The organism is Clostridium lacusfryxellense (assembly GCF_018861735.1).
Classification (GTDB): domain Bacteria; phylum Bacillota; class Clostridia; order Clostridiales; family Clostridiaceae; genus Clostridium_AD; species Clostridium_AD lacusfryxellense.
Genome location: NZ_JAHLEB010000010.1, coordinates 1 through 57671 on the forward strand (window position 1 = coordinate 1; position 57671 = coordinate 57671).

49 protein-coding genes are annotated in these 57671 nt (G+C 29.8%); 4 read left to right on the top strand and 45 right to left on the bottom strand.

Going from position 1 to position 57671, the window contains the following annotated elements; translation table 11 throughout:
- Window positions 1–543 precede the first annotated feature (543 nt).
- Complete coding sequence (locus KPL55_RS07765) at window positions 544–1671, top strand: acyltransferase family protein (RefSeq protein ID WP_216306146.1); 1128 nt, start codon at window positions 544–546, stop codon at window positions 1669–1671.
- 120 nt (window positions 1672–1791) lie between these two features.
- Entirely contained in the window at window positions 1792–3129 is a 1338-nt protein-coding gene (locus KPL55_RS07770; RefSeq protein ID WP_216306147.1) for a right-handed parallel beta-helix repeat-containing protein, read from the top strand.
- Between the two features lie 83 nt (window positions 3130–3212).
- On the opposite strand, the gene KPL55_RS07775 is transcribed toward KPL55_RS07770, so the two are convergent.
- The 42 genes from KPL55_RS07775 to KPL55_RS07980 form a co-directional block, all read right to left on the bottom strand.
- Window positions 3213–4424 carry a hypothetical protein gene (locus KPL55_RS07775; RefSeq protein WP_216306148.1) on the bottom strand — a complete coding sequence of 404 codons (1212 nt, stop codon included), beginning with the start codon at window positions 4422–4424 and terminating at the stop codon, window positions 3213–3215.
- Between the two features lie 4 nt (window positions 4425–4428).
- Window positions 4429–5766: a glycosyltransferase gene (locus KPL55_RS07780; protein ID WP_216306149.1), complete on the bottom strand. Its 1338-nt coding sequence runs from the start codon at window positions 5764–5766 to the stop codon at window positions 4429–4431.
- Window positions 5767–5860: 94 nt separating this feature from the next.
- Window positions 5861–7012, bottom strand: coding sequence for a beta 1-4 rhamnosyltransferase Cps2T (gene cps2T / locus KPL55_RS07785; RefSeq protein ID WP_216306150.1), 1152 nt, complete (start codon window positions 7010–7012; stop codon window positions 5861–5863).
- A gap of 51 nt (window positions 7013–7063) precedes the next feature.
- Entirely contained in the window at window positions 7064–7693 is a 630-nt protein-coding gene (locus KPL55_RS07790; RefSeq protein WP_216306151.1) for a CpsD/CapB family tyrosine-protein kinase, read from the bottom strand.
- 27 nt (window positions 7694–7720) lie between these two features.
- Window positions 7721–8389: a YveK family protein gene (locus KPL55_RS07795; protein WP_216306152.1), complete on the bottom strand. Its 669-nt coding sequence runs from the start codon at window positions 8387–8389 to the stop codon at window positions 7721–7723.
- Window positions 8390–8429: 40 nt separating this feature from the next.
- On the bottom strand, window positions 8430–9470 hold the full coding sequence (locus tag KPL55_RS07800; protein ID WP_216306153.1) for a glycosyltransferase family 2 protein: 1041 nt from the start codon (window positions 9468–9470) through the stop codon (window positions 8430–8432).
- Window positions 9471–9481: 11 nt separating this feature from the next.
- Window positions 9482–10555 (bottom strand): glycosyltransferase family 2 protein, encoded by a 1074-nt coding sequence (locus KPL55_RS07805; protein ID WP_216306154.1) that lies wholly within the window; start codon window positions 10553–10555, stop codon window positions 9482–9484.
- Entirely contained in the window at window positions 10552–11508 is a 957-nt protein-coding gene (locus tag KPL55_RS07810; RefSeq protein WP_216306155.1) for a glycosyltransferase, read from the bottom strand. The genes KPL55_RS07805 and KPL55_RS07810 overlap by 4 nt, the downstream gene beginning before the upstream one ends.
- Window positions 11509–11544: 36 nt before the next feature.
- Window positions 11545–13056 carry an oligosaccharide flippase family protein gene (locus KPL55_RS07815; RefSeq protein ID WP_216306156.1) on the bottom strand — a complete coding sequence of 504 codons (1512 nt, stop codon included), beginning with the start codon at window positions 13054–13056 and terminating at the stop codon, window positions 11545–11547.
- Window positions 13057–13110: 54 nt separating this feature from the next.
- Window positions 13111–15195, bottom strand: coding sequence for a glycosyltransferase (locus KPL55_RS07820; protein ID WP_216306157.1), 2085 nt, complete (start codon window positions 15193–15195; stop codon window positions 13111–13113).
- A 26-nt stretch (window positions 15196–15221) separates the two neighbouring features.
- Entirely contained in the window at window positions 15222–16136 is a 915-nt protein-coding gene (gene rfbA / locus KPL55_RS07825; RefSeq protein ID WP_216306158.1) for a glucose-1-phosphate thymidylyltransferase RfbA, read from the bottom strand.
- A gap of 45 nt (window positions 16137–16181) precedes the next feature.
- A complete protein-coding gene (locus KPL55_RS07830) occupies window positions 16182–16862 on the bottom strand; it encodes a sugar transferase (RefSeq protein ID WP_216306159.1) in 681 nt (226 codons plus the stop codon).
- Window positions 16831–17976: an acyltransferase family protein gene (locus KPL55_RS07835; protein ID WP_312887253.1), complete on the bottom strand. Its 1146-nt coding sequence runs from the start codon at window positions 17974–17976 to the stop codon at window positions 16831–16833. Before KPL55_RS07835 ends, KPL55_RS07830 begins: the two co-directional genes overlap by 32 nt.
- Window positions 17969–18901 carry a UTP--glucose-1-phosphate uridylyltransferase GalU gene (galU, locus tag KPL55_RS07840; RefSeq protein WP_216306161.1) on the bottom strand — a complete coding sequence of 311 codons (933 nt, stop codon included), beginning with the start codon at window positions 18899–18901 and terminating at the stop codon, window positions 17969–17971. Before galU ends, KPL55_RS07835 begins: the two co-directional genes overlap by 8 nt.
- Before the next feature lie 654 nt (window positions 18902–19555).
- Window positions 19556–20758, bottom strand: a complete 1203-nt coding sequence (locus tag KPL55_RS07845; protein WP_216306162.1) for an acyltransferase family protein — start codon at window positions 20756–20758, stop codon at window positions 19556–19558.
- Window positions 20759–21013: 255 nt separating this feature from the next.
- Window positions 21014–21523, bottom strand: coding sequence for a VanZ family protein (locus KPL55_RS07850; RefSeq protein WP_216306163.1), 510 nt, complete (start codon window positions 21521–21523; stop codon window positions 21014–21016).
- A gap of 106 nt (window positions 21524–21629) precedes the next feature.
- Window positions 21630–22010, bottom strand: coding sequence for a DUF1523 domain-containing protein (locus tag KPL55_RS07855; protein ID WP_312887250.1), 381 nt, complete (start codon window positions 22008–22010; stop codon window positions 21630–21632).
- 127 nt (window positions 22011–22137) lie between these two features.
- Window positions 22138–24012 carry a hypothetical protein gene (locus KPL55_RS07860; protein ID WP_216306164.1) on the bottom strand — a complete coding sequence of 625 codons (1875 nt, stop codon included), beginning with the start codon at window positions 24010–24012 and terminating at the stop codon, window positions 22138–22140.
- Between the two features lies 1 nt (window position 24013).
- Window positions 24014–25105, bottom strand: coding sequence for a glycosyltransferase (locus tag KPL55_RS07865; protein WP_216306165.1), 1092 nt, complete (start codon window positions 25103–25105; stop codon window positions 24014–24016).
- A 78-nt stretch (window positions 25106–25183) separates the two neighbouring features.
- Complete coding sequence (locus KPL55_RS07870) at window positions 25184–26263, bottom strand: acyltransferase family protein (RefSeq protein ID WP_216306166.1); 1080 nt, start codon at window positions 26261–26263, stop codon at window positions 25184–25186.
- A gap of 160 nt (window positions 26264–26423) precedes the next feature.
- Window positions 26424–27758 carry an O-antigen ligase family protein gene (locus tag KPL55_RS07875; RefSeq protein ID WP_216306167.1) on the bottom strand — a complete coding sequence of 445 codons (1335 nt, stop codon included), beginning with the start codon at window positions 27756–27758 and terminating at the stop codon, window positions 26424–26426.
- 14 nt (window positions 27759–27772) lie between these two features.
- Window positions 27773–28912: a glycosyltransferase family 4 protein gene (locus tag KPL55_RS07880; RefSeq protein ID WP_216306168.1), complete on the bottom strand. Its 1140-nt coding sequence runs from the start codon at window positions 28910–28912 to the stop codon at window positions 27773–27775.
- A gap of 19 nt (window positions 28913–28931) precedes the next feature.
- Window positions 28932–30056, bottom strand: a complete 1125-nt coding sequence (wecB, locus tag KPL55_RS07885; RefSeq protein ID WP_216306169.1) for a non-hydrolyzing UDP-N-acetylglucosamine 2-epimerase — start codon at window positions 30054–30056, stop codon at window positions 28932–28934.
- A gap of 5 nt (window positions 30057–30061) precedes the next feature.
- Window positions 30062–31171 (bottom strand): polysaccharide biosynthesis C-terminal domain-containing protein, encoded by a 1110-nt coding sequence (locus KPL55_RS07890; protein ID WP_216306170.1) that lies wholly within the window; start codon window positions 31169–31171, stop codon window positions 30062–30064.
- 82 nt (window positions 31172–31253) lie between these two features.
- Window positions 31254–32300: a polysaccharide biosynthesis protein gene (locus KPL55_RS07895; protein ID WP_216306171.1), complete on the bottom strand. Its 1047-nt coding sequence runs from the start codon at window positions 32298–32300 to the stop codon at window positions 31254–31256.
- A 25-nt stretch (window positions 32301–32325) separates the two neighbouring features.
- Complete coding sequence (locus KPL55_RS07900) at window positions 32326–33567, bottom strand: glycosyltransferase family 4 protein (protein WP_216306172.1); 1242 nt, start codon at window positions 33565–33567, stop codon at window positions 32326–32328.
- Window positions 33568–33605: 38 nt separating this feature from the next.
- Window positions 33606–34565 (bottom strand): NAD-dependent epimerase/dehydratase family protein, encoded by a 960-nt coding sequence (locus KPL55_RS07905; protein WP_312887254.1) that lies wholly within the window; start codon window positions 34563–34565, stop codon window positions 33606–33608.
- A 258-nt stretch (window positions 34566–34823) separates the two neighbouring features.
- Window positions 34824–36200, bottom strand: a complete 1377-nt coding sequence (locus tag KPL55_RS07910; RefSeq protein ID WP_216306174.1) for an MATE family efflux transporter — start codon at window positions 36198–36200, stop codon at window positions 34824–34826.
- Between the two features lie 34 nt (window positions 36201–36234).
- Window positions 36235–37284, bottom strand: coding sequence for an alcohol dehydrogenase catalytic domain-containing protein (locus KPL55_RS07915; RefSeq protein WP_216306175.1), 1050 nt, complete (start codon window positions 37282–37284; stop codon window positions 36235–36237).
- A complete protein-coding gene (gene ispD / locus KPL55_RS07920) occupies window positions 37284–37997 on the bottom strand; it encodes a 2-C-methyl-D-erythritol 4-phosphate cytidylyltransferase (protein WP_216306176.1) in 714 nt (237 codons plus the stop codon). Before ispD ends, KPL55_RS07915 begins: the two co-directional genes overlap by 1 nt.
- 13 nt (window positions 37998–38010) lie before the next feature.
- Complete coding sequence (locus KPL55_RS07925; RefSeq protein WP_216306177.1) at window positions 38011–39087, bottom strand: CDP-glycerol glycerophosphotransferase family protein; 1077 nt, start codon at window positions 39085–39087, stop codon at window positions 38011–38013.
- Between the two features lie 13 nt (window positions 39088–39100).
- Window positions 39101–40441 carry an O-antigen ligase family protein gene (locus tag KPL55_RS07930; RefSeq protein WP_216306178.1) on the bottom strand — a complete coding sequence of 447 codons (1341 nt, stop codon included), beginning with the start codon at window positions 40439–40441 and terminating at the stop codon, window positions 39101–39103.
- Window positions 40442–40529: 88 nt separating this feature from the next.
- Window positions 40530–41582: a dTDP-glucose 4,6-dehydratase gene (gene rfbB / locus KPL55_RS07935; RefSeq protein ID WP_216306179.1), complete on the bottom strand. Its 1053-nt coding sequence runs from the start codon at window positions 41580–41582 to the stop codon at window positions 40530–40532.
- 2 nt (window positions 41583–41584) lie between these two features.
- Window positions 41585–42193 (bottom strand): DapH/DapD/GlmU-related protein, encoded by a 609-nt coding sequence (locus KPL55_RS07940; RefSeq protein WP_216306180.1) that lies wholly within the window; start codon window positions 42191–42193, stop codon window positions 41585–41587.
- A 201-nt stretch (window positions 42194–42394) separates the two neighbouring features.
- A complete protein-coding gene (locus tag KPL55_RS07945; RefSeq protein WP_216306181.1) occupies window positions 42395–43462 on the bottom strand; it encodes a mannose-1-phosphate guanylyltransferase in 1068 nt (355 codons plus the stop codon).
- Between the two features lie 32 nt (window positions 43463–43494).
- Window positions 43495–44649 carry a glycosyltransferase family 4 protein gene (locus tag KPL55_RS07950; RefSeq protein ID WP_216306182.1) on the bottom strand — a complete coding sequence of 385 codons (1155 nt, stop codon included), beginning with the start codon at window positions 44647–44649 and terminating at the stop codon, window positions 43495–43497.
- A 20-nt stretch (window positions 44650–44669) separates the two neighbouring features.
- Window positions 44670–45710: a WaaS/CpsH family glycosyltransferase gene (locus KPL55_RS07955; protein WP_216306183.1), complete on the bottom strand. Its 1041-nt coding sequence runs from the start codon at window positions 45708–45710 to the stop codon at window positions 44670–44672.
- A gap of 14 nt (window positions 45711–45724) precedes the next feature.
- Entirely contained in the window at window positions 45725–46885 is a 1161-nt protein-coding gene (locus KPL55_RS07960) for an NAD-dependent epimerase/dehydratase family protein (protein ID WP_216306184.1), read from the bottom strand.
- Between the two features lie 37 nt (window positions 46886–46922).
- A complete protein-coding gene (locus tag KPL55_RS07965; protein WP_216306185.1) occupies window positions 46923–47765 on the bottom strand; it encodes an NAD-dependent epimerase/dehydratase family protein in 843 nt (280 codons plus the stop codon).
- Between the two features lie 51 nt (window positions 47766–47816).
- Complete coding sequence (locus tag KPL55_RS07970) at window positions 47817–48416, bottom strand: sugar transferase (RefSeq protein ID WP_216306186.1); 600 nt, start codon at window positions 48414–48416, stop codon at window positions 47817–47819.
- Between the two features lie 23 nt (window positions 48417–48439).
- Window positions 48440–50329, bottom strand: a complete 1890-nt coding sequence (locus KPL55_RS07975) for a polysaccharide biosynthesis protein (protein WP_216306187.1) — start codon at window positions 50327–50329, stop codon at window positions 48440–48442.
- A gap of 655 nt (window positions 50330–50984) precedes the next feature.
- Window positions 50985–51821, bottom strand: a complete 837-nt coding sequence (locus tag KPL55_RS07980; RefSeq protein ID WP_216306188.1) for a YihY/virulence factor BrkB family protein — start codon at window positions 51819–51821, stop codon at window positions 50985–50987.
- A 319-nt stretch (window positions 51822–52140) separates the two neighbouring features.
- Between KPL55_RS07980 and KPL55_RS07985 the strand changes: the two genes are divergently transcribed.
- Complete coding sequence (locus KPL55_RS07985; RefSeq protein ID WP_216306189.1) at window positions 52141–52941, top strand: nitrilase-related carbon-nitrogen hydrolase; 801 nt, start codon at window positions 52141–52143, stop codon at window positions 52939–52941.
- A 524-nt stretch (window positions 52942–53465) separates the two neighbouring features.
- Here KPL55_RS07985 and KPL55_RS07990 read toward each other — a convergent pair.
- The 3 genes from KPL55_RS07990 to KPL55_RS08000 all read right to left on the bottom strand — a co-directional run bounded on the left by KPL55_RS07990 (window position 53466) and on the right by KPL55_RS08000 (window position 56442).
- On the bottom strand, window positions 53466–55331 hold the full coding sequence (locus KPL55_RS07990) for a polysaccharide biosynthesis protein (protein ID WP_216306190.1): 1866 nt from the start codon (window positions 55329–55331) through the stop codon (window positions 53466–53468).
- 376 nt (window positions 55332–55707) lie between these two features.
- Entirely contained in the window at window positions 55708–56085 is a 378-nt protein-coding gene (locus KPL55_RS07995) for a hypothetical protein (protein ID WP_216306191.1), read from the bottom strand.
- Window positions 56086–56172: 87 nt separating this feature from the next.
- Window positions 56173–56442 carry a DUF1294 domain-containing protein gene (locus KPL55_RS08000; RefSeq protein ID WP_216306192.1) on the bottom strand — a complete coding sequence of 90 codons (270 nt, stop codon included), beginning with the start codon at window positions 56440–56442 and terminating at the stop codon, window positions 56173–56175.
- Window positions 56443–56678: 236 nt separating this feature from the next.
- On the opposite strand from KPL55_RS08000, the gene KPL55_RS08005 reads away from it, so the two are divergent.
- Complete coding sequence (locus tag KPL55_RS08005) at window positions 56679–57611, top strand: DUF4405 domain-containing protein (RefSeq protein WP_216306193.1); 933 nt, start codon at window positions 56679–56681, stop codon at window positions 57609–57611.
- Window positions 57612–57671 lie beyond the last annotated feature (60 nt).

Here is a 57671-nt window from a genome sequence, read left to right on the forward strand (position 1 = left end):
TTAAATATAAAAGTAAAAAGCATGAGATACCCAAAAATATGGGTATCTCATGCTTTTTCTGTTCAAACCTAAAAACTTTACTGAAAAAAGAGTGCTTTTTTCAGTGGCCTCTATAAATTAGGGTGCTTTTTTTTATAGATGTAAATTTTATAATGTAATATAATTCGAATTTCGAAAATATACTAAAAAACTGGATTTAGATAAAGGATAAAGTCTACAAATTTTGTAGACTTTATCCTTTATTTTTTAATTTATGTAAATTACTATTTTATTAAAGTAATTAAGTGAATAGTTGTTGTAATTCTTTTTCGTATATACTATATCATTTGACAATATAACTTATGTATTTTATACTTACAATGTCAAATTAGGATAAATTATAAGGAAATTAAAATATTTATGTCAAATAGTCGAATTTTATATTATGATTTCATACCAATACTAGCGTGTTTTCGGGTTATAGTTAATCATACAATTGATTTATTAATTAATTTTTAAAATGGCTGTACCATTATCAATGTAAATCGACAAAAGGAGAATACAATGGAGAAAATTGATTATCTTGATTCATGCAAAGGAATAGCGATACTAGGGGTGTTTCTTGTCCATAGTACAATGCTTTTTTCTTTATTTAATATTAGAACACTGCCCTTTTCTATTGAACAATTACTATATACTGGTCGTTTGGGAGTTGCTATTTTCTTTATAATCAGTGGTTACACAATCTTTAGAAGTCTTATGAATAAGACTGTTAGAAAAAATTTCTTCGTAAAATATGCAACAAGAAAATTTTTCAGATTAGCACCACCTTTTTATTGTGTATTATTAGTTGCATATATTTTAAATCTTACAGTAATGCAAAAGGAACTAAACATAACTTATAGTAATATGCTTATGCACTTTACTTTCCTATATGGATTAGACAAAATTAATGTCAATAATATTTTAAAAGTAGAATGGTTTCCTTTTAACACTTTAGTTTTTTCATTTTTAGTTCTAATCCCATATAAGTTAAAAAAATATTTAACAGCTAAAAATTCATTTATATTGTTTGTTATTACTTTACTCATTTCCATAGTATTTAGTTTAAGGATACATTTTCTATATGTTAGCGAAGCTATTGATGCGACGACATATTCATGGCTATATTTTTCACCAATTAATTGGCTATTCACTTTTTCATCTGGAATATTTATGTTTTATTTTTTTCAAGATATAAATATTTCTAAAATAAAATTAATAAGAAAGCATTCTAAACTATCAGTGATTTGTATTATAATTTCTATTATAATAATCTCATACTTAAATTTACCTTATGAAAATATTTTAATTAGTTTACTATTCATACTTTTAATTTTTTCACTTCATTCCGTTTGGTTTGTTGATAAAAAATTTAGTTCTTTCTTTAAATTATTTGATAATAAGCTCTTTAATTATCTTGGTAAAATTAGTTATTCCTTTTATTTAGTCCACTATCTTGTATTAATATATGTAAAAAAGTATATTAATACTGATATATTTACTACTTCACTGTCTCTTAATTATTTATTATTAGTTCTAATATCATTTAACTTAAGTTTGGTAGTATCATATATTTTATATTCCTTCGTAGAACGTAAACCAACAATATTATTAGAGAATTATGTTTATATGAAATTGAATGTACGCTAAGTACATTCAATTTTTATTTCAGAATATTTTCAGTAATGAATTACCATTGAAGCCTAGTGCATACTATAGTATAATTTAGGTTATAGCAAATTTAATAATAAGGATATAAAGGGTGAATATATGAGTTTTCTAAAAAATAAAATAACAATAATTATGATGATATCAATATTAATTATAATATCGATTTTTACGTTTTCAATTATTAACAAACCAAAAAAACCAGCGGTTCAAGACATTAAGAAAAGTGATGTTCAAAAATACTCATTAGACATAACTGGAAAAACAGACACTTCGGCGGGATTTCAAAAAATGGTAGATTCCTATCCTAGTGGAAGTACAATAGAATTACCAGAGGGTATTTATACTTTTAACAATACTATTAAATTAAAAGATGGAATAAAATTAATTGGCGAAGCCGATGTTGTAATTAAAGGAACTGGCAAAAACACTTTATTTAATCTAGGTAATAATAACAGCTTTCAAGGAATAGAATTTCAAAGTTGTGGTACAGCTTTAAGTATTACACATAAAAAAGGACTTAAGGTATCAAACTGCAGATTCACAAATAAAATTGATTTTGCAGCAATTAATTATTCTGGGGCAACCGATAGCTTAATTACAAATTCATTTTTCTACGATATTCGCAAATATGGAGTACTAATAGATAATGATAGTTCTAACATTACAATTGATAACAATAAGTTTGATAACGCTAAAGTTTTTGGTGGTTATGAAAAAGAACAAATAAGCGGTCATGTTTACAGTTTAAATGGTTCAAAAATTAAAGTAACAAATAATATTTTAAAAAACAGCGGTGGGCAAGGTGTAATATTTGCTTATAATTCAACCACTGGAAAAGGTACCACTGATTCCCTTGCAAGCAATAATCAATGCGAAGGAAATGGTCAAGAAGGTGCTACAATCTATGGAGGAAGCAAGAAGGTCACAAGTTCTAATTCTCTTATAGGCAACACTTGTAAAAACAACAGATTTAATCAAATAGAGATATGGGAATCTAATAATAATATTGTTAAAGACAACGTGGTAGAAGAATCAGTGGCTGGCGTTGGTAATTTAGGAGCAATATGTCTGTTTCATACAACAGGAACGACTGTTACAGGAAACAAAGTATTATCAGCGCAGAATAATGGCATTGAAATAACTGCCGGAAGCTACAAATGTATAATAACAGATAACACTATACAAAATACAAATGGCAAAAATGATACTAATTCTGTTCAAAAAGGTAATGGAATATTACTTGACTCAAATGGTAAATCACAACCTCAATATATAACAATTAAAAATAATAAGATTAGCTCAAGTGGTGAATCTATAGCTAAGAGTGGTATTTATTCGACATCTAATACCAATCAAAACAACAAGATAGATAGTAATTCAATAACAGGTTTCAAGATTGGACTTCATGAATATGCTAGAATGACAATCGCAAAATAAAAAAATCTTTTAGCCGACAGGCTTGCAATACGTGCATCATCTTTAATTTAATATTCACAAACACAAAAAAAAGAGATAATTTATTAAATTATCTCTTTTCTTATGTCTAAATTATCTTCTAACTCAATTTGTTCAGGTGTCCATTGACTTAGTATTAATCCATACACAATCCAATTTACTGGATTGGTAAAGTAACCTCCATAAATCTGATATAAAAAACTAAATAACAGAAGATTTGCCAATAACATATTTTTTTTAAAGATAACATTAATTGTTAAAAATACAATTAATATAAGCAAATATACTATTCCAAACACTCCACCTTCTGCAATTAAGTATGGAAATGAGGCTGCTACTACAGCTGTCATTCCAGTTGATTTGAAGATCTTCCTTGTTCTATCTGTATTCAGGTTACCAAGCCCTACTCCGACCCCGTTAGTCTTAGTTATAGCAGTACTCGTAAATTTTTGAGTAACATTTACCCTATAACTATTGGAAGAATCTTTTCCATTTAACGTATCAACTGTTCTCATATACATCGATGACTTAGTAACAATAAAAAATATTATTGTCAAAGTGAATATTATTGTTAATCCATATCCAACTAAAATGTTTTTAAAATTCACATTCATTATTAGAATTACAAATGATACGAATCCTATAGTTCCAAACAACATTACTGAAGATCCGTAAGCTCCAGATAATGCCAATAAAAATATGGTATCTATCATATATATTATATACTTAACTCTTACTTTCCTAACTTTTTCTTTAATAATTAAATACATTAATATAATTATTATAAAAGATAAGTGAAATCCTAATTCACTAGGCTCTATATAAAATAAATTTAGTCTTACAAGGCTATATTTATTTATAGTATCATGCAGCCTCCATAAATACTCATTGCTCTTAAATAAAAAGGCAATAGGTGTAAGAATTAAGTATATTCTACATACATAATCAACAAACTTCTTAATTTTAAAATCATGTATTTTGCCACATGCAAGAACCATTAATGAAATGCATATAGTAATTTTAGAAATATTAACCAACAGTTTTTGCATCTCCAGATTTTCTATAATGATTCCTTGAAGGATTCCATAACATACTATAGGCAACGCGCATAGTATTAAGAGCGAAATATCTCTTTTTCTTTTAAAGATAATAAAAATTATCCCTAGCATTCCTAGAGCATAAAAAAGATCCAAATTGCCAGTTAAAGTTTTACTGACAAATGGTAAATTGGCAAACATCTGATGAAAGCAATATAGCAATGCCATTAATATTTCCATTAAATCACCTCCTGTACAACTCCATTACATCCTGAGTGTGCTTTTCCATTGTATAAATACTTGGCAGCTCAATTATATTTTGATTAATATATGATAATCTTTCTCTGTCCTTTATTATAGACTGCAAATTATTATATAATTCATCTTCACTTGCTTTGATTATGATACCAGTTACGCCAGGATTTATCATATCCTTAAACCCTACTAGATCTGTTATAATTACGGGTACTCCATAAGAAAATGCCTCTAGAGCTATATATCCAAATGTCTCATACCAAATGCTCGGCACTATCAATACATCCGTATTCTTAAATATGTTCTCTAATTGGGTATAATCATAAGTTCCCTTAATCTCTACTTTCTTCATAAAATGATTTGTATCTATGTTTACGTTTTTTCCATAAACATCTAAATTCCAATTATTAATATCATTTTTTAATAATTTTTTAAGTACATCTAATAGAAAGTATAAACCTTTATATTTTTCTATGGATCCGATATATGTTATTTTTAAAGGCTTTTCAGCATTATAATTCTTTTTTATTCTACTATCCTTTATATTTGAATGAGTAATATTAAGTACTCTGCTATTTTCTTTTTTTATGTATTTCTCATATGCATACTTAGAAACCGAGCTGTTATAATGAATAAAATCTATATTATTTAAGATGTCTATGTAGTATTTTCTTAAGGTCACATAACCCAGCGCAGATTGATTAGAGTTTTTGTTTATACTAGCATTAATTTTATTATCGTCTTTTTCTTCTATTTGCTTCTGATCTGGTTTAGTTAGGTCTTTATTTTTCTTTATAATTAAACTCTGTTTATATGCTCTTAATTTTTTTAGAATGGGACTGTTTTTTAAAATCCTATAAGTCTTTGATTGCATTAAAGTAACTAGTGAATTACTGTAACCATTTGCGTTACATGTTATGCAGTTTTTCCCATTGTTATAATCGGTACATATTTCCCCTTGCAAATCAATAAGATTAACTTTGGGGCATATTCCGAAATAATCATGAGATGTAAATATGGTTTTTATATTTAACTTCTGCGCAGCTGTAATCAGCTCTTTATTTAGTCCCATCAATGTATGAACATGTATAACCTCTACATCTAATCCCTTTAAAAAATCAATGTAGATATTTATATCTACATTTTTTAAGTAGTCTCGAGGACTTGGTATTCCACTTAATAGTGGAATAGAGATTGGATTTAATAACTCATATACTGTGATCTTCTTAAAAGTTGTATCTTTATCAATGTGTTGCTTTTTATTAAGTGAATAATGCCCTGGATATAACAATGACACTTCATCACCATTTTCAACTTGGTTTGACATAAGATCTACAGAGTATTTAGTTAATCCTCCTGTTCGAAATGGCGGTAACCCTAGAGAATAATGTAATATCTTAATAAGGTAACACCTCCTTTATCTATAAGAAAAGTTCTTCATAATCATCTACTATCTTGTCCCAAGAATAAAACTTTTTAATAATATTTGTAGATGTTTGGGATATCTTTTCAGTCTCAGCTTTTTTCAAATGTTCAGCATCGTCTATTGTAGATGATAAATCACCATCTTCTTTATTAAAATATAGTGCCCCATTTTTTCCAACTTCCTTATTAAAACTAACATCCAAGAGTAAATTAATATCTGTACTTGACATCGCTTCAAGTAGTGAAGGATTTGTTCCTCCTACTGAATGTCCATGAATATATGCAAATGCTTCTTCTCTTATTTTTTTAAGAAGTTCACTATTATATACAGTTCCCACAAACTTTATTCTCTTATCACTTGTAAAGTTAGTCTCCTTTAGCAACTTCTCATAAAACTTGTTTTTCTTTACGTTTGTAATTATAACTAGATCTTTATCAACATCAGACTTCATAAATTCTCTTATCATAGTCTCAAAATTATTCTCAGGTACAAACCTTCCAACTATTAAGTAGAATTCTTTTTTCTTAATTGAAAATTTATCAAGCCAATTAGTTATTGCCTTGTCTTTTCCATCTAACTTAGATTTGGCAAGTTCAGCCCCATAAGCTATAAATGTAGTCTTAGGATTATAATTCATATACTCTGTTTGTATGTACTCCTCTATACCTCTTGAATCACATACTTGTAAATCTGAATTTTTAACCATCAACTTCTCTGAATATTTCCAGTAAGCCCTTATTGGCATAATCCATTTGCTTCTTTTCCATTCATGTCCATCAGGATTTATGTAAAGACTTATTCCTAGATCTTTTAACTTTTTCTTATAAAATGCTAAGAATGGTCCTATGCGACAGGCAAGAACAAGAATTGTAGTATCACGTAATTTGTTTTCTTCAATGTATTTTATAGATTTACTTAGCGCTTGTAAATCATACAACACTGCTTTAGCTGGTCCTATATTTTTTACATTAACATTAAAACATCTTGCTTTATTAAAATAAAATTCTTCGTCATCTTCAGCCATACAAGATACATGGTACATAATATCCTTACTTTTTTTATAAAGTGTTAACTTCTCTACAAAAGTTTCAAAACCACCATATTTAGCTGGTATTCCTTTAGAACCTATTATGAATATATTTGTCATCTGTTTACACCCCTATTTTGTTTTTGTAATATTTCCATCTCTAATTCCTTATTATTTAGTTTGATTTATAAAAACACCTATAATATTGGCATTAGCTTTATTTAAAATTTCTTTAGCTTTTATTGCTGTTTTTCTTTCTGTATCGCCATGCTTTACCACAAGTACACAACCATCAACGTCTTTTGACAAAGCCTGTGCATCCACGCCCGATGTAAGTGGTGAAGTATCCATAATTATATAATCAAAATCTTTTTTTAACGCTGATAAAAATTTTTTAAAATTTTCTGAAACAAGAAGCTGCGCATAATTTAATGACGTTGGGCCAGAAGTCACTATAGATAAACACTTTTGCTTAGTAGTTCTAACTGCAACTTCAAACTTAATATCTCCTGAGAGAAAATTAACAAGTCCTTTATCATTCGATAAGTTAAACATATTGTGGATCTGCGAATTCCTTTGATCACAATCTACAAGTACAGTTTTTTTACCACTTTGCGCTAAGACCAAAGAAAGATATGCTGCTGTAGTAGACCTACCTTCACCTTTTTCTGCACTAGATATCATAATAACTTTACTTTCCTCATCAGGACATAGGAACTGTATATTTGCCTTTAATTTATAAAATGCTTTAGTGTTAATTGTATCTAAATTAAGGTTTTCTATGTGGTTTGTTTTCTCCATTAAATACCACTCCTCTCTAAAATGTCGTTATATTTTTTTTCCTTTTCTTTTAGGCAAGGTTCCGATAACATCAAGCTCCAAGTATTTCTCTACATCATCTTTAGTTCTAATTTTCTCATCGAAAAATCCTCTAAAGGTTACAATAAATACTGAAAGAAATAGTCCTAGTAAAAATGCCAATACTACATTTCTAATTTTAAATGTACTATTTTGAATGCCATTTTGGACTGAATCCTCCATAATATTCACTGCTTCTGTAGGATATATTCTTACAACTTCATTTGTAAAAGCCACGTTAACAGCGCTTGCTATCTCCATGGACTTTTTTTGTGTGTCTCCCGTAGCTGTGATTATAATTATAGGAGCACCATCTGATACCGTAATTTCATAACTATTTTTCACTTCTAAAGCAGATAAAGCTCCTTTTGAAGCAGCACTAATGTTCTTTGCAATAGTACTGGAATTTGCAATAGTCTCATATGTACCAATTGTAACTGTTGATTTGGCTATATCTTCCTTTTTACCTATTACAAGGCTTGTTATGGTTTGGTAACTCGCTTTCGAGCTTTTCATTGTATAATAACTAACTGATATTGCTGTAAATGTTAGTAACAATGTAATCAGTAGTATTATCCATTTACCTCTTTTTATTACATTTATAAACTCTCTGTAGTCTACAGTATTTTCCTTGTTCATATTAATACCTCCGTGGTAATTTATAATCCGATTTAGTGCTTTATAATCCGTTATGATCTTTTATATTATTATGTATTAATTTAATTCTTATTAGAAATAATATTAATACAATTTTTTTTGATTTCATTAACTTACTAATTAATTTATTAAATTTCCCATTTACATTAGAAACTATTAAGTTTTTTTCTACTTCCTCATTTGTTATTATGTCTAGTACTTTTTCACACTTACTTTTATAACTTAAACCATTTTTAGGATAAGCTACCCCATAAAAATATTCGATTATACGATAAGTAAAATGGGTTGATTGATATTCCATGGCATCGTCGTTATATTTACCCCACTTGATAAGCTTGCTTACAATCATGTCGTTTTCTTCTGATACAACATTTAAATAATTTTCTGAATACTTTAACCATACTGGGTTTGAATTTTCAATTATGTAGCTGTAAAAAGCTTTGCCTATTACTATACATTTATCTATATGCTCATAATAATTAGCATTAAATATTGTATCTTCTCCACGTTTATACTTTTCAAATTTCAAATTATATTTCTTAATGATTTCTGATTTATAGATCTTGTTCCACAACGTATCTCCAATTTCTTCTTCTCTCAAAAGAATGTAATTATCTAAAATATCATTTTTAGTTCTGAAGAAGTGTCCTTTCGGCTGTACTTTGGCTATTCTTATAGTTTTTCCATTCTTATCTACAGTTACATTTGTTTGCCCTGCGATAACTAGGTCAACTTCATTACTTTCAATGCACTGGTACATTTCCGCAAGCAGATCGTCTTCATACCAATCGTCGCAATCGAAAAATATAATGTATTTACCTTTGGATTCATCTATTCCTCTATTTCTTGCAGCCCAGGTTCCCTCGTTTTTTTTACTAATCACTTTTATTCTTAAATCCTTTTTTGCATAATCATTACACATATTAAAACTATTATCAGTAGATCCATCATCAATTATTATTAATTCAAAGTCTTTAAACTTTTGATTTATTATCATCTCTAAACACTTATTAATATATTTTTCTCCATTGTATATTGGGACTATAATACTTATCTGAGGCATAATAACACTCCTTAATTGGCTTTTTGATTTCTAAGCTTATATAATATTGGGAATATAAGACCATAACTTCCTGTCTTTATAAGTAACGCATTGACTTTATCCTTAAGGGTTAGCTTCTTATTGCCTATTAGTTCAGATATCTTTATACCTTTTACCTGTTTTGATACTATCTTTCTAAACTCAGTATAATTGCTTCTTTGACCAGTCTGACAATATTTTAGGAAGTATTTATTATGGATTGCCCATAGTGTTTTTATTAAGTACACCCTATAATAGTCTTTTAACTTTTCATCAAGCAGGGGATTCTTTTCTAGATAGTCTCTCATTATATAACAGCCCTCTAACATATCCTCCATTGATTTTATCGAAAATGTTTTTGTTAAAGATGTTTCTCTTTGCCTGTAATAATATAAAGGTTCACCCATTGAGTAAATTTTATTTGAACCTGCAAGTAATAGGAACCCAACAGGAGTATCTTCACAAACTTTAAAATTAGGAAACATAATCTTCTTTTCGGTGAAGATCTCCCTTTTGTGAATCTTATTCCACACATAGGCCTTGATATCATTTAATAAAAACATCTTAAGAGCTTCAATTTTATCTATATGTCCCTCTTTATCAATTCCTTCGATTTCGTATTTATCTGATATACATCTATCTATTATCTCTTTATCTGATATATCTTCATTTAAGTTTTCTTTATCCGTTATATCGTTATATAATATGTAATCACCGATAACAACATCAGCATTCTCCCTTTTAGCCACTAAATACATTTTTTCAAACATATTTAGTTCAACAAAATCATCCGAATCAACAAATGCTATGTATTCTCCTGTTGCTGCTCTGAGCCCGGCATTTCGTGTTTCACTAATACCTCTATTTTCTTGATTTATAATGATTAGCTCTGGGAACTCTTTTTTATATTCTGCAAGTATTTCATAACAACCATCTGTAGACCCATCATTTATTATGATAATTTCTTTGCTTTTAATAGTTTGCTTAATGACACTCTCAAGGCAAGTAGCTAAATATTCTGCCACATTGTAAACAGGTATTATAATACTTACATCTACTGTATTCAACGAGACATCACCTTCTTGAGTTTGTGCACAGTAATATCTTTTAATAAAATTCTTAAATATTTTGATAACATATAACTTTTAAGAATTAAAGAAACTCTGTAAAGTTCATTTTTTTTCTTATAAAGTTTTGATTTGCTAAGTCCTTCTAAGGCTTTGCTATATTTTTTTTCTTCATTTTCATCTATTTTAATATTCTTTAAATCTTCTACTGTTTCTTTTTCAACTCCATATTTCACTCGGTCTTTATACATCTTAACAACGTGTTTAGAATATAAAAGTTGTTGCAGTGAATTACTTTGCGAAATTCCACTCCTTCTAATTCTATATCTCACTAAGAACTCATTAGAATTCGCAAGCTTAAATCCATTAGTTATCAGTCTTAATAAAAAGTCATAATCCTCTGCACAAGTAATTTCTCTGTAGCCGTTATTCTTATCCGAACATTTTTTTCTAAAAAACCATGTTGGATGATTAACAAAATCTACATTTACGAGGCAGCTTTTTATTAGTTTCATGTCGGCAGGTATTATTGCATCTCTGTATAATTCCACACCATCTTCGTCCATATTAATACACCTAGCGCCCAGGAAATCAACATCTGGATGGTTATTAAGGTAATTTATCTGTTTTTCAAACCTGTCTGTCATTGATATATCATCTGCGTCCATTCTTGCTATAAACTCACCTTTTGCATAACCTAATGCTTTATTTAAGCTTTTAACTAATCCCATGTTTTTTTCATTTACAAAATAACGTATTCTACTGTCTTTTTTGTTATAAAATTTGATTATGTCATTCAATTTCTTATTATCTGGATTATCTAAAATAATGATAAATTCTAGTTTTTTATAACTTTGGTTAAGGATTGATTCTATCGCCTGCATTAACCATTTTTCTTTTTCGTTATATACACTCATAATTACAGACACTAACATCTGTCCACCACTATTCATGGGAAACACCTCGCTTTTAATTCTTTACCTTTTAACTTATGCTCTATTACTTACTTTTCTAATTACAGACACAAATACATTTTTCTCATAATTATTAAATCCTAGCATCCAGAACACAATAAAGAATATTATTGAAAATAAGATACCAAATATCAATATTGAAATATATGATGTTGGACTCATGATACTTATAACTAAAAATCCTAAACCAAATGTAATTAAACTTGGAATTACTAATTTTAATATTTGCATCCAAAAGTATTTAATATCTAACTTTATAAAATATTTATAGTATATATTGTTTGCTACAGCATTTATAATCATTCCGATTGCTGTACCAATTGCACAGCCAAGCCCTTGATATTTTTGTACTAATACTATTGATATAAGTACATTGACGACTGCGATAGTTAGGTATATGTACGCCTTGACTCTATGTTTATTCATCGCTTCAAGCATTGTAGCAAAGAGTGATTGAATAATCGAGAAAATCTGAGGAAACATTAGTATTATAGCAATTACATAACAATACGAATATGAATCCCCAACCCACCTTGTAATAAACTGTTTCCCTACTAATATAAAACCTACAAAAATGTAGCAACATATATAATATTGGATCCGTCCTACTTTTGTTAGTACTTCCATTAGCTCTGTTTTGTTTTCCTCGGTAGTAACCATTTTTGTGAGTTTTGGCAAAAACATACTTGATAAAACATTAGATAGAGATATAAAGTATGTATTAAATTGCGATGAAACTGCGTATATAGCAATAGGAGCCGAGCCTACAAAAACTGCCAGAATAAGTTGATCTGTATTCCAATAAATCTGATATGCAATTGCACCTAAAAACACGAAAAAAGAATACCTAAATATTTCTTTAAACAGTACTTTATCAAATCCAGCAAATTTTATTTTTAAATTTAATATTTTAAAGCAATAAATTACGTTCATTAACCCTAGTAGTAGATTAAATACTGTTGATCCTATAACCATTCCAAAGGCTCTAGATCCAAATAATAATACAGTTATCATTATCGCAGGATTCAAAATCGTTCTAACTAGATTAATGACTTTTATATACACAAATTTTTCATGTGCTGTTATTATTGAATTAAATATACTTAGCGGAAACGATAATGAAATATTAAATATAGCAACCATAAACATTTGCTTAGTTTTAATGATTTCATCAGGACTTAAATTTTTACCCATGATTTTTCCCAAATTGAAATATATTATTGTTCCTATTACTAATGAAATAAGTCCTAAAATCAAATACAGAGTTAAGAACATTCCGTTTACTTTTTTTCGGCCATCTTCATTTTTTTCTACCATATACTTAGAGTTGTATCTAATTACTGCATTCCCAAATCCTAAATCTAGCAAATAGATGTATGCTACTATTGAATTTACTAGTGAAAATAATCCATATTCAGCTTTGCCAAGTTTGGATAACATAAACGGTGTATAGACCAATGAAATTACATTCCCCAGTATTATAGTAATATACGTTATAACTACAGCTTTCCTCATACCATTCTTCAAATCTTAGGCCCACCTCAATTCCATTACTTGTAGTGTTTTTCTTATATTATTTATTTAGTTTCTAATTATTTCTAATATCTTGTCATAATTTTTTAGTGCAAATGCATTATCATATGCTTTAATTTGAACATTTTTAAGTTCTTTTATTAACAATGGAATTTCTTCAATGCTATTCACAAATTTAATGTAATTTAAATTCTTTAACCATGCGTAAGTATCTTTAACTTTATGATTATAGTTTGCGATAACAATACAAGGCGTTGATGTAATTGCACAAAATACCATTCCATGTAACCTATCAGTAATAACTACTTCAACCTTTTTAAATTGGTCCCATTTTTTGTTTAATTCTTTTTCTCTTTGGTTAACATTAATCATATATTCTAAGACTTCATTTTCGCTGCCTTTACATTCTGCTACTGTATCTGTAATAATTACTTTATCAAAGTTACTTTGAACCATATTATTAATCTCATCTTTTTGCTGGAGAGTCAAAACCCCTTCTCTATCTTTTCTAAGGCTTAATAACGCACCTTTTCTTTCATATCTAGGAAAACTTTTATTTAAATACATAACAATGTCTGGAGTTAAAATTACGTTATTGCTCGGAAAAGCCTCTTTCATTACTTTGTAAGAAGTCTCTTCTCTTGCAATCATAGTCAAATTTTTATGCTGATTATAAATCAGTTTAGTTTTCTCAAACTCTTTTTTCCCATTCTCAGTGTCTTTGAAATAAATAGATTGTGGGAACATTATAATCTTATAGTCTTTGAAACCATCAATAATTGTTCTTCTACCTTCTTCTTCCCAGTAGTATTCGTCTCCTAAGTTTCCACCACCATGTAATGCAAATACATCGCCTTTTTTAACATTCATTTTTAAACTTTTTAAATGATTCTTAAGTTCAAAAGTAGTTATTTCTATAATTTTATGATCTTTAAAATTATCTTCTAATATCTTATTTTCTGCATATACAATAGCTTGATCTCCCAAATTACCATGGTGTGGTGTTCCTATAAGGAAAATGTGGTTTTTATCTTTATCTATTTCATATAAATAGTTTGTTTCTTTGTAGCCTTGTTCAAATTCTTTATATGACTCTATTTTATTTATAATCCTGCCTGGGATAACTGGTTTTACTATATGTTTAATTTTTATCTTGTTTTCCTTATGTTTAGGATAAATAGAAGCATACAACTTAGGATGTTTAGCAATAAACGTTAAAGATGCCTTTTGTTTTAATCCCATTTTTTTATTCTCTTTTAAATAAGTTGCGTTTTCTATTAGCTTATTTAAAATTTCTTCAACCTCATTTGTAAATTCATTCTTTTTGTAATCTAATACCAATATGTCATTAAGGCAAAAATGTAATCTATTAAATAATTGCCTCTCGCACATATCTGATAATTCCGGCTCTGTTTTCTTTATATATTCTAAGCACTCCATGTTAGCTTTATAATAATCATATCTTTTACTAGGAGTGTTGCTGCCACAAATACTGTCTTCTCGAAGAAGATAATAATATTTAGGACTTTTAATTTCTGCAATTAAATTACACATCGAAAACAATTTATATGTAGTAAATATATCCTCGTAATACTTTCCCTCTGGATATCTAATAGTCTCAAACAGTTCTTTTTTATAAAGCTTGTCCCATGCAAAATTCTTAATGCCATCATGCTCATCAAGAACTAACTGTGATAATGCCTCTTGTTTTGTGAATACATAAACCTCTTCCGTATCTGAAATTGTTGTTATTCTACCTTCCTCTACAATATACCTACCACAAACAGAAATATCAGCTTTACGTTCTGTTATAGTTTTATATAATGATTCATACATGTCACTTTCAATCCAATCATCCGAATCAATAAATCCTATATATTCACCACAAGCAATATCAAGTCCCGCATTTCTAGCAGAACTTAATCCACCATTTTTTTTATGTATTGTTTTAACTCTACTATCTATTAATGAATATTCGTCGCAGATATTACCACAATTATCTGGAGATCCATCATCAACTAAGATGACCTCCAGATTTTTATATGTTTGGTTTAATATACTGTCGACGCATTTTTTTATGTAAGTTTCTACTTTATATATTGGTACTATTATTGAAATTAAGGGGTTTTGCATTCAATTCCACTCCTCTATTTAGCTTATTACTTTGTAGCTGCTACTTCTTTTATTGCTTCTTTATTTGTTTTTTTATATTCCATTGCAATATCCATTAGATAATCCCCATATCCACCTTTTAATAGTGGCTCTGCTAGTGTTTTAAGCTCATCCATGGTTATCCAACCTTTTCTATAAGAAATCTCCTCAAGACAAGCTATATATGTACCTTGAGTACTTTGCACCGCTTCTACAAAATTTGAAGCCTTGAGCATTGAAGAATGAGTTCCCGTATCAAGCCATGCAAGTCCTCGTCCTAGTAAATTAACCTTAAGTTTTCCTTCCTTCATGTAAATCTCATTTAAATCGGTGATCTCAAGTTCTCCTCTTTTAGAAGGTTTAAGATTTTTAGCTTTTTCCACAACGGTGTTATCATAAAAATATAGTCCTGGTATAGCATACTGAGACTTTGGCTCTTCTGGTTTTTCTTCTAATGAAAGTACTTTACCTTCTTTATCAAACTCCACTACTCCAAAAGACTTTGGATCTTTAACTTGATATCCAAAAATCTCAGCTCCACTCTTTAGCCCTGCAGCTTTCATAAGACTTTGTGAAAAGTTATGACCCCAGAATAAATTATCCCCGAGTATCATTGCTACGCTATCATCCTTAATAAATTCTTCTCCTATTACGAAAGCCTCTGCTAATCCATTTGGATTTTCTTGAACCGCATATTCTATTTTTAAGCCTAGTTCACTACCATCCTCAAATAACTCCTTAAAGCCTGGTAAATCTCTCGGTGTTGAAATTATTAATATTTCTCTTATCCCAGCAAGCATTAAAACTGACATGGGATAATAGATCATTGGCTTGTCATATATGGGCACCATTTGTTTTGATAATGCTCTTGTAACAGGGTAAAGTCTTGTACCTGATCCCCCAGCTAATATAATACCTTTCATATTTATATTTCCTCCCTTGAATAATTCTTTAAGATTAATGATTATCTACATTGCATCCTTATCGCCGAAAAGCACTCCTACTGTTTTGAAAATAAGACTTATATCTATCAATGTATTTCTTTCTTTGATATATTCCACATCCATTTTCATCCATTCTTTAAAAGTGACATCACTGCGCCCATTTACCTGCCAATAACAAGTTAAACCTGGTTTTGCAACTAATCTTATCTTTTGAAATGGTGTAAACTGTGCAACTTCTTTAGGAAGGCTTGGCCTTGGTCCAACAAGAGACATTTCTCCCTTTAACACATTAAGAAGTTGTGGTAACTCATCTATACTTGTCTTTCTTATGAATTTTCCTATTTTAGTTACTCTTGGGTCTTCTTTTATTTTAAACATAGGTCCTGACATCTCATTTTCATCTTCAAGTTTGCTTAGAAGACGTTCTGCATTTGTACACATAGACCTAAATTTGTACATCATAAATTTAGTACCGTCCTGCCCAACTCTACTTTGAGCGAAAAATACAGGACCCTTTGAATCAAGTTTTATCCAGATAGCAACAATAATCAGCACTGGGCTTATTAATATTAATCCGCTTAAAGCACCTATAACATCAATTATCCTCTTGAGGATAAAATACCCTATGTTTTTCTTATTTTTACTAGCAACCTTCGATACATTATCTTCCGGTCTAACTATTGACTCTCTTTGTGGTTGTTGCATTTATACCCCCCCTAAATTTAAACTGCAATTTTTTTAATATGAAATTGATAAGTGTTGACGCTCCTAGACTTAAAGCTGATAACCAAACTAAAATCAATATAGACAACTTCGGCAAAAATATCACTCTTTGAAAGTAATAAAAACAGAAGAAGGTGTGAGTTAACCATATATTTGTGGAATGTTTCCCTAAAACTAAAAAAACATTTTTACTCTTAAAACGTTGAATAAGATTTGTACAAACTAATATGAAGGTCGGTACTAATATAAAGTCTATATATGTAGCGTTACCCTTCCCAATAATTTTACATATGGATGAAAACTCAATTCTAACTACTATGATGGCTATAATTGTCAAAGCGTAAATACTATTTTTATCTAGTCTCTTGCTAGTTAATTTTTCATTTATATAATTAAATAAATTGAATTTAGCTATTATAAATCCAGTACAAAATGTCATTTGCCAAAATAAAATTTCCATTACATCCTTGTAGAAAAAATTAGTTTTTAAAAATGACATTTGAGGTGTTTTAATTACTATTACCTCTACAACAATAGATAAAAAATAAACACCTAGCGATGTAGCTACTGAAGAAATAACACTGCCTTTCAAAATTGACTTTATAAATGGGAAAAGCAATAATAATTCTATGTACAGTCTTACAAACCACCATTCCATATTATAAGATGAACTTAATGTAAAAAAGTTTGCCATAAATTCCACTATACTAAGATGATAACCTGTATTGCCTCTAAACCATATAAGGCCTATTGGTACAAAAATAATGAAAACTACCCAATAATTGATCAAAAATTTCATCATTTTTTTAATTGAATCTTTAATTGTAAATTTATCTTTTCTAAGTGAACTTATACATAATCCATATCCACTTAAAAATAGATACATAGCTACACATATATTTCCGAAATCACCTAAGAAAAACTCCAAGCTCCAATTTTGATATAACCCAAAATTCCCAAATGAAATCATAGAAATATATGATACATTTTGTATTCTTTCTGGAAAAGCAAACAGGTGACGAATCATCATTAAGACAATTGCAACACCTTTGGCTAATTGAGTATGAGATTTAGTAAATTCAAGGTTATTAGTCACCAAACATCACTTTACTAGAGGTTTCTTCTTTTACTACTTCATACAGATTTTTAAATTTATCATTCTCTTTTAAAGTCTGAAGATACTCCATGAATGGAACCTTTAGCTCATCTCTTTTTAAAGCAAACTCTACTGTTGCCTCAAGAAATCCTAATTTATCACCTACATCGTATCTACGTCCTTCAAATATGTATGCGTGCATTTCTTGCTGGTCTATTAATGTCTTTAGCGCATCAGTTAACTGAATCTCACCGCCTTTACCAGGCTCCGTATTATCTAATATATCAAATATCTCAGGTGTTATGATATATCTACCAAGTATAGCTACATTTGATGGTGCTAAATCTACACGTGGTTTTTCAACTAGGTTATTTACCTTGTATACCCTATCACTAATTTGAACTCCATCAACTATGCCATATTTATCTACGTTTTCCTTAGACACTTCTTGAACTCCTAGAATCGATGTTCCTTTTTCTTCAAAACAATCCATAAGTTGCTTTAAACATGGAGTATCGGCATCAACTATATCATCACCGAGCATTACAGCAAAAGGCTCATTACCTACAAATGCTCTAGCGCAATTAATTGCATGTCCAAGACCTTTGGGTTCCTTTTGTCTTATAAAATGTATATTAACCATGTTTGATATATCTCTTACCTGCTTAAGTAGATCATCCTTATTTTTGTTTTCAAGTTCAAGTTCGAGCTCTACTGACTTATCAAAGTGATCTTCAATAGATTTTTTATTTCTTCCAGTTATAATTAATATCTCTTCTATACCCGATTCTATTGCTTCTTCGATAATATATTGCATTGTAGGTTTATCAACTATAGGTAACATTTCCTTAGGTAATGCCTTTGTTGCAGGCAAAAATCTTGTCCCTAGTCCTGCTGCTGGTATTATAGCTTTCTTTACTTTCATATAAATCGTCTCCTTCTTTAAGTAATGCCTTTTTTTTGTAATGCTTTTTTTCTATGTAATATCTTAATTTTTTATCTAATGTGGCCCTTTTATGATAGCCGATAAATATACTCAATAATTCTTCACAAATTACTGTTTTTATTATATAACCGAGTAAACCTTATATCAAACTACTAATTTGGCAACTAAGTATGTTAATTGCCATATGCTCCAATATACACTAAAGGATTGGTTATCTTACCTTTAAAGGCTCCTAACAGGTCGTTTTGTTCATCTAATATACATTATATTTTTTATTGTTTAATTAAATTAAACTTCACATAATAATTACATGATACTGGAAAGTAATTGTAAACTACTCTTAACAATAATATGAAATCGAATTCATTTTATTTTTTTATTTCTAGCGCATACTATAATCATTGGTTCTAGGTACTTAATGTCATCTTTATATTAATACGTAAAATAAAGCAGAAGTTTAATAACTTCTGCTTTTCATGATTTTGTTAAGTTTTGTTTACTTACTGTTTTTAAAATTAAAATTTATTTGTTGTAAGTTCGTTCATAAGTAATATCATCATAAATATCGTTTCTTTATATAATAATGGTAAAAAAACAGTTTAACCATATTGCAAATTCTCCTGTTTACTAGGCCTATGCACCATTAAACAAGAACTTACCAACCTTAGTTTTTTTAATTAATACCCACTCTATCAAATACGTAAATATTATCGAAGCACTTAAAACCGCTAAAAATCCAACATATGGAGGAAGATAACTATAGTATTTTACATATATATAACCAACCACTACAATTACCGGTTGATGAAATATATAAACTCCATATGATGATTTCGCCATATAGTCGATAACTTTATTTTCTTTGTTTAAAAACCTTTGAAGTAAATTAATCACAAGTAATAATGAATAATATCTACACACAAGATTTATAAAAAAACTAGGATACTTAAAATTATCAGCCAACAATACTAATGCGGACATTGAAACTGCTATCATAATGACAAAATAGAAGACTCTTTTTTTATCTATATTTATTATAAGTTGTTCCATAAAATTCTTATTTACGTAACATACGTACCCTATTAGGAAAAATGGCAAGTACATCGTCATATCAATTATAGCTATAAGTGGGTGAGTCATCGGATATATTTTATATATCCCTAATCCGCATATGCTTGTACCAATGGTCAATATTAAGATAATCACATCTAAAAAATACGGATTGTAATTACCTAACTTTTTAATTTTATTAGTAATTATCTTTTTATAATCGATAATCAGTAATACTCCTGAGAAAATTAATATGTAGTAAAGATACCAAGCATGGGAAAAATTGAAATTTGATGACCATGGCAACAATTGCTTTAACCACCCATCAAAAGAATGCCTCCCTTTTAACAAATAACTTCCAAAATAACTCTGCAACGTGTTTAGTATAATCATCGTAGATGCCAAGGGTATCCCTATTCGCATTAATCTATTATGTAAAAATTTCTTTGTTCCTTTTCTGCTTAAAACTGAGATACTAAAATAACCTGAAATAAATAGAAAAAGTGGCATTCTAAATAAATTTATATAAGATGTATATACTCCAAGTCCATATATCTTATTTTGTTCACTTGCAGTTATTACCCATGTTGAACAAAAAATCATAGCCACATGATATATTATTCCAGCAAAACTAGCAACGGCCCTCCCACTATCTATGTATCTAACTCTCTTTGGTCCAGTTTTCTTCTGAACCTGTGTATTTCCTTGATCTTTGTCATCGCACCGAACCTCGATATTATCTTGAACCTCGATATCGCCTTGGGTACTTTTTTCCCTTAACTCCATTTTGTTCACCTCTCATATTTTGATTTTAATCTTCCAATTACATTCCATAATATAGCTTTTATTCCCTCCTAAAATAATTAATTCCAATAATAGTTGTCATTATAACATATTTCTCTTCATTTCGACATTTTACTAATTTTTCTAATCGTTTACAATTCACTTTCAACATAGATTTATAATATAATCTATTAAGCAAAAAAAAGAATAAATCGCTCCAAAGTATGGAATAATTCACTCAATTTATAAAATATTATATTAGTTAGCTCTGCATTTTTTATTCTTAATAAAGTATCTAGTGAAACACTTATAATACACTAGATAAAAAAATCCCAAACCTATTAAAGCCCCTGTAAAATCTATTAACACGTCACTTACTGATGATCCTCTACCTGCAATAAACTTTTGATGATATTCATCAGTTACTGCGTAGAATAAGCATATAAACATTATATAAGTTAATGCATTCCTGCCTTTAAGTGCAAATAAAAACAGAAGATTCGAAACAAGCACTGCTAATATAAAATACTCAAAAGCATGTGCATTTTTTCTAATAAATATATTTATTTTTTCATCTCTTTGATTTATCGGTAACAAGCTAGGATTTGTTTTGTTTGAATTAGTTTTACCCTGCAAAATATTTTTATCATTTCTTATAGATTGAACAATCTTATAGCTTCCAGTATTCGATAATGTGCCTGGTCTCGAAGAATTATAGAATATCAAAACCATCCATACTAAACATAATACAATACTTAATTTTCTCAATATATCACCACCAATTTTCTAATAAATTATATTGTATCATATCTTACTTTTAATGTCATACTTTTGAACTAATAAACTTCCTTCTATTCTGTTTCAGATTTACCTCCTATTTTACACCTTTAACCTTTACAATGTTTTGGTAAGAAGATAATATAGGTATATTAAATCCATATGCAGTAATTTCATATTTTCTATTTAGTGTTAATGCCCAATACGTATCTTCAGAATGAAATTTAAATTCAAATAAATTATTAGTATTTTTAAATACCTTTATATTGCCATCTTCCATTTGTGCATAAATTAAATACGTATTTTTATTATTAGTTCTTACTATTCGTTTATTTCCAATCGTTACTACATAAGTATTTCTAATTAAATGAGGAAAGAACATACTTACACCTAATGCTACAATAATAATTATTATTACTTTTCCAATTTTGAAATTCATAAAAGGTTTTCTTTTAAATCTATAGGAAATATTTCTCACCCTAAACTCTCCTTTAATAAATCCTTTACTTTAATTATTATTCCTCTTTTAGGAAATTAGACTATATAACCAAAAAAACCACTTAAATTTATATTATAAATTTAAGTAGTTCTCCTCATGTAGTCTTTTACCTTATTTTTTCAAGGACAATTTTTTCGTTACTTTTGTTAACATAATACAAAGTATCATTTTTCACAGATTCCTCTCCACCTTCAAAGATTTCCCCATAAGTTTTCTTGAATCCTTCATTTGTTTTATATATATACACATAAGTATAATCATTTTTTAATTCTTGGCCCCAATCCTTAGTGGATATATCTTTAGTCCAAATATCACCTTTATAATAAGGGTTCCCAAGACTCCAACTATCTAGCTTCAAGTTGGTTTTTATAGGTGTTATATTATACCTGTTCACCCAATAATCATATCCATGACTTCCAACAGAAATTATATAAACTTTATCAGTTTTAGGGTTTATTGTTCCTTTTATCTTTAATATGGGTACATATGGCGTTCGCCTTGCTATCGTACTTTTTACACTACTAGGAGCCAATATAATATTATTTATAACTGGTGTTACCTTGATAGTAATTAATAGAAATAATAATAACACTGTAGAGCATGATAGTTTCTTTTCTTCTTTCAAACATGTAGTTACTACAAGAAAAATCAAAGCCCCTAATATATAGGTACCTGTATACCTAGAATATGATGCTAGATTAGTAGCCTCATACTCCGTATATGTAAACACATATAAGATAAGTAAAGATGTTGCGTATATGACGGCTCCTATAAATATCGCACTAAGTCCTAATCTATATCTACCTTTTTCCTCCTCATTACAAATAAAAGTTATAAGCATTATAGAAATTGTGAGTAGTATTACTATCCAACCCATAAATGATAATTTAAATGTATAGTCCGTTAAAAAAGTTTCAGTAAAAGCATTACAGAAATTCTTTATAGTTATCATTCGGTAGTGTGGCGCATTCCCATTAAACAAATCCTTTATATTTTGCACATTAACTCCACTTGTTTCCCAAGCCTCACCTGTTTTTGTAATTTTAAGATATATAGACCATGAATATTTTGATATTAAGGTGAAAAAAATCGGACATAAAACTAAACATATCTTTCTATTACGTAACTTAAGATATGTGCTTAAATTGTCTTTTTGTTTTACTAATAAATCTATAGTCATTATCATAATTGCTATGATTGCTAGTCCAAATCCTGAGGATTTTGTAAGTGTTAATACAAATAATGTGAGACTTATATTAATTAATTTAAAAGTACTTAGTTCATTAACATAGTAGGTAAAAAGTACATTTGATAGCATTACTCCTAGAATTGCATCCACCATTAGATTCGAGTAAAAGTCCTGAAAGAATGCCAAGGGCAAAATTAATATAAAAACAAATCGAATAACTATCTTGCTAAAGTTCTTCCATCTTATATTACTAAAAATAGGCAACGTTAATGAAAAATATAATATATTCATAGCCCTATACAAATTGCCTTCGCTAAAACTTCCAGATAGTCTCACCCATAAGTATTCAAAAAGTGCAGTTGCAGGAGGGTATCCCCTAAATGTTACAGTTGATCCAGTATGATTTCCAAGAGCATCGAAGATATACATATTTTTAACTACAGTTCCCCAATGAGAAAATTCATCCCAAGATGTTAACATTCTTCCCCTTTGGGTCCACCATGCTAGTACAAAAAATATCATGAAAACAACAAATCCAGGAGTCCAAACATTTTCTATAAACTTCTCTCCATCTAAGTACAAATTATAACAAGAAAAGATAACACTCACTACTCCAAGTAGTATTATAATGAATACACCCATTTTAAGTTTTCCTAATAATCCTGCTATATACAAAATTATAATCATTACTAATATCCACACTGCTAAGGTTTCTTCAATTCTTTTATTAAATATGGAGGAAAGCATAGCAGCGCCAGAGCATAATATAAAAAAGATGAGTATTAAATACATATTATAACTCCTCAGGAATAGAGATTTTCTTAAAAACCCATTCCTTTTGAACCTTATAACTCATAATGGACAAAATTCCATCTATCATAACTTTAATAAGAACCACAGAACGCCCAAAAACAAACCAAGTAGCCGATACGCTTAGTCCTGATATAAGCATTAGAGTTAGACATAAGGCATAATATCTAGCTATCACAAATTTATCATAAGTTTTGTGTTTAAATACTGCATTTTTATTTACATTATAGTTAAATAAAGAAGACATAATCCTAGATACAATGGTTGCGAGTAAAATAAAATATGTTGGTGTTAGGTTATAAAACAGTTTTGAAAACAATGTAAATAACCCTATATCCAATATAAAAGATATAAACGATGATGACATAAATTTAAAGAAAACCCCATAGATCTTTATTGAATCTACTATGGGATTAAAATGAGATGACTTATTTTCTTCTATATAAATAGTGTCGATACAAACTTCGTCTATAACTATATTTTTATTTTTACATTCAAGTAACATGTTTGTCTCGTACTCAAATCTTTCTCCACGTACGTTCATTAATTCTTGGGCAAATCCTGTTGAGATAGCTCTTAACCCTGTTTGTGTATCACTAATACGTATTCCAGCTAATAATCCAAACATCTTACTAGTCATTATGTTTCCAAACCTGCTCCTGAAAGGTATATTTGATTTTGAAAAGTTTCTAGATCCTAAAATCAATTTATCTGGATTATCAATTAGCCGTTGCGATACCTTCATAATATCCTCAATGCTATGCTGTCCATCTGCATCCGCAGTAACAATACCAACACACTGGCCACAATTGTTTAGAAAATAATTAAACCCCGTTTTTAGAGCTCTACCTTTCCCCATATTCTTTTCATGAACCAAAAGATGGCACTGCTTTTGAGCCCCTATCTGATCAAAAATCTGTTTATACTCCACACCACTACCATCATCCACTATACTTATATTTGTAAAACCCGCCGTTATAAGATTCCTAACTAAAACGATCAGCTTATTATCTGGGTTAAAAGCAGGTATTAAAATCGAAATGTTATTTAATATTGTTAATTTCCCGTCACTCATCCTCGCACACTCCTAATAAATGTCTATATTAGAATTATGCCCAAATGTCGATTAAACAAACAAAAATACCAAGAGGTATTAATCTCTTAGTATTTTCTTAAATTTAATATCCATTATTTTTTTAAATGGATATTCAAATATTTTTAATGATAGAACTAAGGCTAACCCAACCGCAAGGAATAGGTAAACTATCTCCCAATAATCCGGGAACATTTTAATTATATAATCATTTAATTTATAATAATGGTATGTTGATAATACTAGATGATGTATAAAATACACTTGAAGTGTCCTAGTTCCAAACTTTGTTACAAATGTTTCACCTTTTGGAGTTATATATAGGATTGCAAGTGATAGAATAATAGATAACCCATAAAACATCAATCTATAGGCACCACCAAATATAGGTCTTTTTAAAGTTAAAAAAGAATTACGTCCTGTTAAAAACCCTCTGAATAAATACATATCTTGTCCATATAAACAAATAATTATAATTAATATAATTATAGAAATTAAAGATATCCATTTTAACCAAGAGCATTTTAAAATCTTTATTAATTGATTTTGATTGAAATAATAACCAATTATGAAATATGGAAAAAAGACTAAGATCCTTGATAAACTAAAAAGATCTTTAACCGATACTATTTTGTAATACCCTACCATAATTCCTACTATAACAGAAAAAATTATTACAAACACTGGCTTAATGCCTTTTATAATATATGTAATGCAAAACCAAACACTCATCGCTAGTAAATACCACGGAACACCTGCTTCTACTAAAAATTTAAAATCTGTCTCTGAATTCCCCAATAGATATCTGGTTACAATAAAAAAGCATAATTTCATTAAAAAATATAATGTTAAAAATGAAAACACCTTCTCTATACTTAGATGTTTTCCTTCAACAACTGTTTTAGAAAAATATCCTGAAACAAATATAAATAGAGGCATATGAAAAGTGTAGATAAACATATATATATTCCTCATAATTAAAGAATCAGCTGTATAAAAGTCTACAGAATGACCTACTACAACTAACACTATAAGCAATACTTTAAGGTTATCCCAAAAGAAAACTCTTCCTTTGTCATCCATTTTTAGTATTTTATCATTAATATTTTTATCAATATTTTTTTTATCATTTGTTTCCATTATTATCATTCCTAACTATTTTAATTATTACCATAAGAATGATTATCGACAAATTATTCATTCTAGCAAAGTAAATCTACTCTATTCAACAATAATATCACTTATAGTAGCTTATATGTGTTTTTAATAATAATAATTAATATAATGTTTTTATATTATTTTAAGTTTGAGTATTTTTATAATGGTTATCAAGAACTGCCGCAAATCCTAAACAAAACCATACAATATATGCTGCCTGGAAATTGAGAAGTATAAATGATTGTAATAAACTTAAAAATGCAGCTGATACTATAGGTAGAATACAACAAAAACGATAAACCTTTGGAATATTGGTTAGTTTTATTAAAATGTAATAACAAGCAGCGATTAAACTCGTTAGATACATTATTAATCCTATAAGCCCCCATCCCATCCAAGTTTCAAGTATGAAATTATGTGCAGGTCTTTGTATTGGTTCTTCCAAAATTATTTTTTTCCCAGTAACTTGATCCGTAACTGGAACTGACTCTTTATATGCTACTGCAAATGTACCAGCTCCAACAATAGGATTCTTTTTTATTGCAGTCCAAGCTTTCGACCAGAATATTCCACGTATTGCGTCACTAGCCTCAGTGGTTTCTGCACCGTTCTCTTCTTCATCATCGGATTTCGGTTGCGTTAATGCTGGTATTTTACTTACAATAAAAGAAAATGTTCTATATACATTACTGCGTGATTTCATGAAATTTACTGATGCGGCAAGTATAGTAACCATAAGACAGACTATCATAAATGATATGATTCTCTTCCATGAGTACCATTTGAAACCAAATAATAAAATAATTGAAACTACAATTACCGCTCCCATAACTACCCAGCCTAATCTCCCACCAGAAAGAAATGCAAACACCATACTAATTCCAATATTTAAATAAGCAACTGGAGTAGTCCATTTTGGTAATCTCTTTTCTTTACTTTCTTTTATAGCCCATACTGCAAATGTAATAAACATTATAGAAATGTACATATAGATATTAATATTATCTAAAAATGTTAATTTTCTAATATCTGTGAATCTAAAGCAATCTACCATTTCTCTAATATTTAGAGCAGAATAAATAATCAATATTCCACTTAAGAGATGATTTATTTTTGGTTTATATCCGTCCATTATAAAAAACACTGACGAACCCAGTATCCATGATCTTATAGGCCATGTTGTCAACGCAAAGGGTAGATTTTTAACAAATCTAACTCCAAAAAGTATAACAAAATATATACCAAATGAAAATAAAACCCAAAATACCCTTTTGGATAACCTGGAAAAACTATAATTATGTTTATATAATCCACGATAAATAAACATATAAAGAAATATCCCTATAGCTATTATTTCAGCTAAGGCAATACTTACAGAAATTTTGTCCACTGGAATTAGCACTACTGTACCAAATATTAATAAACAAACTAATTCCACGACCAAATAACGTTTATTAAATGATATAAAAGTTTTCATAGTTATTTTCTCCTTTACTGCTTTAAGATAATATTTTCTATCCTAGCTACAAATTCTTTTCTACTATATTTAGCTAAACATTCATAATAATTTTTTTTAGCATATCTTTCGTAATCTTCATAACATAATTTTATAGCTTCTTTTATTGACTCTGGATTTTTGCCATAGCAAAGAACTCCATTTTCTCCATCCTTAAAGATATCTACCATTCCACCTTGATTTGTGGTGATAATTGCAAGTCCATTACCCATTGCTTCTAAAATAGAAATTGGTTGGCCCTCATTTGGATAATATGTAGGAAGGCAAAATATATGATTATCTCTAAGTAGCGTCGCTTTTTTATCACCTTTGACAACTCCATTATATGTTACACTATCTCCAAGCTCGTTAATCATTTGATTAACAGTCTCTAGTATTTCTTCTTCTATATTCCCCGCTAAATTCAAATGGAATTTAAATTCTTCTTCTTTAAGTCCTAGGCAAGCTTCCATTAAGTCTAAGATACCCTTGCTTTTCATTAAGTTACTTAGATATAATATTTGCAATATATTTGTTTCTTCATTATTTTCATCTTTATTAGACAAGTTCTCATTTTTAATTAATTTTTCAGTTAACTCTTCCTCGCTCATCATATATTCATCCTGAACTCCATTTTCACAAACAAAAACTTTATCTTTATGAAGTATTCCATCAAACATGCTTATCAGTGAATTACCGAGCACTATAATGCCTGAGCTTTTATTAAAATAATATTTTAATCTTTTTTGCTTTTTAGCGTCTAAACTATCATACATAATGCGAACATATCCACCATGAAAGTGAAGAAAACATTTAATCTTTTTTAACTTAGCCACGTTTATAAAGGGGGTATACTTTAAGAACCCCAAATAACTTTGGGCAGGTGTAACATAAACTCTATCAAATTTTCCAAATAAAATCTTAAAACAGCCAATAATTATTGGCCTAAGACTATTTAATACTTTCTTAATACTAAATTTACCTTGTGCCACGAGGCTTGTAAAAGTTCTTTCTGCATTACTATCTATAAACTCAACTATATGTCCGTTTTCTTTTAAGCCAGCCAAAAGCATTTCATTAGACACAGACATACCCGTTATAGGGTCTGGAAATGGTCCTATCATTAAAATCTTCATATGCTTAGCTCGCCTCCCACTATTTCCTCCATATAAACCTGTTTATTACACTAGTATAGCCTTGAATAATATTAACAACCTTTACAGCCACATTGACATCAGTATAATCAAAAGCTTTCACTGTTTTTTCTCCTAATGATTTTTGCTTAGTTATTATATCAATAGCCTGAGTTATGCTTCCAACCGTTATTCCACCAAGTATAAACGATCCTTTGTCAACTGCTTCTGGCCTTTCAGTACTTGTTCTTATTGAGACTCCTGCAAATTCCATAATATTAGTTTCCTCGGCAAGAGAACCACTATCAGATAAAACGCAAAAGGAATCCTTTTGAAGTTTGTTATAATCATAAAACCCAAATGGTTTAAGTTGTTTTATATTTTTATGGAACTTAATGTTTTTTTCTTCAATTCGTTTCCAGCTTCGTGGATGAGTTGAGTATATAACGGGCATATCATAAGTTTCAGCTATAACATTTAGTGCATCCGTTATACTTTTAAAATTTTCTTCATTATCAATGTTTTCTTCTCTGTGAGCACTAACTAAAATATATTTACCTTTTTCAAGGCCTAATGTTTGGAGAACCTTACTTTCATTTATTTTATCAATATATCTATGAAAAACTTCTGGAAGAGGTGAACCAGTAACAAAAGTATATTCCTTGCGTATTCCCTCTGATAAGAGATATCTTCTTGCATGTTCTGTGTATGCCATATTAACGTCCGATGTAACGTCAACTATTTTCCTATTTATTTCCTCAGGTACATTTTGATCAAAACATCTGTTCCCAGCTTCCATATGAAATATCGGTATTTTTAATCTCTTAGCGGCAATAACACTAAGGCAACTGTTTGTGTCACCAAGTATTACTAAGGCATCTGGTTTTTCGCTAGCTAATATTTTGTAACTTTTATCTATTATATTACCCATAGTTTCACCAAGATCATTTCCTACAACTCCTAGAAAATAATTTGGCTGCCTAAGATCTAGTTCCTTAAAAAACACATCATTAAGTGTATAATCCCAGTTTTGTCCTGTATGTACTAGAATATGATCAAAATAAGTGTCACAAGCTTTTATAACTTCAGATAGTCTTATTATCTCAGGTCTTGTTCCAAGTATCGTCATTACCTTTAGCTTTTTCATAAGTTCTATACCTCCAAATAATATGTGTCTGGCTTTTCTGGATTGAAACATTCATTAACCCACATTACAGTTACCAAATCACTTTGGCCAACATTTACTATAGAATGAGTGTACCCTGTTGGAATGTCTACTACCTCTAACTTATCTCCATTAACCTTATATTCAATTATATCTTCGCTATTTATATTTCTAAACCTAATAAGCGCCTCACCACTAACTACCATAAATTTCTCATTCTTAGTATTATGCCAATGATTCCCTTTAGTTATTCCTGGTTTAGAAACATTTACTGAAACTTGTCCACTTGCGGCTGTTCTAATGAATTCAGTAAAAGATCCTCTATTGTCCTTATTCATATTTAAATCATAAGAAAATTCATTAACAGGCAGGAAACTCAAATAAGTACTATAAAGTTTTTTGGTTAATTCATCTTCCATATTAGGGATATTTAAATCTATCCTAGACGATTTAAAACTTTTTATCTTATCTGCTAAATCCCCTAATTTAATATTGTGCACTACAGGTACATAGCAGTATTCCTTCTTTTTAGATTCAATTCCACTGAGCGCTCTCATAAATTCATCTAATACATCATCTATGTAGCATAACTCCAAATTAACATCTGGTCTTGATATTTCAATTTCTAAACCCTTTGCAACATTATTACAAAATGTTGCTACTACAGTATTATAATTAGGCCTACTCCACTTACCAAACAAATTAGCTAATCTATAAACCAATACTTTTACACTTGTTTCTTTGCTATATTTAAATAATAAATCCTCGCCTGCTTTTTTACTAATTCCATATGGATTATCTCGCTCTGCCTGAATAGAAGAAGTTATGAGCACTGGTGATTTATTATCGTTCTTCTTAAGAAGGTCTAATAGCTCTGACGTAAATCCAAAGTTACCTTCCATAAATTCTAAATCGTCTTTAGGGCGATTAACCCCCGCTAGATGAAATACAAATTCACATTCTTTAGCATAAACTTCAAGAAGTTCTTTATCGGTATCTTTATCAAATTCTAATATGTCAACAAACCCCTTATTTTTAAGCTGTGCTATAAGGTTTTTCCCTACAAATCCTTTTGCTCCAGTAACAAGTATCTTCATATTTATCCTCACAATTCATTAATTTTTTTTATCCCTATATATTTATTTATCCCTTTATTTTTATTTAGCCCTTTATTTTTATTTACCCGACTTTGTGTTCCATAGTATGATATTGCATAATACTTTTTAGTTCATCTTGTATATAATCAAGTTTGAGTAATTTTTCTTTAATTCCTTCTACATTGAGAATACTAGTGTTATGAGAATTATATTCTTGCTGGGTGGAAAGTTTAATATTGCCTTCTACAAAATATTTATCGTAGTTAAGATCTCTTTTATCTGCTGGAATCCTGAAAAATCCTCCCATGTCCTTTGCAACTACAAACTCTTCTTTTGTAAGAAGTGTTTCATATAACTTTTCTCCATGGCGGGTACCTATTATTCTAACTTCATTGTCAGCATGAAATAATTCTTTTACTGCTTGCGCTAAATCGTGTATTGTTGACGAATCAGATTTTTGAACCATAATATCACCAGCCAAAGCATGTTCAAAAGCAAATAAGACAAGTTCAACTGCCTCGTCTAAGCTCATAAGGAACCTAGTCATATCAGGGTCTGTAACAGTTAGAGGACCTCCATTTCTTATCTGCTCAATAAATAGTGGAATTACCGAACCACGAGATGCCATAACATTTCCATATCTAGTTCCACAAATAACTGTTTTTCCTGTAGGAACTGTTTTAGATTTCGCTACAAATACTTTTTCCATCATAGCTTTTGAAATACCCATAGCATTTATTGGATATGCAGCCTTGTCAGTGGAAAGACATATTACCTTTTTAACTCCATAATCAATTGCTGCTGTAAGTACATTATCCGTTCCTAGTACGTTGGTTTTCACTGCTTCAAGAGGAAAAAACTCACATGACGGAACTTGTTTTAACGCTGCTGCGTGAAAAATGTAATCTACTCCATGCATAGCATTTTTTACACTAGATATATCTCTTACATCACCTATGTAAAATTTAATTTTATCATTTTTATATAATTTCCTCATATCGTCTTGTTTCTTCTCATCCCTTGAAAATATACGAATTTCACCTATATCTGTATCAAGAAACCTTTTAGTTACTGCATTTCCAAAAGAGCCTGTTCCACCTGTTATAAGTAGTGTTTTATCTTTAAACATAATGTATCTCCTTTATTTTATATTATTATTCAAAGTACTTATCAATTCTATTTAATAGTTCTTGTTTGTTAAAGTTGTTTTCATAATAACTTCTAGCGTTAACCCCAAGTTCTAATAATCTCTGTGGTGATTCATTAGATAATTGTATTATTACATCTGCCAGCATCTCATAATCTCCAGCAGGACTACAAAGACCAGAACCCGATTCTTTAATTATTTTATCTGTCTCACCACTTGCTGATGCTAAAATTGGTATGCCGCAAGCCATATATGACTGAAGTTTTGCTGGAATTGTTTTAGAAAACAATGGCCCACCTGTTAAACATAAAAAAGCGGCATCACTAGCTGCCATAAACTCGGGAATCCTAGTGGCTGGTTGTTTGGGAATGAAATTAAACATATCAGTGAGTTTATTTTCATCCACAATTTTTACTAATTCCTCTTTATAACGTCCATCCCCGACAATATTAAATCTAATTTTCTTATTTGGATTTTTTTCTTTAATTAATGATGCGGTTTTAGGCAATATAGCTAGTCCCTGTGCAGTTCCGATGTTACCAGCAAAAATTATATTAAATACATCATCATTAGGGATTTCATCGATTATGATTTTATCTTCATTTATTTTATTTTCTTTTATTTTATTAAGTGGCTTATAGAAATCTTCTGCATATTGTGGCCAGTATTCTATTTTTTCAATTGAAACACCACGACTTTCAATGGATGTTACAAAGCTATTTGATGTGGTAAATATTTTTGTACAATATGAATATATATAATCAACCATCTTGCCTATAGCTCCTATAATCTTTCTGTTAGTTATACCTGTAATTATTTCAACATTTTCAGGCCAAAGATCTTGAACATATAAGTAACATGGTATTTTTCTTTTTTTAGCATACCAAACTCCTGGTAGAGCTTGTGTCATAGGGGATACTTCAAATATGAATACGTAATCTGCTTTAATTTTAGTAAACATCTTCCAAAACAATCCTGATATAACAAAGGATAAATAGTTTAAGGCAAGCATTATTGAATTCCTTCCCCTAGGGATAAGCGGTATTCTTATTACCTCAATTCCGTTATATGTTTCTTTTCTCTTTTTGAAAAGCCCATATCCCTTATAATACTTACCCAAAGGATAATTGGGTATGCCTGTTATAACTGTTACTTTGTATCCCCTTTTTACCCATTCACTACAAATATCATTTATACGAAATTGTTCAGGGTAGAAATATTGTGCTATAACTAAAATATGTTTTTCCAACTCAATATTCCCCCTTCCTTATTTATCTCGAGTTTTTATCAGCTTATCTTCTTTGGCAACTTATTGCGATGTGTTATTTTTTGCGTTAAAGTAATGGATTCTTCTTTTGGCGTTGATTCTTTAGACGTTGATTTTTTCGAATTACTTTCTTCGGTTGTTGTAATTGATTCTTTTAAGTCCCAAATTCTATAGTTTTCTTTATAGTCTGACATATTCAAATCATAAACAAAATCTCCAAATACCTTATTAACTATTCCGAGCTTTAGACCCATAAGACGTAATATAGGATTAAACACCTTAGTTAAGGTAATTTTCTTACCATGAGCCTCTGCAATTAGCTTTACCATTTCTGAAGTCTTAACGTACTCATCATTTTGCGGGAAAAATAATCCACGCTCTTCGTTTTTTATAATTAACCTAATGAACTCACACAAATTATCTATATGAAGCATACTTCTTTCATTATCTATGTCAGGAAACATAGGTAATTTCTGAGCAAGCTTTGCAAGTCTTGGATAGTTTCCTTTAGATCCTTTTCCATAAATCATAGGAGGTCTTAGAATTACAATTTTGAAATCATCATTTTCTAAGGATTTTATTCCCTCTTCTGCTTGAAGTTTGCTGTTTCCATAAAAATTACTTGGATTTGTAATTGTGTTTTTATTTATAACTTTTTTATCATTTATATTTCCACTATCTCCATAAACAATAATGCTACTCATAAAGATAAATTGCTTAACTCCAGCCATTTTTGCTTTTTTAGCAGCCTCTATTGTCAAATCACGATTAACTTTATAATACGAATCCTCCATATTAGGATCTGTAGAAACATGTGCTATACCAGCAACGTGAAAAACCACATCATACTTTGTAAAATCTTTTTCCTTCCATAAATCGTCCCTCATACTCATTGTATCTATAGAATATTCTCCTAAACATTTCACTAGCCACTTAGAGAGAGAACCCCCAATGTAGCTATTCATTCCAGTTATAAGTATATTTTTCGTCTTAAATTCATCTCCTTTTTACCTTAATCTATTCTTTTCTAATTATCACCAAAATAAATAATAATATACTTATACTTCTCTCCAAGTTAACATCCTTTTATAGTTTATGAGTAATCCTACAGTTTATGCCTTTAAGTTTTTAGGTTTTTTGGACAAACAAAAAGACTAGCAAAATGTCTATTACAACATTTTGCTAGTCTTTTTCTTATATATTAATTCTAATATTTAATTTTAATGTATTTTTATTATCTAATCTTTTAAAGCATTTCTATTCTTTATCATTGATATAATATCTTTAAAATCAGAATTAAATAAAATATATTCTGACAACACCATGCAAAGCAAAAATATAAATGCTTTGATTAATGATGGAAAAGGAATTATTCTGATTATTTGATAAGATACAATGTATATTACAAAATGAATTATCTCGTTCTTATGTATTTCAAGACCCTTAAAATCAAATGATGAATACACATACCATACAATTAATGTAATAAGTGTTGCATATGCAATCATTACAGAATCCTTTAATACATAGGCTGCAAATACATTTAATACAAATGCTAGTACAACCATTTTAGAAGCTACAAATAAATACTCCTTGCCTCTTTTTCCCACTTTATAAAGATTTGCATATAAAACATTTGTTAAACAAATAAAAGGAATTCCAATTATTAATATTCCTAGTACTTCTAAAGATAGTATATATTTTTTGAGCATATTGTCCACTATAAACTCAAGCACGAAATACCCTGCAGGTGCAAAGCTGCATATTAATATAATATATTTCTTAACTTTTGAAACAACCTTTTCATCTCCCTTATTTTTAGCTAAATAAGGATAAAACAAGACTGTTACTGAATTAACCAGAACTAGAAATAAGCTTAACATTGATACCGCAAAAGAATAAAATGCGAAATCATTCACTGTAAATTTGAACTTAACAAACCACCTATCCATAGTAAAAAATAGAAGGCTTACAGTGTTTGCAATCATTATAGTAAACCCCATACTTGTTATGGATTTTATTTCTGGATATTTTATTTTTTCTGCTTTTTTAGCCGAATTCATAATTAATACCGTACTGATTATCGCCATAACTGCATTGCCAATAACTTGAATCTGCATATATAAAATTGGTGACTTTACAATAAATATGACTGCAAGAACAGATGCCAACATCACTATATTTTGTGCTACTCTTATTACTACGTATTTATTGAATTCACCTGTAGCTCTATATAATAGAGAAATAAATAAAACAACCTGAAAAGGTAATATATAAAATACAAAATATCTAAATGCCATATCTTTTATTAAAAATATTGATACAAATAGTAGTACAACCACAAGGCTTACTACTATTTTTAGCATCACATAAAAATAGCCTTTTATTTTCTCTTTTTTTATGTTTTCTATATCTTTGCCACCTAATATTAAATACATTCCATCTGAAAATCCAAAATGCATCATTCCTGCAAATCCTACATATAGTGTAAATGTCTTTAAATACCCATATGATCCTAAATCGAGAACCTTTGGCACAACTAGTGCACTCAATATACCAATTAATATCCCCAAAACCTCTACAAATATTACTCTAAGTGATTTGTTTATATTCATTTAATTTCCCCTAATTTCATTTAATTCAATTTCATTAAAATTTAAAGTTCATAATATGTTTTCCAAGAGCGCGACTTTCAGCTTCTATCTCAAATACCTTATAATAATCTTTAATCCCATAAATAGAAGTTTCGTCTATTATTAGCTTTGAAATATCAGAGCTAAATTCCTTAGTTTTAAGTAACTCTGCTGCGCCCTTAAAATCTTCTACAGTACTTCTTGTAACCCCATAAATTGCAAGTCCCTTTTCTAATATCTTACGAGTATTAATTCCTATAGAATTCTCAGCTACTCCTGTAAATACTAGCTTAGCTCCTGTTTGCACAACTGTCATAATCTCGTCAATTCCGCCCTCAGACGCAACGCCACCAATACATTCAAATGCAACATTAATCTTTTCTTTTTTAATCGCTTTATCGTTTGATAAATAAGTTTTTACGCCTTCAAACATATCAAGTTTCTCCTGGTTATGTCCTACAACTACAATAGGACCTTTGTGCACTTGTTTAAGCACGGAGCATAATATATATCCAAGGATACCATCGCCCCATATACCTATAATATCATCTTCTTTTAATATAATTCTACGAATTGCTGCAATAGAAACAGAAATAAGCTCTGAAAACACAGCAATGCTTGAATCGATATTATCCTCAATCTTTACAAGATTACGAGCAGGATATGCTATATAATCCTTTGAAAATCCATTGTAACTACTTGATGCAAATAATGCTTTAGGAGAATAATTCTCTCCCAGCCTTGGGTCACTGGAGAGTGCAATATCAAACTCATCTTGTTTATCTTTATCTATCATTATATTTGGAACTAATGCAACCTTATCTCCCTTTTTAAAGGAGTTTGTAGGATCTTTAACTATAGTACCTATGGCTTCATGAATAAGGTTTATTGGATATTTTAAATTTAGAGTTCTTGCGTCACGGCTTCCAAGGTAATACCTTATATCAGCTTTACAAATGGCCGCTGTTTCAATTTTCACTACAGCGCTTCCAGCATAAACTTCTAAATCTTCAATATAAACTTCAAACCTCTTTGATTGAACTATTTTGAATCCTCTAATTAACATTATATAGTCTCCAATTTGCTCATTTTGATTACAGATTTTAGCAGAAGTAGATCTTCCATTGTAGTTATTTTGAAATTGAGTTTATCTCCTTCAACTAGATGAACTTTTTTACCATAATCTATTACTAAACGACAGTCATCAGTAGAGTTTTGTACTTCCTCTGATGCTGCTGCCTTTTTATGAGCATCATATATAGTTGAATAGATAAAACTTTGTGGTGTTTGGCCTATGTATAATTCTTTTCTCACTGGAATAGACGATATAGTATTGTCGTCCAAAGTTTTAATTATAGTGTCTGAAGCTGGAATAACAGTATCTACTGCTCCGTACTTTTTAGCTCCTTCAATATTGTTAACTATTATTCTATGAGAAATTAGTGGCCTTGCTGCATCATGAATAACTACAATATCATCAGGACTAACGTCTTCTTCAATAGCTTTTAAGCCATTTAACACTGATTCTTGTCTTGTTTCTCCACCATCAACTATCCATTTTATTTTATTGAGCTCAAATTTTCTAGTCCATATTTTTATATCCTCATGCCATTCTTTAAGGCAAACAATTGCTATTGCATCTATTTGTTCATGTATATCAAATGCCTCTATTGTGTGTACAACTATTGGTTTACCATATATATCAATAAATTGCTTAGGTTGATCAACTATTCCCATTCTAGTACCTTTTCCACCAGCAAGTATTATAGCTACATTCATCAATAACTACCTCCTATTTTTTATCTACAAGATTTAATATTAAGTTCCACACTCTTTCGCAACTATTACCATCTAAATAATGATAGAAGTTCTTTTGAGCAACCTGTCTAATAGCTATATATTTTTCATTATCGCTATTCTTCATATAATCTATTAAGTCTTCTATTTTTGTAAGTTTTGGACCCGGTGTATCTTCTTCCTTGTCAAAATCAATAGCAAGCCCTCGTTTTTCCTCATATTGAACACTATCATATGGAAGGAAACATATCGGTCTATTTAATACTAAATAATCCACATAAATCGAACTATAATCGGTAAGCAACATGTCCGATACTGCAAGTATGCTTTGAGTAGACATTTCTTCATCAAAACTCATTGTTATTATATTTTTCATATTATCAAAGATTTTATCATCAACTAACCTCTCTAAGTAGTGAGGACGATAAATCATTTCCCAGTTATTCTCTCCCATAAACTTATCAAACTGTGTCCAGTCATCTTGAGTAATTGGGAAAGCTTTTTCTATTTCATAACCTCTCCAGGTTGGACAAAACACTAAAATCTTTTTTCCTTTAGTGTTATGTTTTAAGTCGAACTTTTCTCTACATGTAGTTATATACTCTTGGTCAAACAACATATCATTCCTTGGCAATCCAAGTGGCATATAATTCGCAGGGGCAACTTTATCAAGCTCTGTTGACCTTAAATAGTATGTGCTGTCTCTTTCCGAGAGTGTTACAACATTCTTTATTCTAGTTCTAATATTCTTGTATATATCCATCATTTTTTTATTATCAACTTCATTTTTTCCTGGAGTACTTTTAGTTCCATAACCATGGCTCATATAAACACCATTTTTAGTTTTCTTGAAAACGCTAGTTGTATAATCTGAAACAACTGCAGAATAATTTTTCACCATTTGGCTTGCTCTTATAATGTAATGCATTAATTTAAAATTTTTATACTTATAAAAACTCATATATTCTAATACAATATCAGGTCTATCTTGTTTTATATTTTTATTAAAATAGTTTTGTAAGGCTTTTATATTATCTTCGGTTTGAGATGTTAATAGTATTCTCTTTTTCAAAGTTATTATCTCCTTAAATGTTTTTCATTTTTTCTTGTTTATAATAGTAATCTACCATTGATGCAAACCCAAGTGTAAACCACATGAGATATGTTGCATAAAAACTTAAAAGTATAAATGATTGTAACAAACTTATAAATGCTGCTGCAACAATAGGCATAATACAGCAAAACCTTAGCCTAATAGGTATGTTTACTAATTTCTTTAATACATAATAACAAGTTGAACATAACCCTGCTATGTATAATATTAATCCCCCTAGTCCCCATCCCATCCATGTTTCAAGTATGAAGTTGTGGGCAGGCCTTTGCATTTTCGCTATCTCTTCAGATTCAGCTACAGATATAAGATCCGATGGAATTGCTTGCTTATATGCTACTGCAAATGTACCAGCTCCTATAACAGGATTCTTTTTAATTAATTTCCATGCCTCTGTCCAGAATATCTGCCTTATTTTATCACTAGCATCAGCAGTTGAGACAGGCTCTTCTTCACCATCTGGCGTTGGTTCTTCGGCAAGGCCTGGGATTCTAGTCACAATAGCAGAAAATGATCTGTATAAACTAGCACGTGCTTGCATAAAGTTCACAGATGCAGCAAGTATTATAACTAAACTACACGCTATCATAAATGCCAAAATACGTTTCCAGGAATTCCATTTAGCACCAAATATTAATAGGAATGATGCTACAATTACAGCTCCCATAACCACCCAGCCTAATCGTCCTCCGGAAAGAAATGCAAAAACCAGACTCATGCCCACATTAACATACGCAATAGGAGTTATCCATGAAGGCAATCCTTTTTCATTACTTTCTTTTATAGCCCATATCGCAAAGGTGATAAGCATGGTACTAACATATAAATATATATTAATATTACCTAAAAATAACAAATCACGAATAGTAGGGGATGTTATACAATCAATTAATTCACGTACATTTAATGCTGTATAAATAAACATAGCTCCACATAATAGTTGGTTTACTTTTGGTTTATATCTATCTATTATAAAGAAAATAGATGATCCAAGTACTAACCCTCTTATTGGCCATATTGAATCCGTGAAGGATAAATGTAACATAATCCGTACGCCGAAAAGCACAATAAAGTAAATTCCAAATGCAAATAATATCCAAAATACTCTTTTGGATAATGGTGTAAATTTATAATCACGTTTATATAACCCATGATAAATAAACATATTTAAAAATACCCCTATAGCAATTATCTCCGAGAATGCCAAAAACAAACCTACTGCCTTTATATTAAATACCATAGTAGTCGCAATTAAAATCACGCAAATAAGTTCAATAACCCAAAAGCGTTTATGAAATGATAGTGTAGAATCCATTCTATAATTCTCCTTTGTATGCTTTTATTTCGTAAAAATCATATTATATGTACAGTTTAGTATATCATAATATATTTAAAAAGCTTAATTATTTTTCATACATAGTATTGTAGTAATTTTGATATTCACCAGACGTAATATTATCCATCCATACCTTATTGTCTAAATTCCATTTTATTGTCTTCTTTATCCCAACTTCAAATGTGGTTTCAGGATACCATCCAAGCTCATCTTTTATCTTAGCTGGATCTATTCCGTATCTTTTGTCATGCCCTTTTCTGTCTTCAACATAAGTTATTAATTTTTCTGTTATTGCACTATCTACAGTTTCACTTAAATAACTTATAACAGTTTTGATTATTTGCATATTAGTTCTTTCGTTGTGTCCACCTACATTATAAACTTCTCCAACTCTACCACCATTTATAACCATATCTATAGCTTTGCAGTGATCTTCTACGTATAACCAATCTCTTATATTCATCCCATCACCATATACTGGTAAGTCTTTATGGATTAAGCAGTTGTTTATTAGTAGTGGTATTAATTTTTCTGGAAATTGATATGGTCCATAGTTGTTTGAACATCTTGTAGTATTTACAGGCATTTTAAATGTATCAAAGTAAGCTTTAACCATTAAATCTGAGCCTGTTTTACTTGCTGAATATGGGCTATGTGGGTCTAAAGGAGTAGTTTCAAGAAAATACCCTGTGTCTCCTAGTGAACCATACACTTCGTCAGTTGATACTTGCATGAATTTTTTTCCTTCTTTAAAACCATCTTTAGTTTCCCATGCGTTTTTAGCTACATTTAAAAGATTTACAGTTCCTAATACATTTGTCTTAACAAATATTTCTGGTTCTTTAATACTTCTATCTACATGTGATTCTGCTGCAAAATTTACAACATAATCAATTTCATTATCTTTAAATATTTTCTCTACTACCTCTTTGTCACATATATCTCCTTGAACAAAAGAATAGTTTTTATTATCTTCTACTTCTTTTAAATTTTCTAAATTACCTGCATAAGTCAATTTGTCTAAATTTATAAGTTTTATATCCGGATATTTATCTAACATATAATGAACAAAGTTTGCGCCTATGAATCCTGCGCCTCCTGTTACTAAATAAGTTTTCATAATTAATTACACCCCTTTTTAATTTTTGTCCACTGTTTTGTCTTTGAATCATATTTTTTAATAACCACAGCTGGTGAACCAACAGCTATACAGTTACTTTCAATGTCTTTATTCACAACAGAATTTGCTCCAATAATACAACCATCACCAATCTTAACCCCTAGTAATATGCAAACATTTTCTCCTATCCACACATTATTACCTATTGATACAGATTTAGTATGTAGTGGTCTACTATCTGGAGGAGTTTCTGGTGATGAATGCTTCGCACTGCCTGAATACTCTCCATGATTACTATCACTAATAAATATTTTCGATGCCATTAGGCAGTTATCTCCTATAGTAACACTTTCACCTGCTGATATGTGAACGTAATCACCAATCTTGCAGTTTTTACCTATTATAAGTTTCTTATCTTCATTAATTTCTGTATCAAACATTTCTAAACGACAATTATATCCTGTAGTAAGACCTTCCCCATATGATAAAAACTTTTTACCTCTAACATATATTGGTCTACGTATTAAACGTGCTCCCTTATAAAATATTTTAGTGTAAACAAGTGATATAACATTCTTAAATATTTCACCAAAACCATATCCATTTTTCATAATTATTTACAGCCCCTTATTTCACTTAAAACTCTTTAAGCATACAGCTTAGTATATCATAAATTTCGAAAAAGATTTCAATACTTTCCCTTATTAACAAAAAGTTAAACTGGTAAATTTATTATTAAAGCTGTATTAATAATAAATTTATAAAAAAATACTCAAATGTTTAATTATACATTTGAGTATTGCACTCTTTCATTAAATATCTATATTTACCTTTTCTCTTAATCCCTTTACATCATCTAATTCACTTTTTTTGCAAATCATTATAAAATCATCTGTTTCGACTGCAAATATATCATCTAATCCTACAGTTATTATAGGCTTATGCCTAGCTACTATAAGATTATTATATCCTTCTATATTTTTTACATTTCCTAAAAACACATTGTTATGGTCATCTTTTTCTCTATATCTTTCTATTGCATTCCAACTACCCATATCATCCCATCCAAAATCACAAGGGATTACATATATCTCTTTAGCATTCTCCATAATCGCGTAATCCACTGATACAGATGCTATCTTAGGATAATTCTGGGTTAATTTATCTTCATAGTCTTCATTTAAAGATATAGCAATTTCTTCTAATATCTCATAAGTGTTTTTCAAATATTTTTTTGTTAAACTCAGAATAGTTTTAGCTTTCCAAATAAACATTCCACCATTCCAAAGATAATTTCCTTCTTCTACATAACTTAAGGCCTTCTCTAAATCAGGTTTTTCTACAAACCCATCAACTTTACAAATTACTTCATTACTATTATTAATTATATGTTGTCCATTTTGAACTGCCTTTATGTATCCATATCCTGTTTCTGGCCTTGTTGGTTTCATTCCAAGGGTTACTATACCCTCTTCATTTTCTCCTATAAAATCATAAGCATCTTTTATAGTTTGTCTAAACTTTTCTTCATCCACAATAAGATGATCTGAAGGTAATACAACCATGGTAGAATCTTTGTAGAACTTTTCTATATGAAAAGCTGAAAGTGCTATACATGGCGCAGTATTTTTACCTACTGGCTCAACTATAATATTTCTAAGTGGCAATCCAGGTAACTGCTCTTTTACTAAATCTACATAATCTAGAGCTGTTACTACAAAAATTCTTTCCTCTGGGATTAGATCCTTAATTCTATTAATAGTCATCTGTATCATTGTTTCCTCACCTAAAAGTTTTACAAACTGTTTAGGTTTTTTATCAGTTGAAAGGGGCCAAAATCTAGTACCCTTACCCCCTGCCATAATTAGTGCACATAACATACAATGCCCTCCTCTCTTCTTTTGTTATTATCTTATTTCTCTGAAAAAGTTTTTTCAAATAATTTCTTATAATGATTTGCTGCATTTTCTACAGAATATTTTTCAATTAACTTCTCGTTAATACCACTTTTATAAACAAAACCCTTATCTAAAGTTTCTTCAATTACTCTTGATAAATCATCAGCATCAGTAGGGTTATTATAATATATAACCTCACCCATAGTTACCTCTGGCAGAGAAGTACATCTTGTGGTTATAACTGGGATATTCCTGTACATTGCTTCAACTGGTGGCATACCAAATCCTTCAAATAGGGATGGACTCACAAATATCTTAGCATTATTGTATAATAAACTAAGCTCTTCATCAGATACAAACCCAGGAATTACTACACTATCTTCTATTTTATTTTCTGCTATTAATTTCACTAAATCATTAGTTGCTTTGTCTCTCATTCCTACAAGTACTAATTTAATATCAACATTACCAGTTCTTTTTTTATAAACACTAAATGCGTTTATTAGTGTTGGAATATTTTTATGAGGTAATAATGATGCAACTGATAATATATAATTTTTCTTTACTAATCCATGTTTATTACCAAAGTCATCAAAAGTAATATTATCATTTACTTCAAATTTTTCAAAATCTATTGGATTGTATATTACTTCTAAGTCACTCGGATTAATATTTTTGAAATTTTCTATTATATCTTGCTTAACAAAGTTTGATATACATATATTTTTATCACTTTTCTTAAAACTTAGTGGATATGTAAAAGAAAACAATACCCTCTTAGAAAAAGAAAAATTCTCTTTAAAATGTTTATATTGGATGTCATGTACATTAGATATAATTTTTACTCCCTTAATATTTTGAATCGATCTTACATAAGTTGGGAAAAACATTACATCTATCTTATTATTTTTAATAATCTTTGGCAATTTTGTACTTGTATATAACACTCTATTAAATCTTATTGTGTTATCAAAATCACATATAACTATTTTAAAATTCTTTTTACTAATATTAAAGCTTTTATAATTAGATTTAGTTGCAAATATGAAATACTCATTTTCATTATCCACAGATTCCAGCCCTTTTATCAAATTCATAAGGTAACTTCCAGTTCCAGCTATTTCTCCTGGAATAATATATAGTCCATCAATTCCTATTCTAATTCCCAAGCTTTTCACATCCTATTTTTTTATTTAAAGTAATTATTAGATTCTTCATTTATAATTGTTTTCACCCATGAATGAACACTATATTTTTTATAAATATCCTCACTAATAGGTACAAACTTATTATAAAGAAATTCTTCAATATCATCTAAATTATTATTTCCCAATATAAATATATTATTTTCATTATAGAAATCATATTTCTTAATATTTGTATTTGTAGTAACCATCTTTCTTTTAGCACCCAAAGTCTCGATAGTTCTCATGGTCAACCCACTTTGTTTGTTATGTTGCATATCAAATACAGTATTCGATTTTTTAAGAATCGCTGAATTTTCTTGTTCAGATAAGGATTTAAATCTAAATTCATTTTTCTTAGCACCTTTAAATTCAGGTACAAAAACCCTATTGTAGTAATATTGTAGAATATTCAAAAACATAAATGAATATACTCGAATACCCTTTGACTCTAGCTTTGGAAATAACTCATGCATTGTTTTATAGCGATTAGGATGAGCAGTACAAACACTCATGATTTCATATTCTCTATTTGAAGATTCATTAACATTCTCTTCACCAATCTTTTCATATGGAGTAGTATAAAACAATGGAAGCAGCTCTAGTTTATCCATTTTTTCACAATCATTTGTATCAAAAGAATATGCCTTATCGAACTGTGCTATTAATCCCTTAGCATTAGGATAAAGAGATAATGTATCCCATGTATAATACACAAATCTTGCTTTCTTATGTGTGGCTCTAAGCCTTCTAATCATTTCATCTGTAAAAACTTTACCATTGACTATAATAACCAACTCATACTGTTTATTTCTTGTTTCCTCTAAAATATTTTCAAAATACTTTTTAATTAAGAGGTCTACTATATTTCTTTTAATTTTTATAATTCCTTTTATAAAGTTATTTTCACTTGGCCTATCATTATAATAGTCAACTTTATAACCTTGTAATTCAAATTCATTAATAATGTGTTTATAATAACCAAAAAAAGGAGAACAAATAAATAATATACGTTTTTCTTTTTTATCCTTTGTAATTGAGTTCATAATGTACCAATCCTTTATTTCTGAATTAACATACCATTTGCTTTCATTTCTTCTAAAGAAAGCTCAAATTTACCATCTTCTAATAGCAGTTTGTTATCACTATTTTCTTTTAATACCCAGTTTGCAAATTCTTTCATACCATTCTCAAAAGTATAAACAGGATCAAATCCACATAATTCTTTAGCTCTACTTATATCTGCTATGTTATGTCTAATATCACCTTTTCTGAAATCCCCTGAAACTTTTATTTCAGAATTTGACTTATACAATTTCTTCAATGTTTCTGCAACTTGTATAACAGATATATTTTCTCCACTACCTACATTTATATGTTGGTAATTAGTAGAATCATTTTCAACCGCATTACAGGTAGCTGCTGCTACATCACTAACATGAACAAAGTCTCTACTTTCTTTTCCATCCTCAAAAATATTAATGTTTTGGTTTTTCAATAACATTTTAGAGAATATTGAAAGGATACCCGTATAAGGATTATTTAAAGATTGTCCAGCACCATATACATTTTGATATCTATAAATAGTATAAGGTATATCCATTGTAGGACACATTACCTCAAGCATTTTTTCTTGTGCAAGTTTTGTATATGCATAAAAAGAAATAGGTGTTAAGGTACACTCTTCTGTTGTAGCCTTAAGTTCAACATTTCTACCACATACAGGACATTTCACTTCAAAATCTCCATTATTCATATCATCAATCTCTCTAGATTTAGGAACAATTATACCATGCTCTTTGCAAAAATACATTCCTTCTCCATAAACAGAACGTGATGATGAAAGTATTATTTTCTTTATAGGCAATTTATTCTTTAATATAACTTGAAGTAAATTTGATGTTCCTTTGATATTTACATCAGTATATCTATTAATCTCATACATAGACTGGCCTGTCCCAGTTTCAGCTGCAAGGTGGATTATATAATCTACTCCAACAAGCGCCTTTTCTAAATCTAAGCTATTTCTAACATCACCTTTTATAATCTCAGCTTTATCTTTTATATTTTTATAAAGATATGAATCTTCATAATTACTTCCATGAATTTGCTCTGAAAAATTATCAAGAACAACTATCTCATACTTTCCTTTTCTATATAAGTTATCAACTATAGAATTCCCTATAAACCCTGCCCCACCTGTTATTAATACTTTACTCATCTTTTCTTTTCTCCTCTCTGTTTATAATTAGGAACCCCTACTTCTTAGCAGTTGCGCCTAGAATGCTTTGTATTTTAGTATTGTCTCCCCATACTGCTGGTGAATCATATTTTCTATCAGGAAAAACACCATATTCTAATTTTATCTTAAAATTATTTTCTTTAATAAATTCTTCAACCCTTTGCGCAAGTGAAATCGGATTACCCGAACAACAATTAATTATACCTTTAATTTCTGATTGTGTTGACGTTGCAACTATTTGCTCTGCTAAACCTTCAATGCTAATAAAATCATATTTATTTTTACCAGTAGTAAATGGAAAATTAGCTTTACCTTCCATTTCCGCTTTTGTAATTTTAGAAAATATAGAGTTACTTTTTAAATCGTCACCAATTATATAATACCCTCTTAACCATTGAAGAACTATTTCATCGTCTTTGGTCAACAGTTCGAGAGCTTGCCTTAAACTATTCTTAGCTATACCATATAAGCTCGAAGGGTTAGTTGGTGAATTCTCATCAATAGCACCTTCCCAATATCCAACCTCATGCATTGTACCCATAACTGATAAATGTTTAAGTCCTCCACTTATCATATTACTTAGAAATGTATAATGATTATACAAATCTTCAATATGAGTTTGTGAATTATGAACAAATCCATTTCTCCATGCCATGTGTATACATATATCTGGTTTTCCTAGTTTCTCATATATATCTTCTTCTCCATTAAATATGGGTGTATATATTTTATTAGCTCTTTCATCTACTCCGTCAAATCTAAAATCACAGGCATCAACTTCATACCCATGATTTAATAACGTTTCTACAATATGGCGACCAATATATCCATTGGCACCTGTAACTAAAACCTTTTTCATATATCAACACTCCTAAATTTTATATTATAGATCTTTTATATTATAGATCTTTTATACTATAGAATTTTTAGACTTATTCTTTTTTTGGCCCTCATCATTTACTCCCTCAGCTTTTAAAACCTTAAATACTGTACTAAATAGTATTTTTATATCAAGCATAAATGATTTATTTTTTAAATAATATAAATCATAATCAGTTTTTTCACGGTCATCATTATTATCTCGCCCATTAATTTGCGCCCAACCTGTAACTCCTGGTAATAATTTATGAACTCCTACCTTTGTTCTCATATCCTTAAGTTTCTTTTGATTAAATAGTGCAGGTCTTGGTCCCACAAAAGTCATATCTCCTTTAAGAGTATTAAGTAGTTGTGGAAGTTCGTCGATGCTAGTTTTTCTTAAAACTTTTCCAATGCTTGTTATATAACTCTTCGAACCTTCTAGTTTATCAGTTGCTACATTGGGAGTCCCAACTTGCATTGACCTAAACTTATAGAACTTAAAAAGCTCATTGCCTTTACCTATTCTCATCTGAGTAAAAAGTACTGGACCTTTTGAGTTTAACTTTATCAAAACTCCTACAATCAAAAGTATTGGTGATAAGATAATTAATATGATTAAACTAATTATAACATCTAAAATTCTTTGCATAATTTCCTCCTACATCTTCTTAATTACTCTGCTGCTTCTGCTTCTTCCGCTGCAATTTCAGGTTCTAAAACATTTGCAGTTCTATTATATGTTGGAACTATGTCTTCTATTTTTTTGTAAAGTAATTCTAAATCATCTTTCTCGATAATCACAGCTAATTCATTCATTCGCTCTTTCATTACACTTAAATCACTAAACGTTGGTTTCCCAATAAAAATCTTTTCATGTTTAGTATTTATAAGCCCTTCTTCACTCATTAGAAGCTCTTCATAAAGCTTTTCACCTGGTCTTAGACCTGTGACCTCTATTTTTATATCTACATTAGGCTCGAACCCTGAAAGCCGTATTAAATCCCAAGCTAGATCATATATCTTAACAGGTTTACCCATATCAAGAACAAATATTTCTCCACCTTGTGCATAAGCTCCGGCTTGAAGCACTAATTGTGATGCTTCTGGTATTGTCATAAAGAACCTTGTTATATATTTATTAGTAAGTGTAACTGGCCCACCATGAGCTATTTGGTTTTTAAATAGTGGTATAACTGAACCATTACTCCCTAGTACATTTCCGAATCTAACTGCTACAAATCTAGTCTCACTTATATTATCCATAGATTGTATAATCATTTCACACATTCTCTTAGTAGCACCCATAACGTTAGTTGGGTTTACTGCTTTATCTGTAGAAATCATTACAAATCTCTCTGCATTAAACCTATGAGCACAACTTGCAACATTAAAAGTTCCAAACACATTGTTTTTTATAGCTTCCATAGGACTTTCTTCCATTAGCGGAACATGTTTATGAGCAGCAGCATGAAAAATAATATTTGGTTTATATGTTTCAAAGACATTCTCAAGTCTTAGTTTATCTCTAACTGATCCTATTAATACTTTCAAATCTAATTCTGGATACTTATATTGAAGTTCCATTTGTAGATCATACGCATTATTTTCATATATATCAAAAATAATTAGTTGCTTTGGTCCAAATTTTATAATTTGTCTACATAATTCAGAACCAATAGAACCACCACCGCCTGTTACTAAAATCACTTTATCATGAATGTACCCTGCGATACCATCCATATCAAGAACCACCGCTTTACGTCCAAGTAGATCCTCAATATCGACTTCTCTAATTTGACTTAAAGAAGATTTCCCGTTTATTATTTCATACATACCTGGAATAATTTCTATCTTACAAGTGGTTTTTTTACATATCTCTAAAATTGCACTTTTATCCTCGTCTCCGATTGTTGGAATTGCTAAAAGTATTGTATCTATACCTTTTTCCTTTGCTATGGTTGGTATATCGTTCCTGCTTCCAAGAACCTTTACCCCCATAATGTTGTTTCCTTTTTTGTAATCTTCATCATCAATTACAGCTACAGGTCTATATTTACTCTGATTGCTGCCCTTCATCTCTTTAATTACCATAGCTGCTGCTTCTCCAGCTCCAATAATCATTACTCTCTTTCGATCATTCTTATTTGCATTCCAATTTATTATACTCTCGAATCTAGCGAAGATTCTAAAGGACATTCTTAAAACAAGTATAAAGATTATAATAAAAGCACAAGCTATTATACTTACACCATATGCAAATCTATGACCAATGATCCTAACAAATATTATGGTTGCTACATTCGCAGTAAGGCACGCGGCAATAGCAAGCATAAATTCATCTATACTCGCATAACTCCAAAGACTATCGTAGAGCTTAAAGATAAAAAAACAACCTATATATATAACCGTTACAATTAATGCCACCGTTTTATAATCATTTGCATAAAACATGAAATTTCTAAAATTATATCTATAAAAGAACCCTAGTATATATGCCACGTTGATTAGTGCTGCATCACTAAGAATTAGTATCGGCTTTTTCCATTTTCCTAAATTCTTCATAATTATCCACCTTTTCTTAATATCAATATATATCATTTAAAGTATAAATTGACATTTAATATATTAATTTTTCATTTCCACTACGAATTAGTATACCATAATACCTCTCGATAAGTGTTAATCTTTTATGAAACTTATATTCTCAGAATAAAATTTTTTTTTCATTTACATATATTTGTTCTATTATTAACTAAATATAACCTAATTTTACACACTTAGTCCATTTTAATTATAACTTGCTTAGGTAAACAGTATTATATGGAGATTTTATAAAAATAAATCATAAGAAATTTACGTTGATAAGCTTGGGGGTATACGCTTAGGGGGTGTGGGGGGAGAGGTGTTTGATGTTAGTTTTGGACATTTTATATTAATAGAAGGAATAGTTTTTTTGGATAACCCGTATTGGACTCTTCTAGACGTATTAATTTCTCTGGAGTGACTTGCAATAAGAGATGCAGAAACTATTAAATTCGGTTTAGCAATTCTTCTTTTGCGACTGTAAAACTCTCGTAAGGCAGCCAGGAAGGCTGCCTAGCGAACCTGAGACAGGACGTCGAATGTGAGCGTTAGAGAGTTTTACATAAGCAAAAGATTAGAATTCCTTAATCTAATTTCCAGTTTCAAATTCTTATTGCAAGGCAGCAATGAGAATTCAATACTTTTTGCACTTTGGTTTTTCTTTGCCTTGTTTCTCGAAAGCAATTAATGCGTTAACTTCTCCTCCGAATAGTATTATTATAGAAATTATATAAAGCCATAACATTAGCACTATTACTGCACCTATTCCACCATATATACTAGAGTAATTGCTAAAATTATTTACATAATACGCAAACCCTAAAGAAGATATTAACCAACCTAATGTACTAACTATGGATCCAGGCAATACTTCTTTCCATGTAAGTCTTCTACACGGGGTAAAATGATATAATGAAGCAAATATAAATGCCATTCCACATAGCGATACCAAATACCTTATAATATCCCAATTTAATATGAAGTTACCAGACAAATTTAACTTTGTTGCAATAATTCTTCCTATCATTCGTCCAAATACAACTAAGGATACTGCTACAATAATTGATAACACGAGACCTAACAGGAACAATATAGATATAACTAGTATTTTCCAATAAGGCCTTGTTTCTTCCTCATCATAAGCTTTATTTAATCCTTTTATTACAGCTCTAAAGCCGCTTGACCCTGACCAAATAGCACCTATTATACTTAATGATAATAAATTTCCACTTGTTGAACCCAAAACATTAACAACAGTATTGTAAATTAAATCAAAAGTACTTTTAGGCATTATTTGTTGTAGATACACAAGCACATCTGTGCTTTCTAAATTGCTATAACCTAATAAACTAATAAGAAGCAATAAAAACGGGAAAAATGATAACAGTAAATCATAAGCAAGTTGAGCTGCTAATGCAGCGATATCGTCATCTATAACTCTACAAAAGAGATCTTTTATACTTTTTAACATGTAGTCGCCACCCTTCTCGGTTTTCAAATTCAATTATTTAAGATGCCTAATTAACTAAGGCTTAATTTTCAATCTTTAGTAATATTATTTGCTTACTTTATACTTTCATTATATACCATCTGCAATGGCACTACATTTATATAATATGTATTATATAAGGATAATATTAGTATGCAATAAATTTCTCGCTATAATACATCTAAATAATATTGGTTTGACTTCAATAGTACGCTATAATATGACTATATATATGAAGGGGCATTTTATCGCCTTACTAAAACCAAGTTATAATTTAATAAATAAAAAGGAGGCAAACGATATGAAATTAGCATTAGCCCAGATGGAAATTACCTTTGAAGATAAAACCAAGAATAAAGAAACCGCTATTGAATTTATAAAGCAAGCCGCTGACCAAAATGTAGATATGATCTTATTTCCTGAAATGACTTTAACGGGTTTTTCTATGAATACTTCTCTTGTAGGGGAAGATAATAATGAAACTATAGAATTCTTCAAGAAATTGAGTTCTGAATTTAATATAACCATAGGGTTTGGATATGTACAAGGCACCACTAATTGTAGAAATAACTTTTCTGTAGTCTCGCCTCAGAAAGTACCCGGAGACGCACCTACTAGTGTAGAACTTGTAAACTACACTAAAATACATCCTTTCTCCTTTGGATCAGAAAGCAAATTTTATGAAAGTGGAAATGAAATCAAATTATTCAATGCTTTCGGTTTTACCATCGCACCTTTTATCTGTTACGATTTACGTTTTCCTGAAATATTTCAGATAGCTTCAAAAACTGCAACCTTAATTACTGTTGCATCCACTTGGCCAATGAAACGCCGTGAACACTGGATCACTCTTTTAAAAGCGAGAGCCATAGAAAACCAATGTTACATTGCTGGGATTAATAGGGCTGGAGAAGAAAATGGTCTTATCTATAGTGGCGACTCCATGATTATAGATCCATTAGGGAATATAGTCAGTAGTCTTTATATGGAGGAAGGTTTGGTTATAGCAGATATCTTACAAGATGATGTTATTAAGATTAGGGAGAGGTTTAAACTTAAAGAAGATAGAAAAGATAGTTTGTATTGCAGTTTATATAGGTAACCAATGAAGATTCTCCCGAGAGCCTTGAAATAAGAGTTTAAAATATGAAATTTCATTAAGAAATTCTAGACTTTTGCGAATATAAAATTCTCTGCCGCTCACATTCGCCGTCCTGGCTCAGGTTCGCTAGCCTGCACGTCCTGTGCAGGCTCACGAGAATTTTATATTTGCAAAAGAAGAATTTCTAAATGGAATTTCAATGTTTTTGCACTTCTTATTTTTAGTCACTATGGAGAATCTTCATATTTTATATTATGAATTGGTTCGTAAGCTTATTTCATGTAATGAAGATTATCACAAAGAGCTTGATATACGATGTCTAAACAGAAAATTCTCGGCCTCTGTGAGCACGTAACAATTATTAATTGTTACGTGCTCACATTCGGTGTCCTGACTCATGAGAATTTTAAATTAGCAAAAGAAGAATTTCTAAATGAAATGTCAATGTTTCCGAACTTCTTATTTCAAGTCACTATGGAGAATCTTCATATTTTATATCTCATATTATTAATTATTTTGAAACCTTAGGCTTTTTCTGGTTGTGTAATATTTGCACTTCTATTATATGTGGGAACTATCTCTTCTATTTTTGCATATAATAATTCTAAATCATCTTTCTCGATTATTACAGCTAATTCATCCATTCGCTGTTTTATTACGCTTAAATCACTGAACGTTGGTTTGCCTATAAAAATCTTTTCGTGTTTAGTATTTATAAGACCTTCTTCACTCATTAGAAGTTCTTCATAAAGCTTTTCACCTGGTCTTAGACCTGTAATTTCTATTTTTATGTCTACATTTGGCTCGAAGCCTGAAAGCCTTATTAAATCCCAGGCTAGATCATATATTTTTACTGGTTTGCCCATATCAAGGACAAATATTTCTCCACCTTGGGCGTAAGCTCCGGCTTGTAGTACTAATTGCGATGCTTCTGGTATTGTCATAAAGAACCTAGTTATATATTTATTAGTAAGTGTAACTGGGCCACCATGAGCTATTTGGTTTTTAAATAGGGGTATAACTGACCCATTGCTTCCTAATACATTTCCAAATCTAACTGCTACAAATCTAGTTTCACTTATTTTGTCCATAGATTGTATAATCATTTCACACATTCTCTTAGTAGCTCCCATAACGTTAGTTGGATTCACTGCTTTGTCTGTAGAAATCATTACAAACCGCTCTGCGTTAAACCTATGAGCACAACTTGCAACATTAAAAGTTCCAAACACATTGTTTTTTATAGCTTCCATAGGACTTTCTTCCATTAGTGGAACATGTTTATGCGCAGCTGCGTTGAAAACAATATTGGGTTTATATGTTTCAAAGACATTTTCAAGTCTTAGTTTATCTCTTACTGACCCTATTAATACAATCAAATCTAATTCTGGATACTTATACTGAAGTTCCATTTGTAGATCATAAGCATTATTTTCATATATATCAAAAATAATTAGTTGTTTTGGTCCAAATTTTATAATCTGTCTGCATAATTCAGAACCGATAGAACCACCACCACCAGTTACTAATATGCTTTTATCATGAATGTAACTTGCAATACCATCCATATCAAGTAACACTGCTTTACGCCCCAGTAAATCCTCAATATTGACTTCTCTAATTTGACTTAAAGAAGATTTTCCATTTATTATCTCAAACATACCTGGAATAATTTCTATCTTACAATTCGTTTTTTTGCATATTTCTAAAATTGCACTTTTATCTTCATCTTCTATAGTTGGAATAGCTAAAAGTATAGTGTCTATAGCTTTTTCCTTTGCTATGGAAGGTATGTCCTTCCTACTTCCAAGAACCTTTACCCCCATAATATTGTTTCCTTTTTTGTAACTTTCGTCATCAATTACAGCTACAGGTCTATATTTGCTCTGATTACTGCCCTTCATCTCTTTAATAACCATAGCAGCTGCTTCTCCAGCTCCAATAATCATTACTCTCTTTCGGTCGTTCTTAGTTACATTACAATTTATAATACTCTCGAATCTAGCGAAGATTCTAAAAGACATTCTTAAACTAAGTATAAAAATAATAATAAAAGCACAAGCTACTATACTTACTCCATATGCAAATTCGTGCCCAATAATCCTTACAAAAATAATGGTTGCAACATTTGCAATAAGGCACGCAGCAATTATAAGAATATATTCATCTATACTTGCGTAACTCCAAAGGCTTTTATAGAGCTTAAAGAGAAAAAAGCAACCTAAATATATAACTGTTACACTTAATGCTACCGTTTTATATCTATTAGCGTAAAACATAAAATTCCTGAAATTATATATATAAAAAAAGCCTAGTATATATGCCACGTTGATTAGTGCTGCATCACTTATAATTAGTATCGGCTTTCTCCATTTTCCTATATTCTTCATAATTATCCACCTTTTTTATATTGTTTACTATTTTTTTATATAATTTTACATTTAATACATATTTCTTTCATTTCCACTACGAATTAGTATACCATAATCTCTCTAGATAGGTGTTGATGTTTTATAAAACTTATATGACTTATTTTCAGATAATTTCGACTTATCCACAAAATAAAGAAAGTTATCCACTAAATGAGGATAACTTTCTTTTATTGTACCTTAACGGAACCATATTATGCTAATAATATAATATTTATGCATGATTATTTAATTTTATAGTAAAGTTATCCACAGGCTGGGAATTAATCTCAACGTGGATTCTAACATTTTCTTATGTATATCATTAACAGCTATAAATTTATCTTGCCTACTTTAATTATGCAATATCATTCAAGTTACTGTTACTTGTAGTCATTATTTCAACATTTAATAAACCATTTTTTATTTCTTTAACATCTTTTGAAGTATTCTTTGTAGAAAGCTCTATCACATCAATTTTTTTATTTACATTCTCTACAATATCATTATGGTCCTTTTCATTCTGAGCCATATGTGATTTTTGCACTTCTGCAATAGTTTCAACTTTACTAGTTAAATCTTCTATTAATAAAGTGTTTCTCTCCACTTTAACGTTCAAAGCAGTTAAATCTTGCTTTACAGCAGTTAAATCATTTTTTATGTCCTTAATATCAGTTTTAAATAAAGAAAACTCTATATACATCTTTTCCATTAATTCAAATGTTTTATCGTCCAATTCATTACCACCTTTAAAGATTTTCTAATGATCTCGCCCTTTATTATAACCTCAAACTTATAAAATTTCAAGGCAAAATCGTTAAAATTATATCACCTTGTAAATGTATTTTAAAAATATAAATATTTGTACTATCAGTATGGCAGGTATTCCTATTACAAATTTATTATGTTTTGTTTTATGCCTAAATAAACGCATACCCATAAATATTCCCAAAGACCCAAACGCCAACGCTATAGCGAATAAAGTGTTTTCTGGAGTTCTCCATTTTCCCTTTCGCGATTTGTTTTTATCTGAGTACATCACAAAAACACCGTACAAGTTTATTGCTAAAATATAATATAGAAATAATTTCATTGTTTTTCCTCCATTTCGATTCTGGTGGCTTAATTATATAATAAATAGCCCTTTAAAATCAATGGTGTTATTTTTGCTACGCTCATCGATTATTAAATCACATAAAGTTTACATAAATATTTGATAATTCCTATTTATTTATTTGTTAATATAAGTATATAGAAGAATTGAAAGCTACTAAATATCTGTTTGTTTGGATAGTTTTAGCACTTATTTATAATTAGGAGGGGTCAGTTATGAAAAAAATAAATTTAATAAAAATTACGTTAGATATCATAATGGTAGTTGCTTTTGTACTACTATTTAATTACAAAACTCCCGGGATGTTATTTCACGAAGTTGTAGGACTTGCTATAGGTGGTGTGATTTTGATTCATTGTGGATTAAATTGGAAATGGATTAAAGGCATAACTTTAAAAATATTTAAACATAAATTACCTTTAAAAACTAGAATTGGGTACATTTTAAACATACTTTTGTTACTTAGCGTTATATTCATAATTATTAGTGGATTATTAATTTCTAAAAAGCTATTTCCTGGTTTAGCATTAAGTGGCGGTAAGGGCCTACAGGGTTTACACATATCTATATCCTATTTTTGCCTTTTATTAATAGGAATTCATATTGGTCTTCACTGGAACTTCGTAATGAATTCTTTTAGAATAATATTTAAAATAACAGAGCAAAAGAAAATATATTCTTATATATCAAGGGTTTTGGCTGTTTTATTATTAACCTTTGGCATATACAGTGCTTATAACGTAAACTTTGTCTCTAAAATTACAACGATTAGTGCTTTTAGCACCTCTAGCGGTGGTGGCGGTGGAGATATGAAAAGAGGAGACTTTAAACCAAACGAAGATGGCACTGGCTTCTCTCAAAAAGATGGTGATTCATCGGAAGCTGGAGGTTTTGCCACACAAGAGGATGCAACTTTGGCAAGTGATAGTGCTGTAGCACCAGATGGCAATACTAAGCATCAAGAAAATGGCAATTCAACAAGAGGTGCTGGTGGTCGGCCACAAGGAAATGGAAAACAAATGGGCGGTGGCCAAAATAATACTAGTATTCTAGGAATTATTACATCTTATCTTGGAGTAATATCAGTATTTTCTATAATAACATTTTATGTAGAAAAACTATTTACTAAAAGGAAGAAAATAGTTTAAAACTTTAAAGCTAAGGATAATGAATACTCCCTTACTTTTATTTTCACAATAAAGGCAAGG

Coding starts and splice junctions, on each gene's coding strand:
- KPL55_RS07955 (WP_216306183.1), bottom strand. CDS start 45,710: ATGAACTCAATTACAAAGGATAAAAAAGAAAAACGTATATTATTTATT.
- wecB (WP_216306169.1), bottom strand. CDS start 30,056: ATGAAAAAGCTAAAGGTAATGACGATACTTGGAACAAGACCTGAGATA.
- KPL55_RS08005 (WP_216306193.1), top strand. CDS start 56,679: ATGAAAAAAATAAATTTAATAAAAATTACGTTAGATATCATAATGGTA.
- KPL55_RS07930 (WP_216306178.1), bottom strand. CDS start 40,441: ATGGATTCTACACTATCATTTCATAAACGCTTTTGGGTTATTGAACTT.
- KPL55_RS07945 (WP_216306181.1), bottom strand. CDS start 43,462: ATGTTATGTGCACTAATTATGGCAGGGGGTAAGGGTACTAGATTTTGG.
- KPL55_RS07970 (WP_216306186.1), bottom strand. CDS start 48,416: ATGCAAAGAATTTTAGATGTTATAATTAGTTTAATCATATTAATTATC.
- cps2T (WP_216306150.1), bottom strand. CDS start 7,012: ATGACAAATATATTCATAATAGGTTCTAAAGGAATACCAGCTAAATAT.
- rfbA (WP_216306158.1), bottom strand. CDS start 16,136: ATGAAAGGTATTATATTAGCTGGGGGATCAGGTACAAGACTTTACCCT.
- KPL55_RS07895 (WP_216306171.1), bottom strand. CDS start 32,300: ATGTTTAAAGATAAAACACTACTTATAACAGGTGGAACAGGCTCTTTT.
- galU (WP_216306161.1), bottom strand. CDS start 18,901: ATGAAAGTAAAGAAAGCTATAATACCAGCAGCAGGACTAGGGACAAGA.
- KPL55_RS07875 (WP_216306167.1), bottom strand. CDS start 27,758: ATGAAAACTTTTATATCATTTAATAAACGTTATTTGGTCGTGGAATTA.
- KPL55_RS07790 (WP_216306151.1), bottom strand. CDS start 7,693: ATGGAGAAAACAAACCACATAGAAAACCTTAATTTAGATACAATTAAC.
- KPL55_RS07780 (WP_216306149.1), bottom strand. CDS start 5,766: ATGTCAAACCAAGTTGAAAATGGTGATGAAGTGTCATTGTTATATCCA.
- KPL55_RS07975 (WP_216306187.1), bottom strand. CDS start 50,329: ATGAAGAATTTAGGAAAATGGAAAAAGCCGATACTAATTCTTAGTGAT.
- KPL55_RS07980 (WP_216306188.1), bottom strand. CDS start 51,821: ATGTTAAAAAGTATAAAAGATCTCTTTTGTAGAGTTATAGATGACGAT.
- KPL55_RS07800 (WP_216306153.1), bottom strand. CDS start 9,470: ATGCCTCAGATAAGTATTATAGTCCCAATATACAATGGAGAAAAATAT.
- KPL55_RS07960 (WP_216306184.1), bottom strand. CDS start 46,885: ATGAGTAAAGTATTAATAACAGGTGGGGCAGGGTTTATAGGGAATTCT.
- KPL55_RS07795 (WP_216306152.1), bottom strand. CDS start 8,389: ATGAACAAGGAAAATACTGTAGACTACAGAGAGTTTATAAATGTAATA.
- KPL55_RS07830 (WP_216306159.1), bottom strand. CDS start 16,862: ATGCAACAACCACAAAGAGAGTCAATAGTTAGACCGGAAGATAATGTA.
- KPL55_RS07990 (WP_216306190.1), bottom strand. CDS start 55,331: ATGAAGAATATAGGAAAATGGAGAAAGCCGATACTAATTATAAGTGAT.
- KPL55_RS07940 (WP_216306180.1), bottom strand. CDS start 42,193: ATGAAAAATGGATATGGTTTTGGTGAAATATTTAAGAATGTTATATCA.
- KPL55_RS07870 (WP_216306166.1), bottom strand. CDS start 26,263: ATGGAAACAAATGATAAAAAAAATATTGATAAAAATATTAATGATAAA.
- KPL55_RS07765 (WP_216306146.1), top strand. CDS start 544: ATGGAGAAAATTGATTATCTTGATTCATGCAAAGGAATAGCGATACTA.
- KPL55_RS07845 (WP_216306162.1), bottom strand. CDS start 20,758: ATGGAGTTAAGGGAAAAAAGTACCCAAGGCGATATCGAGGTTCAAGAT.
- KPL55_RS07985 (WP_216306189.1), top strand. CDS start 52,141: ATGAAATTAGCATTAGCCCAGATGGAAATTACCTTTGAAGATAAAACC.
- KPL55_RS07865 (WP_216306165.1), bottom strand. CDS start 25,105: ATGAGTGACGGGAAATTAACAATATTAAATAACATTTCGATTTTAATA.
- KPL55_RS07965 (WP_216306185.1), bottom strand. CDS start 47,765: ATGAAAAAGGTTTTAGTTACAGGTGCCAATGGATATATTGGTCGCCAT.
- KPL55_RS07820 (WP_216306157.1), bottom strand. CDS start 15,195: ATGCAAAACCCCTTAATTTCAATAATAGTACCAATATATAAAGTAGAA.
- KPL55_RS08000 (WP_216306192.1), bottom strand. CDS start 56,442: ATGAAATTATTTCTATATTATATTTTAGCAATAAACTTGTACGGTGTT.
- rfbB (WP_216306179.1), bottom strand. CDS start 41,582: ATGAAAACTTATTTAGTAACAGGAGGCGCAGGATTCATAGGCGCAAAC.
- KPL55_RS07775 (WP_216306148.1), bottom strand. CDS start 4,424: ATGGAAATATTAATGGCATTGCTATATTGCTTTCATCAGATGTTTGCC.
- KPL55_RS07890 (WP_216306170.1), bottom strand. CDS start 31,171: ATGAAGATACTTGTTACTGGAGCAAAAGGATTTGTAGGGAAAAACCTT.
- KPL55_RS07910 (WP_216306174.1), bottom strand. CDS start 36,200: ATGAATATAAACAAATCACTTAGAGTAATATTTGTAGAGGTTTTGGGG.
- KPL55_RS07915 (WP_216306175.1), bottom strand. CDS start 37,284: ATGTTAATTAGAGGATTCAAAATAGTTCAATCAAAGAGGTTTGAAGTT.
- KPL55_RS07810 (WP_216306155.1), bottom strand. CDS start 11,508: ATGAATAGTGGTGGACAGATGTTAGTGTCTGTAATTATGAGTGTATAT.
- ispD (WP_216306176.1), bottom strand. CDS start 37,997: ATGAATGTAGCTATAATACTTGCTGGTGGAAAAGGTACTAGAATGGGA.
- KPL55_RS07860 (WP_216306164.1), bottom strand. CDS start 24,012: ATGTATTTAATACTCATCTTTTTTATATTATGCTCTGGCGCTGCTATG.
- KPL55_RS07880 (WP_216306168.1), bottom strand. CDS start 28,912: ATGAAGATTTTAATGATAGGACCATTTCCAGACCCTATAACGGGTATG.
- KPL55_RS07770 (WP_216306147.1), top strand. CDS start 1,792: ATGAGTTTTCTAAAAAATAAAATAACAATAATTATGATGATATCAATA.